Annotated in this window: 45 protein-coding genes and 1 pseudogene; 10 read left to right on the top strand and 36 right to left on the bottom strand. The window is 50.5% G+C overall.

All coding sequences use genetic code 11. The annotated features are described in order from the left end of the window. Positions 1-199: 199 nt before the first annotated feature. The 9 genes from EHN13_RS22955 to EHN13_RS23005 form a co-directional block, all read right to left on the bottom strand. Positions 200-1,087, bottom strand: coding sequence for an integrase domain-containing protein (locus EHN13_RS22955; protein ID WP_124022132.1), 888 nt, complete (start codon positions 1,085-1,087; stop codon positions 200-202). An 843-nt stretch (positions 1,088-1,930) separates the two neighbouring features. Next, positions 1,931-2,263 carry a type II toxin-antitoxin system PemK/MazF family toxin gene (locus tag EHN13_RS22970; RefSeq protein WP_124022134.1) on the bottom strand — a complete coding sequence of 111 codons (333 nt, stop codon included), beginning with the start codon at positions 2,261-2,263 and terminating at the stop codon, positions 1,931-1,933. Beyond that, complete coding sequence (locus tag EHN13_RS22975) at positions 2,264-2,521, bottom strand: AbrB/MazE/SpoVT family DNA-binding domain-containing protein (protein ID WP_079816675.1); 258 nt, start codon at positions 2,519-2,521, stop codon at positions 2,264-2,266. It abuts the gene before it with no gap. A 347-nt stretch (positions 2,522-2,868) separates the two neighbouring features. Continuing rightward, complete coding sequence (locus EHN13_RS22985) at positions 2,869-3,075, bottom strand: helix-turn-helix domain-containing protein (protein ID WP_023187060.1); 207 nt, start codon at positions 3,073-3,075, stop codon at positions 2,869-2,871. Further along, positions 3,072-3,539 carry a hypothetical protein gene (locus EHN13_RS24415; RefSeq protein ID WP_124022135.1) on the bottom strand — a complete coding sequence of 156 codons (468 nt, stop codon included), beginning with the start codon at positions 3,537-3,539 and terminating at the stop codon, positions 3,072-3,074. The genes EHN13_RS22985 and EHN13_RS24415 overlap by 4 nt, the downstream gene beginning before the upstream one ends. Positions 3,540-3,561: 22 nt before the next feature. Then, the gene (locus EHN13_RS24505) at positions 3,562-3,837 is read right to left on the bottom strand and encodes an ash family protein (RefSeq protein ID WP_338121972.1); all 276 of its coding nucleotides are present in this window, start codon (positions 3,835-3,837) and stop codon (positions 3,562-3,564) included. A 67-nt stretch (positions 3,838-3,904) separates the two neighbouring features. Then, positions 3,905-5,509 carry an LA2681 family HEPN domain-containing protein gene (locus tag EHN13_RS22995; protein WP_124022136.1) on the bottom strand — a complete coding sequence of 535 codons (1,605 nt, stop codon included), beginning with the start codon at positions 5,507-5,509 and terminating at the stop codon, positions 3,905-3,907. Between the two features lie 12 nt (positions 5,510-5,521). After that, a complete protein-coding gene (locus EHN13_RS23000) occupies positions 5,522-9,574 on the bottom strand; it encodes an NACHT domain-containing protein (RefSeq protein WP_124022137.1) in 4,053 nt (1,350 codons plus the stop codon). 77 nt (positions 9,575-9,651) lie between these two features. Then, the gene (locus tag EHN13_RS23005; RefSeq protein ID WP_124022138.1) at positions 9,652-11,400 is read right to left on the bottom strand and encodes a hypothetical protein; all 1,749 of its coding nucleotides are present in this window, start codon (positions 11,398-11,400) and stop codon (positions 9,652-9,654) included. 163 nt (positions 11,401-11,563) lie between these two features. Here EHN13_RS23005 and EHN13_RS24425 point away from each other — a divergent pair, with 163 nt between their 5' ends. From EHN13_RS24425 to EHN13_RS23020, 4 genes are all read left to right on the top strand, one after another. Beyond that, entirely contained in the window at positions 11,564-11,794 is a 231-nt protein-coding gene (locus tag EHN13_RS24425; protein WP_232034710.1) for a hypothetical protein, read from the top strand. A gap of 119 nt (positions 11,795-11,913) precedes the next feature. Next, complete coding sequence (gene shiA, locus EHN13_RS23010) at positions 11,914-13,230, top strand: shikimate transporter (RefSeq protein WP_124022139.1); 1,317 nt, start codon at positions 11,914-11,916, stop codon at positions 13,228-13,230. 118 nt (positions 13,231-13,348) lie between these two features. Continuing rightward, positions 13,349-14,803, top strand: a complete 1,455-nt coding sequence (locus EHN13_RS23015) for an AMP nucleosidase (protein ID WP_005128994.1) — start codon at positions 13,349-13,351, stop codon at positions 14,801-14,803. A 15-nt stretch (positions 14,804-14,818) separates the two neighbouring features. Continuing rightward, positions 14,819-16,597, top strand: coding sequence for an aminopeptidase P family protein (locus EHN13_RS23020; protein WP_061068118.1), 1,779 nt, complete (start codon positions 14,819-14,821; stop codon positions 16,595-16,597). 55 nt (positions 16,598-16,652) lie between these two features. Here EHN13_RS23020 and ptsG read toward each other — a convergent pair whose 3' ends face one another. The 14 genes from ptsG to yceD all read right to left on the bottom strand — a co-directional run bounded on the left by ptsG (position 16,653) and on the right by yceD (position 29,147). Beyond that, entirely contained in the window at positions 16,653-18,086 is a 1,434-nt protein-coding gene (gene ptsG / locus EHN13_RS23025; RefSeq protein WP_005128998.1) for a PTS glucose transporter subunit IIBC, read from the bottom strand. Positions 18,087-18,379: 293 nt separating this feature from the next. Further along, the gene (locus EHN13_RS23030; protein ID WP_101742067.1) at positions 18,380-19,177 is read right to left on the bottom strand and encodes a metal-dependent hydrolase; all 798 of its coding nucleotides are present in this window, start codon (positions 19,175-19,177) and stop codon (positions 18,380-18,382) included. Positions 19,178-19,187: 10 nt separating this feature from the next. Beyond that, positions 19,188-20,192 carry a DNA polymerase III subunit delta' gene (gene holB, locus EHN13_RS23035; protein ID WP_048211241.1) on the bottom strand — a complete coding sequence of 335 codons (1,005 nt, stop codon included), beginning with the start codon at positions 20,190-20,192 and terminating at the stop codon, positions 19,188-19,190. Further along, on the bottom strand, positions 20,189-20,830 hold the full coding sequence (tmk, locus tag EHN13_RS23040; protein ID WP_124022140.1) for a dTMP kinase: 642 nt from the start codon (positions 20,828-20,830) through the stop codon (positions 20,189-20,191). Before tmk ends, holB begins: the two co-directional genes overlap by 4 nt. Then, on the bottom strand, positions 20,820-21,842 hold the full coding sequence (yceG, locus tag EHN13_RS23045; RefSeq protein WP_124022141.1) for a cell division protein YceG: 1,023 nt from the start codon (positions 21,840-21,842) through the stop codon (positions 20,820-20,822). The genes tmk and yceG overlap by 11 nt, the downstream gene beginning before the upstream one ends. Positions 21,843-21,844: 2 nt before the next feature. After that, positions 21,845-22,654, bottom strand: coding sequence for an aminodeoxychorismate lyase (gene pabC, locus EHN13_RS23050; protein ID WP_124022142.1), 810 nt, complete (start codon positions 22,652-22,654; stop codon positions 21,845-21,847). Between the two features lie 135 nt (positions 22,655-22,789). Then, positions 22,790-24,031, bottom strand: a complete 1,242-nt coding sequence (gene fabF / locus EHN13_RS23055) for a beta-ketoacyl-ACP synthase II (protein ID WP_124022143.1) — start codon at positions 24,029-24,031, stop codon at positions 22,790-22,792. An 86-nt stretch (positions 24,032-24,117) separates the two neighbouring features. Next, the gene (acpP, locus tag EHN13_RS23060; RefSeq protein WP_000103754.1) at positions 24,118-24,354 is read right to left on the bottom strand and encodes an acyl carrier protein; all 237 of its coding nucleotides are present in this window, start codon (positions 24,352-24,354) and stop codon (positions 24,118-24,120) included. A 155-nt stretch (positions 24,355-24,509) separates the two neighbouring features. Beyond that, the gene (gene fabG / locus EHN13_RS23065) at positions 24,510-25,244 is read right to left on the bottom strand and encodes a 3-oxoacyl-ACP reductase FabG (protein WP_003036255.1); all 735 of its coding nucleotides are present in this window, start codon (positions 25,242-25,244) and stop codon (positions 24,510-24,512) included. 12 nt (positions 25,245-25,256) lie between these two features. Then, positions 25,257-26,186: an ACP S-malonyltransferase gene (gene fabD / locus EHN13_RS23070; RefSeq protein ID WP_124022144.1), complete on the bottom strand. Its 930-nt coding sequence runs from the start codon at positions 26,184-26,186 to the stop codon at positions 25,257-25,259. 15 nt (positions 26,187-26,201) lie between these two features. Continuing rightward, positions 26,202-27,155, bottom strand: a complete 954-nt coding sequence (fabH, locus tag EHN13_RS23075; RefSeq protein ID WP_003832181.1) for a beta-ketoacyl-ACP synthase III — start codon at positions 27,153-27,155, stop codon at positions 26,202-26,204. A gap of 77 nt (positions 27,156-27,232) precedes the next feature. Continuing rightward, positions 27,233-28,312 (bottom strand): phosphate acyltransferase PlsX, encoded by a 1,080-nt coding sequence (plsX, locus tag EHN13_RS23080; RefSeq protein ID WP_003846798.1) that lies wholly within the window; start codon positions 28,310-28,312, stop codon positions 27,233-27,235. A gap of 123 nt (positions 28,313-28,435) precedes the next feature. Continuing rightward, the gene (gene rpmF, locus EHN13_RS23085; protein WP_003036242.1) at positions 28,436-28,609 is read right to left on the bottom strand and encodes a 50S ribosomal protein L32; all 174 of its coding nucleotides are present in this window, start codon (positions 28,607-28,609) and stop codon (positions 28,436-28,438) included. A 16-nt stretch (positions 28,610-28,625) separates the two neighbouring features. After that, a complete protein-coding gene (gene yceD, locus EHN13_RS23090; RefSeq protein WP_124022145.1) occupies positions 28,626-29,147 on the bottom strand; it encodes a 23S rRNA accumulation protein YceD in 522 nt (173 codons plus the stop codon). A gap of 197 nt (positions 29,148-29,344) precedes the next feature. Here yceD and EHN13_RS23095 point away from each other — a divergent pair, with 197 nt between their 5' ends. Continuing rightward, on the top strand, positions 29,345-29,929 hold the full coding sequence (locus tag EHN13_RS23095; RefSeq protein WP_124022146.1) for a Maf family protein: 585 nt from the start codon (positions 29,345-29,347) through the stop codon (positions 29,927-29,929). A 116-nt stretch (positions 29,930-30,045) separates the two neighbouring features. Here the strand turns inward: EHN13_RS23095 and rluC are convergent, their stop codons facing one another. Continuing rightward, entirely contained in the window at positions 30,046-30,999 is a 954-nt protein-coding gene (rluC, locus tag EHN13_RS23100) for a 23S rRNA pseudouridine(955/2504/2580) synthase RluC (RefSeq protein ID WP_167469975.1), read from the bottom strand. Between the two features lie 699 nt (positions 31,000-31,698). Between rluC and rne the strand changes: the two genes are divergently transcribed. Then, positions 31,699-34,947: a ribonuclease E gene (gene rne / locus EHN13_RS23115; RefSeq protein WP_124022148.1), complete on the top strand. Its 3,249-nt coding sequence runs from the start codon at positions 31,699-31,701 to the stop codon at positions 34,945-34,947. A gap of 41 nt (positions 34,948-34,988) precedes the next feature. On the opposite strand, the gene EHN13_RS23120 is transcribed toward rne, so the two are convergent. Further along, positions 34,989-35,924 carry a LysR family transcriptional regulator gene (locus EHN13_RS23120; RefSeq protein WP_048211232.1) on the bottom strand — a complete coding sequence of 312 codons (936 nt, stop codon included), beginning with the start codon at positions 35,922-35,924 and terminating at the stop codon, positions 34,989-34,991. Positions 35,925-36,035: 111 nt separating this feature from the next. On the opposite strand from EHN13_RS23120, the gene EHN13_RS23125 reads away from it, so the two are divergent. Beyond that, positions 36,036-37,235: an MFS transporter gene (locus tag EHN13_RS23125; RefSeq protein WP_124022149.1), complete on the top strand. Its 1,200-nt coding sequence runs from the start codon at positions 36,036-36,038 to the stop codon at positions 37,233-37,235. 78 nt (positions 37,236-37,313) lie between these two features. Here EHN13_RS23125 and flgL read toward each other — a convergent pair whose 3' ends face one another. From flgL to flgB, 11 genes are all read right to left on the bottom strand, one after another. Beyond that, positions 37,314-38,267, bottom strand: a complete 954-nt coding sequence (gene flgL, locus EHN13_RS23130) for a flagellar hook-associated protein FlgL (RefSeq protein ID WP_124022150.1) — start codon at positions 38,265-38,267, stop codon at positions 37,314-37,316. A gap of 14 nt (positions 38,268-38,281) precedes the next feature. Then, entirely contained in the window at positions 38,282-39,940 is a 1,659-nt protein-coding gene (flgK, locus tag EHN13_RS23135; RefSeq protein ID WP_048211230.1) for a flagellar hook-associated protein FlgK, read from the bottom strand. Between the two features lie 64 nt (positions 39,941-40,004). Beyond that, a complete protein-coding gene (gene flgJ / locus EHN13_RS23140) occupies positions 40,005-40,955 on the bottom strand; it encodes a flagellar assembly peptidoglycan hydrolase FlgJ (RefSeq protein ID WP_061068124.1) in 951 nt (316 codons plus the stop codon). Further along, positions 40,955-42,031 carry a flagellar basal body P-ring protein FlgI gene (locus EHN13_RS23145; protein WP_086523801.1) on the bottom strand — a complete coding sequence of 359 codons (1,077 nt, stop codon included), beginning with the start codon at positions 42,029-42,031 and terminating at the stop codon, positions 40,955-40,957. Before EHN13_RS23145 ends, flgJ begins: the two co-directional genes overlap by 1 nt. Positions 42,032-42,064: 33 nt before the next feature. Beyond that, positions 42,065-42,763, bottom strand: a complete 699-nt coding sequence (gene flgH, locus EHN13_RS23150) for a flagellar basal body L-ring protein FlgH (RefSeq protein WP_003836756.1) — start codon at positions 42,761-42,763, stop codon at positions 42,065-42,067. Between the two features lie 57 nt (positions 42,764-42,820). After that, a complete protein-coding gene (flgG, locus tag EHN13_RS23155) occupies positions 42,821-43,603 on the bottom strand; it encodes a flagellar basal-body rod protein FlgG (protein WP_005129045.1) in 783 nt (260 codons plus the stop codon). A 13-nt stretch (positions 43,604-43,616) separates the two neighbouring features. Next, positions 43,617-44,372: a flagellar basal body rod protein FlgF gene (locus tag EHN13_RS23160; RefSeq protein ID WP_048211227.1), complete on the bottom strand. Its 756-nt coding sequence runs from the start codon at positions 44,370-44,372 to the stop codon at positions 43,617-43,619. 20 nt (positions 44,373-44,392) lie between these two features. After that, the gene (gene flgE, locus EHN13_RS23165) at positions 44,393-45,604 is read right to left on the bottom strand and encodes a flagellar hook protein FlgE (protein WP_048211226.1); all 1,212 of its coding nucleotides are present in this window, start codon (positions 45,602-45,604) and stop codon (positions 44,393-44,395) included. A gap of 26 nt (positions 45,605-45,630) precedes the next feature. Continuing rightward, on the bottom strand, positions 45,631-46,329 hold the full coding sequence (flgD, locus tag EHN13_RS23170; protein WP_040230672.1) for a flagellar hook assembly protein FlgD: 699 nt from the start codon (positions 46,327-46,329) through the stop codon (positions 45,631-45,633). Between the two features lie 11 nt (positions 46,330-46,340). After that, positions 46,341-46,745: a flagellar basal body rod protein FlgC gene (flgC, locus tag EHN13_RS23175; RefSeq protein ID WP_045441655.1), complete on the bottom strand. Its 405-nt coding sequence runs from the start codon at positions 46,743-46,745 to the stop codon at positions 46,341-46,343. 3 nt (positions 46,746-46,748) lie between these two features. Next, positions 46,749-47,165 (bottom strand): flagellar basal body rod protein FlgB, encoded by a 417-nt coding sequence (flgB, locus tag EHN13_RS23180; protein WP_003036189.1) that lies wholly within the window; start codon positions 47,163-47,165, stop codon positions 46,749-46,751. A 157-nt stretch (positions 47,166-47,322) separates the two neighbouring features. Between flgB and flgA the strand changes: the two genes are divergently transcribed. From flgA to EHN13_RS23195, 3 genes and pseudogenes are all read left to right on the top strand, one after another. After that, on the top strand, positions 47,323-47,982 hold the full coding sequence (flgA, locus tag EHN13_RS23185; RefSeq protein ID WP_061068834.1) for a flagellar basal body P-ring formation chaperone FlgA: 660 nt from the start codon (positions 47,323-47,325) through the stop codon (positions 47,980-47,982). Between the two features lie 93 nt (positions 47,983-48,075). Further along, positions 48,076-48,369 (top strand): flagellar biosynthesis anti-sigma factor FlgM, encoded by a 294-nt coding sequence (gene flgM, locus EHN13_RS23190; RefSeq protein WP_005129057.1) that lies wholly within the window; start codon positions 48,076-48,078, stop codon positions 48,367-48,369. Between the two features lie 3 nt (positions 48,370-48,372). Continuing rightward, a pseudogene (locus EHN13_RS23195) lies at positions 48,373-48,511 on the top strand (flagellar biosynthesis protein FlgN); the annotation flags it as partial.

Genomic DNA, 48,511 nt, shown 5'->3' on the forward strand with positions numbered 1-48,511 from the left:
GATCCAAAATTTTTTGTATGAAAACCGATTGATAACCTGAGATTAATAGGAAACCACCGCAAATTATTTGGGGCAAATAATTTTGTTCAAAAACCTATTAATAACCAGAAATCTATAGGAAACAGCCTGATGATATTTGACCTCAAATATCATCAGGTGAAAAACGATGAATAACCATCATATTGCAAGCCCGAGGCTATCAATCGGCCTCGACCCTTCGCCCGTAAACCTGCGCCACATACCGTCCACGCCCGTCACCGTGGCCTAAATCCATTGCCGTCATTGCCAGCGCCTCTTTCTCGCTGAATCCCTGCGCCAGGTAATGACGAATGGCATCCTGCGCCCAGGCATAGCGCAATGAGTGCGGAGAATATGCGCCAGTTAACCCGAGACGTGACGCCTGACTGTGCCAGCATTTCATCGCACTTTTCAGGTCCGGCTTATCGATCAGCCTGCCGTGACGATCTTCTGCCACAGCCAGAGCATTATCCAGCGCTTTTCTGACAGCTATAGCATCAAGAATAACGGTTTCACGCGGGCGGCCGCCTTTGGTGCCGAACACCACGGTTAGCCGGGACTCCCCCCGCTCCAGCGCCTGTTTCCACGTTTTCAGCGACTGCGCACTCTGCACCGCTTCCTGAGAGCGCAACCCCATCAGCCTTGAGAGTTCCAGCGCTGCCGCCAGCCCCGGATCTTTTGCGCGGGCGGTCTCCAGCATATGGCGATAATGCTCCGGCGTGATGGCCCGTTTCGTACCGCTACGGGATGCACCGGACAATCCCAGCGAGCGGTTATTCAGCCGCTCACTCTGCGCCAGCCTGTCACGACCGGCCTGTTTCAGGATGCAGCGCACCGCCGCCATCTCGTTTTGCAGGGAACGCTTCGTGATACCCTGCGCCAGCCGTTCACGGATATAGCCTTCAATATGCCGGGCCTTAAGCTGCTCCACCCGGCGGATCTGCACATTCTGCGCCAGCACCAGACGCTCACAAAAACGCTGCGCCAGCCTGATCCGGTCATCCACCGTTTTGTAGCTGCCACCCGCCTGCTGCGCCAGCCGCTTCATTTCCTGCTCCAGTATTCCCATACATTCCCCTTTTCATGAATGCCGCAAACTCATCCCAAAAACCAACACTGATACAGCTTTCCCCGGCGCACAGGCCGATAGCCCCTGTTTTTTGTCGGGGCTGCGAACGATACCTGAGCGCCGGGGCGGCAGCCGTTGAGGTGTGGTGGGGCTTCGGTTGTGCTCTCTGAGCAGCCGCCCGCCTTAGCGGGTTATCCCCCGGATCGTCCTGATCCGCCTCGGTATCGGTTCATGTTCTCCTTATGGGTCAAATGGCCTGAAAAGGCAGTGTCAGAATCCAGCCAGTAGCTGGCGCAGTTGAGTTGTCTGGTGCAGGTCGAAAAGGCTGCGAGCGTCACTTTCCCGCGACTTCGCGGTTAAAGTGACGCACTGGACTGGTGCAGTGTTTAAACGTTGCGTTTCTGGTGCAGTTTTACGGTCACTCGGCAGCAAATGCCTTGCGGCAATGCAGACCGCAGCCCGTCAGGTAAAGGACGCGGATATCAGCCGGAATGGTTGGTCGGAAGAATTCCGGCGCAGTGCAGACAGGGCCAGCAGGCTGGCGCAGTAAAAGCGGTATCGTGTATAAACTCCGGCCTCCGTCGCGGTGGTCTGCGACCCGGTGTTTGCAGAGGTCTGCACCGGTAAAAGGCAACCACCTGATAAATCAGGCGCTTCTTTCAGGTCATGAAGCTTTAGGCACTGTCAACGACAGCATAGGGCAAGGGGGAGACTATGCCAGTGCCGCTGGCGCAGAAAGGAAGAACTGTTTTTACCTGCGAAAGGATTTTTTAATCACTTGCTATTATAAAAAATGAGGGCGCTGTATGTGACAGCGCCCCCGTTCAGTTTACACAAAAAGCATCAGCTCAGAATGGCTTCCAGTCGGGCCAGCACTTCATTCACGACAGCATCGGGTATGCGTTCCAGTCGCTTACCGTTCCGGGCACCCATATCAATTGTTCTGGGCTGGTCGCAGCGAATAACGCCCGTTGTTTTTGTTCCCGCGCCGTCCAGGGAGACAGTAAAACCGGCTGCACGGGCAAAGTTTCCACCGCTGGTGACGGGAACAACAACGGGTAGCTGGGTCAGCTTGTTAAACGATGCCTTCGATACGATAAGCACCGGACGTTTTCCACTTTGCTCGTGACCGGCAATCGGATCCAGTGAAACAAGCCAGATTTCCCCTCTGTCCATTTACAGGATCTCCTTGCCCACCGCAGGCGCATCAATCCATTCCCGATCCTCTTCGCTCATTTCGGCGTGCGGATCGCACTGCGCCAGCAGTTCCTCAAGCGAATAGCGGGGCCGTTTCTGGGGTTCAATAATCAGGCAGCCATTATCAATGGTCATGCCCACGTCGCTGTCGGTTGACAGCCCAAGAGTTTTCAGCACGGCAGGAGGAACCGCCAGCATGACGGATCCGCCAACCTTTTTCAGGCGAGTGGTATACATAGAGCACCTCCGAATATTATATTTTAATATAACATCTACGGCAGGCGATGCACAATTATTCATCAGATTCATTGCGATTTCCTTAGCGTAATAATGTGTGAAGAAAGCCTTAATCCATCGAAGGACGGATCCGGCAGTTTTCAAAGGCAGCATTGCCGGTAAAAAGGCGACCATCCTGATATATCAGGCGCTTCTTTCAGGTCATGAAGCATTTCGTGCAGGCGGGAGCTTAGTTCGTGGTAAGAAGGCCGATAATAGAAAACTGTTTTTGCGATTCAAAGGATTATGACGGATCAGATAAACGAAATGCGGCGCAACTTCCGTATATGGGCTGCGCCGTAGGGACATCAGAGATAGCGTGAAGGCCAGATTTTTTCAGGCGCAACATCTAACGCTTCAGCAATCAATCTTTCGCCTTTAGGCCAGCGGCGGGTAAGCGCATTTGCCAGCGTGGAGGATGCCAGCCCTGCCTGACGCGAAAGCGCTGACAGCGAAGTGCCACGTTTTTTCAGCCCGGCGATAATGTCGGCGGGATGCCAGTCAGACTGCATCATGCTTTGATCTCCACACCGTCAATAAACTTCACGCCGCCAGCGGTACGCAGCCAACGCGGAGCTTTCATTTCCGCAGCGAAGTAGTTAATCAGGTCGTACAGCAGCCAGCTAAGGTACTTCTCCGTTTCAGAGGCAAATCCCAGCCCCGACAGGGTTTGCGTGATAGCAAGGCAGTAACGACAAAGCTCAGTACATTCAGGATCGAAACGGGGAGAACTGGCAGGCAGCGTGTCAACGGTTAGACTTTCAACCAGATGAGGAGGAACAGGCTCTAACAGAGTGGGTTGCAGCAGCGTCAGACAGGTGTTGATTCTGCCGCAAAGCGCCATTTTCAACGCGGGATCGTTGCTTTCAATCAGGGTTTCGGCAAAGGTTTCGCAGTGACTGGCGAGTATGGTGAAATCCGTAGTGGCATTAAAGGGAACAGCAAGTGACGGGTGTGTCTGAGTGGGGATCGTAGCCATAAAGGCATCCTCCTGTAACGGGTTAAAAACCCACCACCAGAGGTTCCAATCTCATGGTGGTGGACTGAACGGGGTTGGAACTACCGGCGTTACAGGCAACCGGCGCACCTTTTGGTGCCCCCGCCCAGCCCACCATTGAGGTATAGCCGAGCGCACGACATAAAAAAAGACGCGGGGCGCGTCGTATGTCGCCTGTAACATTCTTCAGGGTTCCAATCCCGGCACCTGATTTTGCAGGTGCGGGTAAAAGATACCGCTTTCTGTCAAAAACGGCAAGGGGAAGTCGTGGAATAGAGATCGCAGATTGTTATAAATATGCACAATAGTTACTGTCGACGAAAGCGGCACATAAAGTAACTTTACTCTCAATCTGCTGAATAGTTTTTGGTATGTAATTCTCGTGTCGTATAGTGAATACCCTCCTTTTTTTCTTTCATTCCTTCATGCCTGACCATAAAAGCAAACGAAAAAATTGCTGAACGAGTTATCTGAAGTAAATGCTCAAAATGGCGAATAAAATCACTTTCTTTGATAAAAAGAATATCTTTGATTAATTGATAAGATTCGTAAATATCCTCAGGTTTATCACTTTTATGTACAACTAAAAACTTATGCTCCAAACCATTTCGCCATTCTTTATAGAAGGCTAACTCCCCGCCCTTATCTTTATTCAGATCGGTAGCAATACTGTATAATGCCAGAAGCCCGGGTGATTTTACCTTTTCAAATAATTGTCTTCTGTTATCAACATCTAATTGCCAGAAATTCTGGAAGTAGATATTCTTCTGAGGTGTCCCTTTTTTTGTTATTGGGTAAAGATTATAAAGTTCACATATGGCTACCGCAATTTTGTCAAGAATGCCAAAGCAAAGACGAAATGCAGTCCTGATCTTTTCAATTTCTATCCCTAAAACTTCGTCATTATACAATTCCAGAAAATGACTTTCGTACTTAATGTAATCGGTATTTTGTGGATGAAGATAATCAAAATAAAGGTGACGTGCGAGTGAAAACTCCGATTTAAGGCGGTTTAATGCCATCTCCATGGGAATGATAAAATCACCTGTTACGCCGCCTCCCGAAGAAATGACAAGAGCATCTGTAGCACTTCCTACACATGGGCAATACAGGCCATGTTCTGATAAAGTAAGATGATTTCTAAGACAAAACTGTCGGTATGGGCTTAGCGCTTCGAACTCTTGTTGCGTAAGTGCTTCATCGTGATCGTCCGTTTCATCATCAACTGCATATTCTGCGATTTTATCGTTAGTCTGTGCTATGCGACCTAAATAGAATGATTCCCATTGTGGTGGAATATTTTTTGAAACAGATGCTTTAATATATCCGGCTCTCACTTCTTTTAATAATTTGATTGAGAATGAAGATGAAATAAGATTGAGAACCATAAGTGACATCGAACGATTGACCCAAGCCTGTGGTATATCCAATCCCTTACGATTAGTAAGATCATAATATCGCAGTGACTCACTGAGCCGAAATTGACTTCTTAACGAATTCGCCAAATTAACGGAAAGTTCAGCCTGAAATTCCTCCTGTTCCTCAGAAGATAGCTTAAAAGAACGCCAGTAGATATTTTTTAAAGAAACTAATTCTTCTATCGATTTGAATGTATGGTCATTGGGGTTAGTAATGCTTACCAGATTAGATAGCGCATTGCCATAATTATAATAGTAAAGGCACTCTCCCAGAACTGAGATAAATGCTTCTTTGTTATCTTCCATCAGGTTGCAACCAAGCTCTGATGCACATTTATTATTTTGCATCTGCCCTATATCAACAAGAGTACCCGCAATATTCGCCAATACTATAAAATAGTTATCGTTCCTGATTTTTATTCTTTTCAGTTTATTCAGGAATGCAATAGACTGTTGATAAGATTCGTCAAATTTTCCGATATCTACCAGTTGGCGAATAAAATCACTTTCATCGACAAGTTCTTTTGTTATCAAAATAAATCTTCCTTATACAGTTGATTTCGACGTTTCAACAAGAGGTATAGCCGCACCGGAGACATCAATCACTATCGCTGATAAACGGTCTCTTTTTTCAACCGGTACAGTTTCATTAAGCATATTTTCCATTGAACTGGCGTTTTCAGGTTGAGGCATGTTTTTAGCCAAACGAGGTAGGGGATTCGGTCGAGCAGAACCAAACCAAAAAACCAGATAGATACCGTAACCAGCAGAATCAGGGTTTTTAGTATAAAGCTTATCCAACTGTCCGTTAAGCGCAGTCCAGACATCACGGTGATAATCACGCTTTATCTCAATAGGTATTTTAATACCCGGTAGTGAAACAATGATATCTGCCCTTTTATCAGAAACCATGTGTCCTTCTGGTTCACAGCTTATTTTTAATGGATTAAGCCGGGTACGGAGTAAATCCAGAAAAATATTACGGCAACTCTCTTCAGGTTTCGGTGCCAAGGGACGTCCATAACTGTCTTCATTCCAGAATTGTTTATAAATATTGGTATTTTCGTAAGTAATTCGATTTGAAATATCCCGTATATGATCGAGCAACAATGAGTAAAGATCCATTACGTTGGCAGGTGTTTCATTCACCAATGTACTTACCGCCTGCTTCCAGTCCGCATGATGAAACTGTGCCTCTCTATAACGAATCCTCTGATTGCTTTGGGCATGTAAGAGATGATCCCAATAGCTTTCACATTCAGGCAGCAATAATAAACGCTCAAGTGCTTCACTGGCATCGTATGAAGAAATAGCAGAAACTTCGTTAATCAATGCTCTGATAAACTCTGCATAATCCCAGCTATTTCTTGAACCATGACTCCCATCCATTGGATGATAAGCATTAGGGAAATGTATTGCTGAAACTCTAATGATGGTTTCTAATTGAATTAAAGAAAGCTCTTGGTTATTATTTTTCCTCTGCCTTCTTAACTCACGCAAAAACCAGATTATTTCTGAATCTGACTTCGCTTCAGATACAAATAATTCATAAGCTTTTTCTGGTTCCAGAAAATAATAACATACTAACCAAACATTATAGCTAATTTTATTTAACACATTCCGTTGATTAACCATAAGTTGAGACAGTTCCAGAAGGTCTCTATGTATCTGCGGACGTGCCAGCAACCATTCAACTAAGCTTTGCGTATGATTAATATCATCAGGATATTTTTTAGCGAAGTGAATAACTAAAGGGATGACGAGATAATCTGGTAGGGATTTTTCATGTAGAATAAAGCTCAACGCAACAATATGCTGAAACTTATTTTTCATACAAAAGTCTATTATATAACCATATGTTTCTATAAAAAGATCTCCTCGATAAAGAATTACATACTTCTTCCATGGCAGTGAATATGTAGTGATAGCATTATCTTCTTTAATATGGATTGATAATCTTGCATCTAATGCTATTAACATTTTTAATAACTCACTATCCCAAAGAGTTATGTCATCTTCCAGTTTCCATAGTTCGTCACTTCCCGCCAATATCGCATACCACCATTCATAATATTCACCTTTTATCAATGAGTTATTGATATCATCTATAGACGGGAGATCTGCACGACCTAATAAAGCCACAAGACCAGAAATGGCATCTATAGCATTTTTATCTCCAAGACTTGAAGAAAGACGCTCAAAGCAGAACAGTTTTTCATCTACATCGCTATATAACGCATAATAGATATACGCAATATGTCTAAGCCATCCTAAATGTTCACCCGAAACAATCTCTTCTCTTAATTGCTGAAACTCCACTTTATTTGAATCTATAATATCCTGTCTTTCTCTCTCACCTTCTACTCTGCTGATATTGATCTTTACCCGCCAATCATCAATATCACAGACTAAGGCATCTTTTAAAATAAATAAAAGCTCATTATTCATTTTGCCATACGTAATAAGAAACTCAAATACCTGCTGTGACGGCATATCACAACTCCAAAGAGCAGGAAATGCTAATCGATAAATAAAGCTCGTCTTATCTGGAATACATTCCTTACTCGATAAATAGTGTATGAATCGGGATAATAAAAACTCACGAGGAATGACGCCAAATGTACTTTGTCCAAACTCATGTAAAAACAGATATCCTGTATTATATCTAGTAAAAGATGATATTGCGGCATCTATAATATCCTCATACTGCCAATCACGTTCTTTTAGCAACTGAACAATCTGAGTTGTTTTACTTTCAAAATGACTATAATGCTCTTTATACCAGTGATGAACATTCAGACATATCCATATCTGTTCAGCAGTATATTGATCTTTCGTATTGAGAATAGTCACCAGGCCACTTTCAATATAATATAGGACTTCATGGCGATTTCTTGGTGATGAATACCAGTTATCTCTATTTTCATTTTGGTATTGATAGAGGCATTCAAATATTGTCATCATATCTTCGACAGAAACAACATCCATTATTCCCCATAGAGACCCTACTGGTAAACGTTCCTTAGTTATACTTAAAGTATCAATCAATAGTTGTGCTACATCTAATGCGGAGAAATAATCTTTATAAAGTAACTGAATAATGTGGTTACGCAATCGAATATTATCGTGACTTATCTCTTTCAATTCAGAGTAAATTCCGATGACATCTTTAATACCTGACAGGCCCGAGTGTATCAATGCCGTTATCGCTTCTTCCTTCTCGGCATATGAATGACGCTCAGATTTAACAATATCAATTAAATCCTGATTCAATGACAATATTGGGGTTGTAACGGAGAGAGATTCGAGAATAAGCATACGCAGAGAAAATCGCGATTTGTGATCATGGATAATCAGGCGCAAGTGTGCTTCCATCTCCTCGCTCACAAAGCCATTCAAATTAGAAGAAAAACCATGATTTCTAAACCAAGGATCCCTTTCCGAAAGTTTAGACAGTGCCACAAGTAAACTTTGTTTATCTACAGTGGATAACGAAGCCGCATCTCCATAAGTCAGTACACCATAAGGATCGGCCTGAATGAAGACGTTGGTGTATTGTGGTAAAAAGACCGCCAGCCATGCGTGTAATCCTCTTAACTCTGAAGACGGATAACCTTCAAATCCCAGCAGGCTTCTCAAACGTCCCAAGGGTAATCCCTTTTCAACAATACTCGCTAACCACTTCGCTGCCAAATACTCGGCAATTGTCCTGTGGCTGTAATCAACCGTCTCAAGTTCATCCCCGGCGGAAAAAACACGTCGGGATAACGTCGCTCTTACTATTTCACGTGAAAAGAACGGTATGGTTCTATAGCTAGGATATTCTGATCGGATATCATTTGGAAGCAGAGAAATCCCGGAAACATCACTCAGTATACGCAACGCGCAAATAGACCCAGCAGAGTGTTCTAACTCGTCGCTGGCATAAATTCCCGCATTTTGCCGCGAGTGTTCTTTACTATGTTCAGTTAAAAGAAGCTGTGTCGTTGAGTGGAAAAGCTCGGACCTCGTCCGGGGCCAGTTTCCTTCTTTGACAACCTCAGCCAGCATAAGCAGATTTTGTGGGTTGTGAAGAAACTCATAAGCAGAGTGTTTTTCTGCTTCCTCCAGAAACTTCTCGGGATGCTCTATGCCATGAGCATGCAGAATAGCTGTCTGCTCTTCCCTTGATAACTGCTGCAAATGTAAAACGACATATCCCCCTGTCTGCTCAAAATAGGGTAAAAATGCCGACAGGTCTGATTCGCCCAACCAGTCCTGAGATCGACAGGAGATTCTGACCTTTTGCGGAGTTTGGGAAAAAAGCCTTTGAACTATGCCATCTATAACATCGCTACTGTTATGACTGCTCCTTTTTTCATCTAATGCATCAATAAATAAGGCTTTTTGGTTATCTATCGGGACACCACTTAGAAAGTGTCGTACCGTCAGATAGTTTGCCCCATGAAATGCCGAAAATTGCTTGAAAAGATAAGTTTTTCCAGCACCAGGATCGCCAAGCAGAACAATGTTAGGAGACTCCGAATAATCGCCAAATGCCTTAGTTTGGCTATCTTTAGCCTCTTGGGGGTAAATCTGCCTGACTTGCCTGTTTAACATGTAATACCCCCCAATTATTTTCATCTAAATATAATACTACTGAAATGGAGTTTATTTAGACTATCCATAGACAACTATCAAATCTCATCAAGCAACATACAGTTTTCAACAATACCTATAGATGGAACTTCATTATACAAAACCGCCGGTTCAAGATTAAATAAATCATATAACTGCCTTTCTACTGACAGTACGGGCATTTTATCATAACGTGGTTTTGAATAATCAACATCACTTTGCTCAATAAAATTGATATATTTATTTATCTCATGCAAAAGCATATTTTGCGTGTGTTTTGTTCCCGTACTTTGTAATTCATGAAATCCTACTGTCGAATTCACCGACTTATATGCAGAAAAAGACAATCGCCTAGCACTGGTTATAGTATTTTCTAGTCTCTGCTTAGTATTTTCATTAAGAAAAAACTCCTGAGCCCATCGCTCAGATATTTTAGAAAGATAATATTCTAGCGTATTGTAGAAATACCCTAGATTAATTTTACGCCAAAGATTGATAATACTATCTTTTATATCATCTCTCTTCAAAACCTCTTCTTGTAAAACTTTTAACGATATAGTTTTCGTATCACTTATCCCAATTACATTTAGGTGAAAACGGCAGATGTTGATGAACGAGTCAAAGTTATATAAATCTTCATCTTTCAGTGAAGAAAAATCAGAAACTGAAATTTTGAGAATGTTCTGAGTGAGCAGATTTATTAGCTGCTTATTTGCAATTTCCTTTGATGGAAACGTATAGCGTAAAAGTTCTTCTGTAGCAACAATTCCCCAGTCCCCACCACATCCATCAATTATTGATAATAATATCAATAACTCTTCTGTCTTCACAGAATCTAGGGTAATTGGAGTTACATTAGTCGGATTTATTGGATGTTCATGTCGAGCTAGTGCTTTATTTATTGCACATTCACCTTGCTCCCGTAGCTGTAAAAACTCAGCATTATCACCACCAACTGCCGATTCTAAAATGTCCATCCACTTATCATATTCATGCCAAAGATTGCAGCGAATAGTTGCTCTTATTGTATTCTTACATAATGAGACATTATACGATGCCCCATCTGCATAATTTTTTGAGTCCAAACACTTTAAAGCATAGTCTATCGCTTGTTGATCATTTTTATTTAGACAGAAATAAGATAAGAAGAAATATAATGACTGACTTCCTTCGCCCTCAATATATTGATAAATAAAAAGTGTAAGATTATTCAACTCATTATCATTTCTAATAAATACTCGATGATAGTACTCATAAAACCGTAATAAAATATCGTCATAATAATGCAAAGGATAATTGGCATTCTCTTTTGTATTTATGATTACCTTCATAAAGGTTTTAAAATATGTTGAGTTACGTCCTTTAGCACCAGTACGTATAAAGCAATCAATTAGTTTATAATAAACATGTGCTAGCTTAAGCCCTTCACTTATGTTATCTAAATGAATAAATGATAGCCTCTCAGATAAAATTAATTCATTTTCTTCAGTCATCAATCTTATTATATATGAGGGGACTTCATCATAAATAGTCATCAGTAATAAAAATGCAGATATCCTGTGTGATTCATAGTCTTTATTTTCCCAACAAACAATCATATTGGAAAAATGATAATCTGGGCTATTTTCTAGTTCTGGGTTTAATTTAACCTGATCAATAATAAGTGAACAAAAATCAATCAATGGAATATTAGTTGGAAGTATAGTATTGTTGAATAAATATTCACTATTTCCTCTTCGTTGGGGCTTTTCGTTTTTCTTCTGCCGTTGTTGCTTATTCCGATTCTTTTTTGACTTCCTGTTGACCATAACCATTCTCCTAAGACAAACAAGGCCATGCTAACACTATGGATGTTAAAGTAAAGATACTAAACGACAGGTAGTAAATACAACGACACATGGACCTCTCATACTGATTATCCTAGAAAAACATGCTCAATAGTAAGTACACAAGCGTATCAATCATGATGTCATACCAAGGCTCCTCGACCAGAATGCCCATGTACAAAAGGTGGTCATTCTGGTGGTCTTGACAACCCCAATTTTTAGGTTTAGCTTACTAATCAGTCAGTTAATGGCTAAGGCGATCCCAGTCAGAGGAGCCATATTTAGAGAAGCCCGCTTAAGGAAACTTAAGCGGGCTTTTTGCTTATTAATTTCTTCAATCGTCTTATTTTTCATCTTGTCCTCTTGTAAGGGATAAAATCGTTTTATCTTCTCGTCTGTCGCGGTAGTCTCATTACAGTCGTTTATACCTCGACTGCAATGTGCGTAACCTAACTCCAATACTAATAATTAAAAAACAGTACAGACAGGATAACTATGGATTCCACCCTCACCTCCACGGGTCCCCAGCAGGACACCTCATCGCTTAACCGTGCCCGACGTGCCGCACTCGGCAGCTTCGCGGGTGCCGTGGTCGACTGGTATGATTTTCTGCTTTATGGCATCACCGCCGCGCTGGTCTTTAATCGCGAGTTTTTCCCGCAGGTTAGTCCGGCGATGGGAACACTTGCCGCATTCGCCACCTTTGGCGTCGGATTTTTGTTCCGTCCGTTAGGCGGGATAATCTTCGGCCACTTCGGCGATCGCCTGGGCCGCAAACGTATGTTGATGCTTACCGTCTGGATGATGGGTATTGCCACTGCGCTGATCGGGATTATTCCCTCTTTTGACACCATTGGCTGGTGGGCTCCTGTGCTACTGGTGACGCTGCGCGCCGTTCAGGGATTCGCCGTTGGCGGTGAATGGGGTGGCGCGGCGTTGCTCTCGGTCGAAAGCGCGCCGAAAAATAAAAAAGCCTTCTACAGTAGCGGCGTTCAGGTCGGTTACGGCGTCGGGCTACTGCTCTCTACGGGGCTGGTCTCGTTGATTAGCTCGCAAACAACCGATGAGCAGTTCCTGAGCTGGGGCTGGCGCATTCCGTTCCTGTTCAGCATTGTGCTGGTTCTGGGCGCGTTGTGGATGCGCAACAGAATGGATGAATCGGCTGAATTCGAACAGCAAAAACAGGCCCCTCAACCGGTGAAAAAGCGACTGCCGGTTATCGAGGCGCTCACCCGTCACCCAGGAGCATTTCTGAAAATTATCGCCCTGCGTCTGTGTGAGCTCCTGACGATGTACATTGTTACCGCGTTTGCTCTCAACTACTCCACGCAGAACCTGGGGCTGCCGCGCGAATTGTTTCTGAATATCGGGTTACTGGTTGGTGGGCTGAGTTGTTTGACCATCCCCTGCTTTGCCTGGCTTGCCGATCGCTTTGGCCGTCGGCGCGTCTATATTACCGGTGCGCTGGTCGGTACGCTGAGCGCCTTCCCATTCTTCATGGCGCTGGAAGCGCAGTCCATTTTCTGGATAGTGTTCTTCGCGATTATGCTGGCCAACATTGCGCACGATATGGTGGTCTGCGTACAGCAGCCTATGTTTACCGGCCTGTTTGGCGCAAGCTATCGCTACAGTGGCGCAGGCGTGGGTTATCAGGTTGCCAGCGTTGTCGGCGGTGGTTTTACGCCTTTTATTGCCGCTGCATTAGTGACTTTCTCCGGTGGCGACTGGCACAGCGTTGCCATTTACCTGATGGCCGGATGCCTTATTTCGGCCGTGACCGCAATGCTGATGAGAGATAAGCAGCACGGTTAAGTCTGAGTGCGAAGGCCGTCCGGTCTTCGCATAATCTTCCTCAACGTCTGACTTTTGTTTCACATTCCTGTGACATACTATCGGGAGAGCAGTACATCTGTGGAACAAGGAGACAGACATGAACAATAAGGGCTCCAGCCTGACCCCGGCTCAGGCACTGGATAAACTGGACGCGCTGTACGAGCAGTCGGTTAAAGCACTGCGTAGCGCCATTGGTAAGTATATTGAAACAGGGACGCTCCCTGACGACATCGCCCGCCAAAACGGTCTTTTTGTTTACCCATCGCTTTGTGTCACCTGGGATGGCAGCGCCACCAATCCCCCCAAAACCCGCGCCTATGGCCGTTTTACCCATGCAGGCTGCTATACCACAACCATCACCCGCCCGTCGCTTTTTCGCCCTTATCTTGAAGAACAACTGACGCTGCTGTATCAGGATTATGATGCGCATATTTCCGTCGAGCCGTCGCAACATGAAATTCCCTATCCGTATGTCATTGACGGCTCTGAACTGACGCTCGACCGCTCGATGAGCGCCGGATTGACGCGCCATTTTCCGACCACCGAGTTGTCACAGATTGGCGATGAAACTGCGGATGGTACCTATCATCCGGCGGAGTTCTCCCCGTTGTCGCACTTCGACGCGCGACGAGTCGATTTCTCGCTGGCGCGACTGCGTCACTACACGGGAACGCCGGTTGAGCACTTTCAGCCCTTTGTACTGTTCACCAACTACACCCGCTACGTCGATGAGTTCGTGCGCTGGGGCTGCAGCCAGATCCTCGATCCGGACAGCCCGTATATCGCGCTGTCATGCGCGGGCGGGATCTGGATCACCGCGGAAACTGAAGCGCCGGAAGAGGCCATCTCCGATCTGGCGTGGAAAAAACACCAGATGCCCGCCTGGCATTTAATTACCGCCGACGGTCAGGGGATCACGCTGGTTAATATCGGCGTCGGCCCCTCTAACGCCAAAACCATTTGCGATCATCTGGCCGTACTGCGTCCTGACGTCTGGCTGATGATTGGACATTGCGGCGGTCTGCGTGAAAGTCAGGCAATTGGCGACTATGTTCTGGCCCACGCTTATCTGCGTGACGACCATGTACTGGATGCCGTATTGCCGCCGGACATTCCGATTCCGAGCATTGCGGAAGTGCAACGCGCCCTGTATGACGCTACCAAAGAAGTCAGCGGCATGCCCGGCGAAGAGGTTAAGCAGCGTTTACGTACCGGAACCGTCGTCACCACCGACGACCGTAACTGGGAGCTACGCTATTCCGCTTCTGCGCTACGTTTTAACCTCAGCCGCGCGGTAGCTATCGATATGGAGAGTGCCACCATCGCCGCTCAGGGCTACCGCTTCCGCGTCCCTTACGGCACGCTGCTATGTGTTTCCGACAAACCACTGCATGGCGAGATCAAACTGCCTGGTCAGGCCAACCGTTTTTATGAAGGTGCCATTTCTGAACACCTGCAAATAGGTATCCGGGCTATCGACCGTCTGCGTGCTGAAGGCGACCGACTGCACTCCCGTAAATTACGTACGTTCAACGAACCGCCGTTCCGTTAAGGCCTGAAGGTAACTATGCACAACTCAACTCCTCTTTCCGCCCTGCGCAGTCTGCTGTTAGCGCAGGGACTGGATGGCATGATTGTTCCGCGCGCCGACGCTCACCAAAGTGAAGATTGTACGCCACATGACAATAAACTGGCCTGGCTCACCGGCTTTAGCGGTTCCGCTGGTCTTGCATTGGTACTTCGCGATCGCGCGCTGATGTTTGTCGATGGGCGCTATCAGGTCCAGGTGCGTAACGAAGTCTCTCTCGATGATTTTGAAATCCATCATTTGCACGAGGAACCTCTGGCCGACTACTTGCAGGCTTACGTCACCTCTGGTGCGCGTATCGGCTTTGAACCTCTGCTGATGGTCAACAGCCAATTTGAAGCACTGTCGGCCACTCACTGCAAACTGGTTCCGATGGAACGCGATCCCTTCGACCAGATCTGGCTCGACCGTCCAGCCGCCCCCTGTGGTGTAATTCGTGAAATGCCCGTTGAGATAAGCGGCGAAAGCAGCGCACATAAGCGCGAACGAATAGTGGAACAACTGGCCCAGCATCAGGCCGACGTGCTGGCGATCACGCTGCCGGATAACATCGCCTGGCTGCTGAATGTGCGCGGTTCGGATCTGGCTATGGTGCCAGTGCCGTTTTCGTTTGCCCTGCTCCATCGCAGCGGCGAACTGGAGTGGTTTGTTGATAATAATAAGACGCAGCAGCTGCCTGCATCGTTGCTGGAGACGATCACGCTGGCCCCGCAAGAAAACTTTCTTCCGCGCTGCCAGCAACTTGCCCAAGGAAAGCGTTTCCTGGTTGATAAAGACTATGCGCCAGTCGCGCTGCGGTTCGCCATTGAACAAAACGGAGGAGAGGTTCTCTGGACCCCCGACCCCATCACATTGATTAAAGCTCATAAAAATGATGTTGAACTGGCAGGGTATCGGGAATGCCATGAACAGGATGGCGCCGCATGGGTAAACTTTCTGGCCTGGCTGGCGCATGAGGTTCCGCTGCGCGAGGCAGCAGGTAATCCTGTCACTGAACTGGAAGCACAAGCCAAGCAGCTGGCGTTTCGCCAGCAGCAGCCAGGATTTATAGAGCAAAGTTTCAGTACTATTTCCGCCTCTGCCAGCAATGCGGCGATGTGTCATTACCATTCCAGCGAGAAAACAAACACCCCCATCACCACACAGGCAATGTACCTGAATGATTCCGGCGGCCAGTATCAAAATGGCACTACGGATACAACAAGAACGCTCGCCTTTGGTCCACAGGATCCGCAGCGTCGTCTGCATTACACCGCCGTGTTGAAAGGCTTTTTATCGCTTATCTCACTGCAGTTTCCCACCGGTACTCAGGGACATCAACTGGATGCCTTTAGTCGTCGGGCGTTGTGGGATTTAGGTCTGGATTTTGATCACGGTACCGGCCACGGTGTGGGTCATCAGTTACTCATCCATGAGCAACCCCATCGCATCGCCAAAAAAGTAAACCCCTGGCCTCTGGTTGCGGGCAATATCATTACCATCGAGCCGGGTTATTATCTGGCCGGACAATATGGGATCCGTATTGAGAATCAGGTTGAGATTATCAACAGTCGCCCTGGCTTCTGTCGTTTCTCAACGCTGACGCTGGTGCCGATTGATTTGAATCTGGTTGAACTGCATTTGCTCAGCGATGCAGAAAAACAGTGGATTGATGATTACCACCAGCAGGTCAGAGAGACGTTATCCCCCCGCGTGAACGCAGAGGCTCGTCCGTGGCTGTTCGCCGCCACCGCGCCGATTCGCGTTCAGGCCAATTAAGGCAATAAAAAAGGCAGCCCGCAGGCTGCCTTAGTTCTCCCCAACGTATTACTGCTTAGCTGTTACGGATGTACTCATCCATTTCAGTTTTCAGGTTATCGGACTTGGTACCGAAAATAGCCTGAACACCAGAACCCGCGACAACAACGCCCGCCGCACCCAGTTTCTTCAGGCCAGCCTGATCCACTTTGGCAACATCAGCAACGCTGACGCGCAGACGCGTGATGCACGCGTCGAGGTTAGTGATGTTTTCTTTACCGCCGAACGCGGCAACCAGGGCCGGCGCCATTTCGCCAGTCGCGCCCGCTTTGTTGTCTTCAGTCGCATCTTCACGACCCGGCGTTTTCAGGTCCAGCGCTTTGATCAACACACGGAAAATGGTGTAGTACACGATCGCATAACCGATACCGACAATCGGGAACAGCCACAGTTTGCTGCTGTTACCGGACAGAACGATAAAGTCGATCAGACCGTGGGAGAATGATGTACCGTCGCGCATACCCAGCAGAATACAAATCGGGAATGCCAGACCAGCCAGGATAGCGTGGATGATGTACAGGATCGGCGCCACGAACATGAAGGAGAACTCGATCGGCTCGGTAATACCGGTCAGGAACGAGGTCAACGCAGCGGAGATCATGATACCGCCCACTTTCGCGCGGTTTTCTGGTTTAGCAGAATGCCAGATAGCGATAGCAGCAGCCGGCAGACCGTACATTTTGAACAGGAAGCCACCGGACAGTTTGCCCGCAGTCGGGTCACCCGCCATATAGCGAGGGATGTCGCCGTGGAAAACCTGGCCTGCAGCGTTGGTGTATTCACCGATCTGCATCTGGAATGGAACGTTCCAGATATGGTGCAGACCAAACGGCACCAGGCAGCGTTCAATGAAGCCATAGATACCGAACGCCACGACCGGGTTCTGGTATGCAGCCCACTGGGAGAACGTCTGAATAGCAGTACCGATCGGCGGCCAAATGAAGGACAGAACCACACCTGTGAAGATGGCAGCCAGACCAGAAATAATAGGAACGAAGCGCTTACCGGCAAAGAAGCCCAGATACTCAGGCAATTTGATACGGTAGAAGCGGTTGAACATATACGCTGCAATCGCACCGGAGATAATCCCCCCGAGAACACCCGTATCAGCAAGGTGTTTAGCGGCGATCTCTTCAGCAGGTAAATGCAGAACCAACGGCGCAACAACAGCCATGGTCTTGACCATGATGCCGTAAGCAACAACGGATGCCAGAGCGGATACGCCGTCGTTGTTGGTGAAGCCTAACGCAACACCGATAGCGAAAATCAGCGGCATGTTCGCAAAAACAGAACCGCCGGCTTCTGCCATTACGTGCGATACAACGGCTGGCAGCCAGCTGAAGTTAGCGGAACCGACGCCCAGCAGGATACCTGCGATAGGGAGTACGGATACCGGCAGCATCAGCGATTTACCGACCTTTTGCAGGTTAGCAAATGCATTCTTAAACATAATTAGGAGTGCTCCTGAGTATTTGTGCTTTTCTACGTTCTCACGCATTGGCGAGGGGGGAGAACCTCGCCGTGGACAGGGTATCTAAGTACCCTTTATTTATTACACAGAGTAAAATAATTCAGTTCGTTTTTGTTTGACGGCTATCACAATTCAGCTGTGGATGGCCGAAAAACTCGCACATTCCGATAAAATGAGTATCTGAATGTTTCCAACTGGTTATTCACCGCCCATTTAATGGCGGTGAACTTTACTCGCTTTGTTTATTAATTACGAGCTTTAAAAAAACTCAGTTAGCGTACTGATTGCAGGCGAGAGGCGTCGATGTGAAACAGGCGGGCAAAGTTATCTGTGGTGATTTGCGCCAGTTCTTCAACGGCAACACCTTTCAATACGGCCATGTACTCGGCGACATCACGAACCATGGCTGGCTGATTCTCTTTTCCGCGATGCGGCACGGGCGCAAGGTATGGGGAATCAGTCTCAACTAACAAACGATCCAGCGGAACATAACGCGCCGCATCACGAAGCTGTTCAGCATTACGGAACGTGACGATGCCAGAAAACGAGATATAAAATCCGAGATCCAGCAATTTACCCGCAGTTTCCCTGTCCTCTGTAAAACAGTGTAGTACGCCGCCACAATCCGTCACTTTTTCTTCGCGCAGAATTGACAGCGTATCAGCACGCGCATCGCGGGTATGAACAATAACCGGCTTGTGTAACTCACGGCCAATCTGGATGTGGTGGATGAATGATTCCTGTTGGCGAACTTTAGTTTCCGGGGTGTAAAAATAGTCCAACCCCGTTTCACCCATCGCAACTACGCCCTCTTCGGCGGCAAAACGACGCAAATCCTCGACATCATAGGTTTCATCCTGGTTTAGCGGATGAACACCACATGAGAAAACCACATTGTCACGCTCACCAACCAGTTCGCGCATACTGCGATACCCCGGTAGCGTGGTGGCAACGGCAAGGCAGAATTTCACATCGCGTGCGGCCGCTTTCGCCAGCACGTCATCCACGTCCTTATGCAGAGATTGATAATCCAGGCCATCAAGATGGCAGTGCGAGTCGACTAAAAACATAATGTCTCTCTCAAAGATGGGGAACAGGCAGTATGGTGCCTGGTTGCAGATAATGCTCAGTACGGAGAATAAGATCGGTTAATACCAGTTCACGGTTTACGCCTGTCACGTTCAGCAATTGCTGACGACAGTGACAAACGTCACCGAGTATCGCCTGTATCTGCGCGACGGATAACCGCTCAGCGATGGACGATATCAACGTCAGAGCATCAGGATTGGTTAAATGGGCAACACCATACGGACGTTTGAGGGCATCTGTAAACAACGTTGCCAGCCAGTGTAAACGGGTCGCAGCTTGCTCATGGTTGAGTGCTGCCAACAGGATATACCAGTCGTCGGACTGCAATGTGTTCGCCAGTGCCGCACAGAAGTCGGTCCGGTGCGCCCAGCTTTCCGCCTGTAACAGCGAGAGTGCCGCACCGGGCGAACCTGCACTAAGTCGTAACGCGCTCAACAACGCTTCTGACGACGCTGTTACTTCACGGGCAAGCCAGGAAATTGCATACGACTCAGGCGGCGGCGCAAGATGGTGTAACCGGCAGCGGCTACGTAATGTCGCCAGCAGGCGAGCTGGCTCTGTGCTGGCAAGGAAAAACCAGGTTTGCGCGGGCGGTTCTTCCAGCGTTTTCAGCAACGCATTGGCGGCGGCATCGGTTAACTGAGCGGCATCCGGGATCCACACCACTTTCGCACCGCCAAGGCGTGAATGCTCGTACAGCTTCTCGCTGACTTCACGTACCGCATCAATACCCAGCGTACTTTTGCCTTTTTCCGGCAGCAACGAATAGTAGTCCGGGTGTGTACCTGCCTGCATCAATTGACAGCCACGGCACTGTCCGCAGCTTTTATGTCCTTCTGGCTGCTGGCACATTAAATAGCGGCTAAGAGCGTAAATCAGCGCGTCGTCACCCATGCCGGGTAACGCCTGAATCAGTAGCGCATGGTGACCACGACCCGCCTGGTAGCTGGCTACCAGTTTTTCAAAATCCGGTCGTAACCATGGATACCATTTCATGCGCCCTGCTCCTTCACCCACTCGGTGATGGTAGTGCGGATATCCTCCATCACGACATCAAGCGGCTGTGTTGCATCAATTGTACGAATGCTGGCGTCTTGGGCAGCCAGTTCAAGGTAGCGTGCGCGGGTGCGATTAAAGAAATCGAAAGACTCCTGTTCAATACGATCCAGTTCGCCACGTGCTCGAGCGCGTTTTAGTCCTACCTCAGGTGTCACATCCAGATACAGAGTCAGGTCAGGGCGAAAATCACCAAGCACGGCATCACGCAGTGTTGCCAGCATGTGTTGATCGATGCCACGACCGCCGCCCTGATACGCCTGGGTCGACAGATCGTGACGATCGCCAATAATCCATGCGCCTTTTGCCAGCGCCGGCTTAATCACCGTTTCAACCAGTTGTACGCGCGCGGCATAAAACATCAGGACTTCGGCTTTATCGGTAATCACCTCATCGCCGACCGATTTAATGTCCAACACCAGACTTCTTAATTTCTCCGCAAGCTGCGTTCCACCGGGCTCGCGGGTAAATACCATGTCGCGAATCCCGAGTTGCTCAAGAGTCTCTACCACCACATTACGCGCAGTAGTTTTTCCGGCGCCTTCCAGGCCCTCGATAACGATATAGTTACTGCCCATTTTTTTCCTTAAGCACTTTCAGATAATCCTGCACGGAGCGGTTGTGGCTGACAAGATTAGTGTTAAACGTGTGGCCGCCTTTACCGTCAGCCACGAAATAGAGATACGGCGTTTTGGCCGGATGCGCTGCGGCCTGCAACGAAGCCTCACCCGGCATGGCAATCGGGCCCGGCGGCAAACCTGTGATGGTATAAGTGTTATAGGCTGTCGGCATTTCCAGATCCGCACGCGATAATTTGCCATTATACCGTGACCCCATACCGTAAATCACCGTCGGATCGGTTTGTAAACGCATGCCAATACGTAAGCGGTTAATAAACACCGAAGCCACCTGGTCACGCTCGCTGGCAACCGCAGTCTCTTTTTCAATAATAGAAGCCATGGTTACCAGCTGATTTTTGTCCTGATAAGGCAGGCCATCAGCGCGCCCTTCCCAGACAGTATCCACCGCTTTAACCATTTTCTGATGCGCGCGTTTTAGCAACGCTACGTCAGTAGTATTGGCGGTATACATCCAGGTATCTGGCCAGAACCAACCTTCCACCCATTGCGGGTTTTCCAGCTTCAGCGCCTGGGCTACGGTCTCATAGCTATCGTCGCTTAACGTATGTTTGATATACGGGGCATCGCGCAGCTGTTTCAGGTAATCGCTCAGGCGCATCCCTTCAACCAGACGTAACGGGAACTGCGCCTCTTTGCCGCTTTCCAGCAGTTGCAGCATATCCCGAACCGTCATGTCGGGTGTAAAACGGTAGGTTCCGGCCTTAAAATGCGACAGGTCGGGTTCCACACGCAGCAGCCACTGGAACACGCGCGGACGGTTAATAACCTTGTCCGCATACAGCTGTTCGCCAAGGGCCAGGCGGCCCGTCCCCGCTTTCAGCGTAAAAATCGTCTCTTCTTTAATCAATAATTTACTGTCCGCCAGATGGCGAACTTTCCACATTCCCACTCCCGCGGCAATGCCCAGCACAACCAGCAATAACAGGACAACGAGTAACAGTTTTTTCATGACTAATTCGGGTGCTCACAAAGTGGGGCTAAAAAATCGAATAACAAACGTGAAGACAGCAATGTGTCGCCACAGGCACGCACGGGAATAATGGGCATTAACGCGTTACAGACGACGATTTCATCAGCCTGCATAACCTCCTCCAACCCGGCATACACTTCGACAATACTGAATGGCGATTGTGCCAGCATCCGGATACAGAATTGTCGCATAATGCCGTTTACTCCGGCCTGATCCAGGCGAGGCGTGTAAACCACATCACCTTTACGCCAAAACAAGTTAGCCGCACAGCATTCCGTAACCCATCCCTCGCTGTCAAGAACCAGTGCTTCATCTGCGTCTGTCTGTTCAAGATGAGAGCGAATCAACACCTGCTCCAGTCGATTCAGATGCTTAAGTCCGGCAAGCAGTGGATTACGCCCCAGTCGCACTGGGCTTAGCGCCAGCGAAATCCCCTCTTGCCGCCAACGATCGTAATGATCGGGCCAGGCTGAAACGGAGAGGATACGTGTGGCGCTGTGACAACTTTTGCCACTGTAACCCCGGCCTCCACTGCCACGGCTGATAATCACTTTCAACACCCCGCGTACGTGCCTTTTCGCCAGCATTTTCATTTCATTTTGCAGCTCGGACCAATTTTCAAAAGAGATCAGTAGTTTTTGGCAAGCGTCTTGTAAACGCTCAAGATGCGCTGCAAAGAGAGGGATTTCGCCGTCGATAATACAGGCAGTGGTAAAACAGCCATCACCAAATTGGGTCGCTCGATCGCTTGCTGCCAGCATATTTTGCTCGCAGCCATTAATTAAGAACATGGTGGCTCCTTATTTCTGGTCCGCTAGTTTGGCAGGATGAGTAACACAGGACAAGGGCGGAAAACCGAATAAAAAAAGGCCCGACAAGCGGACCTTTTCAATTTGCTATCGATGCTAGCGCATCACCTAACGGGCTTAAATCTTTTTAAAGATCAAAGAGCCGTTGGTACCACCGAAGCCAAAGGAGTTACACAGCGCATACTCCAGACCACTAACCTGACGCGCTTCGTGAGGTACGAAGTCCAGGTCACAACCTTCATCCGGGTTATCCAGGTTGATGGTTGGCGGAATAGCCTGATCGCGCAGCGCCAGGATAGAGAAAATAGACTCTACCGCGCCCGCAGCACCCAACAGGTGTCCGGTCATGGATTTGGTTGAACTAACCATCACGCTACGTGCAGCATCACCAAACACCGATTTCACGGCCTGGGTTTCTGCTTTATCGCCTGCAGGCGTAGACGTACCATGCGCGTTGACATAGCCAATCTGACCCGCTTCGATAGCCGCATCACGCAGCGCGTTGACCATTGCCAGCGCAGCGCCTGCACCGTTTTCCGGTGGTGACGTCATGTGGTAAGCATCACTGCTCATACCGAAGCCAACGACTTCAGCATAGATTTTTGCACCGCGCGCTTTCGCATGTTCGTACTCTTCCAGTACAACCATGCCTGCGCCGTCGCCCAGCACAAAGCCATCACGTTCTTTGTCCCACGGACGGCTTGCCGCTTGCGGGTTATCATTACGTGTAGACAGCGCACGTGCCGCGCCAAAACCACCCACGCCCAGCGGCGTACTGGCTTTTTCTGCACCACCCGCAACCATCGCGTCCGCATCGCCGTATGCAATGATACGTGCAGCATGACCGATGTTATGTACGCCTGAAGTACAGGCGGTCGCGATGGAGATGCTTGGCCCTTGCAGGCCGTACATGATGGTCAGGTGACCTGCCACCATGTTAACAATCGTCGACGGAACGAAGAACGGGCTGATCTTACGCGGTCCACCATTTACCAGAGAGGTATGGTTTTCTTCAATAAGACCGAGACCGCCAATACCAGAGCCGATAGCAGCGCCAATACGGTGGGCGTTCTCTTCCGTTATTTCGAGGCCAGAATCCTGCATGGCCTGAACGCCAGCGACAATTCCATATTGAATGAAAGCATCCATCTTGCGCTGTTCTTTGCGCGAGATAATGTCTTCACAGTTAAAATCCTTTACTAAGCCAGCAAATTTCGTTGCATAGGCGCTAGTATCGAAATGGTCGATCAGGCTGATGCCACTCTGACCGGCAAGGAGAGCTTTCCAGGTAGACTCTACGGTATTGCCGACAGGAGACAACATGCCCAGTCCGGTCACAACTACACGACGCTTAGACACGGTTGTCCTCCAGGGAGGGAAAAATAATTCAAGTGGGAAAAAAAGATAAAACTCAGGCGGTCGAATGACCGCCTGGAGATGTTCACTTACGCCTGGTGGCCGTTGATGTAATCAATGGCAGCCTGAACGGTAGTGATTTTCTCAGCTTCTTCGTCCGGAATCTCAGTATCAAACTCTTCTTCCAGAGCCATTACCAGCTCAACGGTGTCAAGAGAATCCGCGCCCAGGTCTTCAACGAAGGAAGCATTGTTGGTTACTTCTTCCTGCTTAACGCCCAGCTGTTCGCCGATAATTTTCTTAACGCGTTCTTCGATAGTGCTCATACTCTTAAATTTCCTATCAAAACTCGCTTTCGCGATGGTTTTCGTAGTGTATAAAATGTTGAAAAATTTGCAACTAAATCCCGGCAGGTCTTACCACGATTTTGCGCTATTTTGAGGCCATTCACCCTAATAACGCAAATATTTTTCAATCGTGGTTAAACCATGTACATCCCGCCGTTGACGTGCAAAGTCTCACCTGTGATGTAACTTGCTTCGTCAGAAGCTAAAAATGCAACCGCACTGGCGATTTCCTGAGCGCCGCCAAGGCGACCCGCAGGAACCTGCGCCAGAATACCCGCACGCTGATCATCAGACAGCGCACGCGTCATGTCCGTTTCAATAAAGCCCGGAGCAACAACGTTTACAGTAATGCCACGAGACGCAACTTCGCGCGCCAGTGATTTACTGAAGCCGATCAGACCCGCTTTCGCCGCAGCGTAGTTAGCCTGACCCGCATTTCCCATGGTACCAACCACAGAACCGATAGTGATAATACGCCCATGACGCTTTTTCATCATAGCTCGCATTACCGCTTTTGACAGACGGAAAACAGATGACAGGTTGGTTTCGATGATATCGTTCCACTCGTCATCTTTCATGCGCATTAACAGGTTATCACGAGTAATCCCGGCATTATTGACCAGGATATCGACTTCACCAAATTCTGCGCGAATATTTTCCAGAACAGATTCGATAGATGCAGGATCGGTCACATTCAACATCAGACCTTTACCATTTGCACCTAAATAATCGCTAATGGCCTGCGCGCCGCTTTCGCTGGTAGCAGTACCGATAACTTTCGCGCCACGGGCAACGAGTGTCTCAGCAATTGCGCGGCCAATGCCACGGCTTGCACCGGTAACCAGCGCGATTTTTCCTTCAAAACTCATGGTCTTCCTCTTTTATTGCTCTAGCGCCGCAGACAGTGCCGCCGGCTCATTCAGTGCCGAAGCAGTCAGGGTGTCAACAATACGTTTCGTCAAACCGGTCAGAACTTTACCCGGACCGACTTCATACAGGTGCTCTACGCCCTGGGATGCCATAAATTCAACGGTTTTAGTCCACTGAACCGGGCTATAAAGCTGACGAACCAGCGCATCGCGGATAGCATCGGCAGTGGTTTCGCACTTCACGTCAACGTTGTTCACAACGGAAACAGTCGGCGTGTTAAAGGTAATTTTTTGCAGTTCAACAGCCAGTTTCTCGGCTGCAGGCTTCATGAGCGCACAGTGAGATGGAACGCTAACCGGTAACGGTAACGCACGCTTAGCGCCAGCAGCTTTACAAGCTGCACCTGCACGCTCTACAGCTTCTTTGTGCCCGGCAATAACCACCTGACCCGGTGAGTTAAAGTTTACCGGTGAAACCACCTGACCTTCAGCAGACTCTTCGCACGCTTTCGCGATAGCGGCATCATCCAGACCGATGATAGCAGACATGCCACCTGTGCCTTCCGGTACGGCTTCCTGCATAAATTTGCCACGCAGTTCAACCAAACGTACGGCATCGGCAAAACCGAAAACACCCGCACATACCAGCGCAGAGTATTCACCCAGGCTGTGACCTGCCATCAGCGCAGGCGTTTTACCACCCTGCTGCTGCCATACGCGATACAGCGCGACAGATGCGGTCAACAGCGCTGGCTGCGTCTGCCAGGTTTTGTTCAGTTCTTCTGCCGGACCCTGCTGAGTCAACGCCCACAGATCATAGCCCAGCGCAGCTGATGCTTCAGCAAATGTTTCTTCAACAATTGGGTAGTTTGCTGCCATTTCAGACAACATCCCAACGGTCTGGGAACCCTGCCCCGGAAACACAAATGCAAATTGCGTCATGTTTAAATCCTTATACTAGAAACGAACCAGCGCGGAGCCCCAGGTGAATCCACCCCCGAAGGCTTCAAGCAATATCAACTGCCCAGCTTTAATACGCCCGTCGCGGACGGCTTCGTCCAGCGCGCACGGTACGGAGGCAGCAGAGGTATTACCATGTCTGTCGAGCGTCACGACAACATTATCCATCGACATACCCAGCTTTTTCGCCGTCGCGCTGATAATGCGCAGGTTAGCCTGATGCGGTACCAGCCAGTCCAGCGCAGAACGGTCGAGATTATTGGCTTCCAGCGTTTCATCAACGATGTGCGCAAGCTCGGTCACCGCGACTTTAAATACTTCGTTACCCGCCATCGTCAGATGAATCGGGTTTTCTGGGTTCACGCGATCGGCGTTAGGCAGCGTCAACAGTTCGCCATAGCGACCGTCAGCGTGCAGATGCGTGGAGAGAATGCCTGGCTCTTCTGATGCGCTCAGTACAACCGCGCCCGCCCCATCACCGAAAATGATGATCGTTCCGCGATCGGTTGGATCACAGGTGCGCGCCAGAACATCAGAACCAACGACCAGAGCATGCTTAACTGCGCCAGATTTAACATACTGGTCGGCAACGCTCAGGGCGTAAGTGAAACCAGCGCAAGCGGCTGCAACGTCAAACGCCGGACAGCCTTTGATCCCTAGCATACTTTGGATCTGGCACGCCGCGCTTGGAAATGCGTGAGTGGATGATGTGGTAGCAACCACAATCAGACCAATTTGCTCTTTGTCGATGCCCGCCATTTCAATCGCACGGTTTGCGGCGGCAAAGCCCATCGTCGCAACTGTTTCATTTGGCGCTGCAATATGGCGTTCACGGATACCTGTACGAGTGACGATCCACTCATCAGATGTCTCAACCATTTTTTCCAAATCGGCGTTAGTACGCACTTGTTCAGGCAGATAGCTGCCAGTACCAATAATCTTCGTATACATGTACGCTCAGTCACTTTTAGGTTATATACCGCCACGAGCAAATCGCTGATACGTTGGCCACATTCACAAACGCACCGTTATCTGTGTGCTCGTGAGGTTGCGCTTTCGCCACCGTCCAGCAGTTCGAATCCAGCTGGGTATACAGATTCCAGGCGAGCGGCAATTCGCTGAGGAACTTGTCGCTGCACCGCCTGCACTGCCTGTTCAATCGCGACTTCAAATGCTCGCTGATTGGCCGCACCATGACTCTTAATCACCGTGCCGCGCAATCCTAACAGACAGGCGCCATTATACTGGTCGGGGTTGAGGTGACTAAATCGCCTTGTCAGGCTTTTTTGTAACCAACGTTTTAATAACAGCAGCCACCACGACCGTTTTTTGCCCTCACCCTGAGATTTCAGCAGTGAAAGGAACATTCTGACAACACCTTCCATCGTCTTTAATGTGACATTACCTGTAAAGCCGTCACAGACCAACACATCGGTTTTGCCAGTCAGTAACTCATTGGCTTCAAGATAGCCGATATAATTAATGGAAGGGATTGTTTTTAGCACAGCTGAAGCATCTCGAATACTGTCGAGACCTTTCGTTTCTTCTTCGCCGATGTTGAGTAACGCTACGCGAGGATTAGCAATGCCAACAACCTCTTCTGCCAGCACGGAACCCATGACGGCAAATTGCACCAACATCGTGCTATCACAATCTACGTTGGCGCCCAAATCCAGCACCACCGTTTTGCCCTTTTGCTGATGTGGTAAAACCGTCACCAACGCCGGACGCTCAATCCCCTCAAGGGGTTTGAGCAATAACTTCGCAAGTCCCATAAGTGCGCCCGTATTACCGGCGCTGACACAAGCTTGTGCCTGACCTTCTTTCACGAGCTCCAGGGCAACACGCATTGAGCTTCCACGACTGGCGCGAATAGCTTGCGAGGGCCGGGCATCACTGGCAATAACTGACTGAGCAGGGATAATCTGCAGACGCGAACGTTGTTCGAAGTCAGCTTTGGCAAGTAATGGCGTGATTGTATCGGGATCCCCGACTAAAAGAAGTGTGAGTTGCGAATTAGAATTCAGTGCCTGCAATGCTGCAGGCACTGTCACGGTAGGGCCAAAATCTCCCCCCATGACATCTAACGCCAGGGTTAGACGTGTCAAGGTATCGTCGCTGCCCGGTTAGGTGTTTCCCCAGTTACCCGGGGAAAGCCTCACTAAGCTTCATCACGCGTTCACTCTTTGTCTTTCTCACCAGGGGTGGGAAAGCCATTGAGTCATGCGTGATTACTTAGCGATTACCTTACGGCCACGGTAGAAACCGTCGGCAGTGATGTGGTGACGCAGGTGTTGTTCACCAGAAGTTTTGTCTACAGACAGGCTGGTGACTGCGGTCAGAGCGTCATGAGAACGACGCATGCCACGTTTGGAACGGGTTGGTTTATTCTGTTGTACGGCCATGGACCTTACTCCTCAATTACTTACGCTTTAAGCTGGCTAATACGGCAAATGGGTTTGGTTTTTGCGCTTCATCAGGCAATTTGCCAAAGACCATGTCCGCCTCGGACACTTCACAGTGTTCAGAATCATGCACCGGAACTACCGGCAAGGAGAGGATAATCTCATCTTCAACCATTGCAAGCAGATCGATTTCACCGAATTCGTTAACCTCAATCGGCTCATACGCTTCCGGGAGTGCTTCAGCCTGCTCGTCAGAACGGACAGGACTAAAACAATATGTTGTGTGAACATGAAGTGGGAACGGTTTCCCGCAACGCTGACATTCGAGCGTAACCGATACCTTCGCATCACCGGTTATAACGGCGAGACGCTGGTTATCGATAGCGAACGACATGGAGCATTCCACATCACTGTCCACACTGACTACAGAATCGGCGACGCGCTCAACCAGATCAGAAGTATAGATACCTTCATAATCGAGGCGTTTTTGAGCCGTACGAACCGGATCAAGAGTCAGGGGTAATTTTACCTTTTGCATAGGGCGCGCATATTAACTTTGTAACGTCATATAGTCAAAGAAAAAGGCAGCCTGTGGTTGCCTTTTGCCAATAATTCGCACACATTGCGGGTCATCGACTTAAAATCGCTCAAGACAAGCCACTACAGCCAGCTTGTAGGTCGAAGTCCATAGTTTAAAATGGCTCTCATCAATACGCTATATGCGAGGGAAAAAATATGCCTCAACTTATTCTTGCTTCCACCTCTCCCTGGCGTCGCGCTTTACTCGAAAAACTGGCAATTCCGTTCGAATGCGCAGCACCAGAGGTTGATGAAACACCATTACCAGGCGAGGCGCCGCGTCATCTGGTGTTGCGACTGGCGCAGCAAAAAGCACAATCACTCGCCCACCGTTATCCCTCGCATCTGATTATTGGCTCCGATCAAATTTGTGTTCTTGATGGTGAAATAACCGGCAAACCATTAACAGAAGAAAATGCGCGCCAACAGTTACTCAAAGCCCGTGGCAATATTGTGACGTTTTACACCGGACTGGCGCTGTATAATTCTGCAACCGGACATTTACAAACTGAAGTAGAACCTTTTGACGTCCATTTCCGTCATTTAAGCGAGGCGGAAATTGATGATTATCTGCGCAAAGAGCGTCCGCTCCATTGTGCAGGTAGTTTCAAAAGTGAAGGGTTAGGTATTGCACTCTTTGAGCGTCTGGAGGGCCGCGATCCTAACACACTGATTGGCTTGCCGCTGATCGCGTTGTGTCAGATGCTGCGCAGGGAAGACATGAACCCGCTGAACGCCTGATTAAAGAACTCCTGTACAGGCGTAATCAAGTAGGCCTGATAAGCGCAGCGCCATCAGGCGCGACGTAAACGTCTTATCCGGCCTACGGGTTTAACGCGATAAAATCGCAACGCGCATCAGGCTTTGCTGCGTAATACCTCAAGGCAGCGTTTCAGTTGATTATCCATCGGCGCTTCAACACGCATAACCTCACCCGTACCGGGATGAGTAAACTTCAACGCAGCAGCGTGCAGAAACAGACGGTTCAACCCCGTATCCGCCAGTTGCTTATCGAACTCACGGTCGCCATAGCGGTCATCAAAAGCAATCGGATGTCCGGCATATTGCGTATGCACACGAATCTGGTGCGTGCGTCCGGTCACGGGGCTGCAGCGCACAAGCGTGGCAAACGCATAGCGCTCCTCCACTTTAAAACGGGTTTCCGACGGTTTCCCTTCCTGATTTACCCGCACGATACGCTCGCCGCTTTGCAGAATGTTCTTTAACAAAGGTGCCTGCACAGCTTTGACATGCGATTGCCACTGACCCCTTACCAGCGCCAGATAGTCTTTTTGCATCCCTTTTTCACGCAATTGTTCATGCAGTGAACGCAGCGCCGAGCGCTTTTTGGCGACCAGCAACACACCGGAGGTATCACGGTCCAGGCGATGCACCAGTTCAAGGAAACGCGCTTCCGGACGTAAGGCACGTAAACCTTCGATCACACCAAAGCTTAATCCGCTGCCGCCATGGACGGCGGTGCCAGAAGGTTTGTTAAGCACCAAAATATGGTCATCTTCATACAAAATGACATCCGTCAGCGCAGCGACCTTCTGCAAATTCGGAGAAATCGCTTCTTCTTCACGCTCAGCGACACGCACTGGCGGAATACGCACAATATCCCCGTCTTCGAGTTTGTACTCGGGTTTGATGCGTTTTTTATTCACCCGCACTTCGCCTTTACGCAAAATGCGATAAATCATACTTTTCGGCACGCCTTTGAGCTGGGTGCGCAAAAAGTTGTCGATGCGTTGCCCTGCTTCATCGGCAGTAATGGCAACTATTTTTACGGCTGGAGTCTCTGTTTTCATGGGGGCCGATTTTAAATAGCCATCAAGATTCGCGCCACACATTTTTCTATGCTTATATTAACTGCTATACCTGATTACTTAAGTTTGACAGAACCGATTTGGTGGTTATTAAAGCAATCACCAGGCGGAAGTGTAAAAACTGTGAGTAACCGGGTGATAAATGGCAAAAGTCATCTTGCTATAACAAGGTTAGCAGTGGAATAATGAGCTTGTTTCCGTGTTGAATCTTGTTAAAACAAGAACTTTTCCGGAATGACCCAATTTTGCCCGACCGATCATCAACGCAGCAATGGCGTAAGACGTATTGATCTTTCAGGCAGTTAGCGGGCTGCGGGTTGCAGTCCTTACCGGTAAGTGCTCTATGGATTTCGCGTTGTAGGAAGGCGGCAAGTCTGGGAACCCCCAGAAGCTTACTCCTGTAAGTGTCTGGGGTGAGAAGATGAAGCCAACGCACCAACAGCGTGAAAGACGACAAGCACAATGGAAGCTTCTCTGGAGAGTAATACCCAGACTGTTCCCCTGATAATTGCGCTGTGTTTCCGTATGAAATACAGGCAACCGACACTCTGCGCCTCTTTGAGCTGACGATAACCGTGAGGTTGGCGACGCGAATAGACACGAGGCCATCGGTTCACACCCGGAAAGGCATTTCTCTGCCCGCAGCTTAGTCGTCAATGTAAGAATAATGAGTAAGTTACGATGAAAAGAATGTTAATTAACGCAACTCAGCAGGAAGAGTTGCGTGTCGCCCTTGTAGATGGGCAGCGTCTGTACGATCTGGATATCGAAAGTCCTGGACACGAGCAGAAAAAAGCCAACATCTATAAAGGTAAAATTACCCGTATTGAACCGAGTCTGGAAGCTGCTTTTGTTGATTACGGCGCTGAACGTCACGGTTTCCTCCCGTTAAAAGAAATTGCCCGCGAATATTTTCCTGCAAACTACAGTTCCCATGGCCGCCCCAACATTAAAGATGTGTTGCGTGAAGGTCAGGAAGTTATCGTTCAGATAGATAAAGAAGAGCGCGGAAATAAAGGCGCAGCACTGACAACCTTTATCAGTCTGGCAGGCAGCTATCTGGTTTTGATGCCAAACAACCCGCGTGCGGGCGGTATCTCTCGTCGCATTGAAGGCGATGACCGTACCGAGTTAAAAGAAGCGCTGGCAAGCCTCGAACTGCCTGATGGCATGGGGCTTATCGTACGTACCGCGGGTGTCGGTAAATCGGCCGAAGCACTGCAGTGGAACCTGAGCTTCCGTCTGAAACACTGGGAAGCCATTCAAAAAGCGGCTGAAAGCCGTCCTGCCCCGTTCCTGATCCACCAGGAAAGCAACGTTATCGTGCGTGCCTTCCGCGACTATCTGCGCCAGGACATCGGCGAAATCCTCATCGACAACCCAAAAGTCATGGAGATGGCGCGTCAGCACATCGCTGCGCTGGGTCGTCCGGATTTCAGCAGCAAAATCAAACTGTACACCGGTGAAATCCCGCTGTTCAGCCACTACCAGATTGAATCCCAGATTGAATCCGCCTTCCAACGTGAAGTGCGTCTGCCTTCCGGCGGCTCAATCGTTATCGACAGCACTGAAGCGCTGACTGCTATCGATATCAACTCCGCTCGCGCAACCCGCGGCGGCGATATTGAAGAAACGGCGTTTAACACTAACCTTGAAGCTGCTGATGAAATTGCGCGTCAGTTGCGTCTGCGTGACCTTGGTGGCCTGATCGTCATCGATTTTATCGATATGACCCCGGTTCGCCACCAGCGTGCGGTAGAAAACCGTCTGCGTGAAGCGGTTCGCCAGGACAGAGCGCGTATTCAGATCAGCCATATTTCTCGCTTCGGTCTGCTGGAAATGTCCCGCCAGCGTCTGAGCCCGTCGCTGGGTGAATCCAGTCACCACGTCTGCCCGCGTTGCTCCGGCACCGGTACCGTACGTGATAACGAATCACTGTCGCTGTCTATTCTGCGTCTGATCGAAGAAGAGGCGCTGAAAGAAAATACGCAGGAAGTTCACGCTATTGTTCCTGTGCCGATCGCATCCTACCTGCTTAACGAAAAACGTACCGCGGTCAATGCCATCGAGACGCGTCAGAACGGCGTGCGCTGTGTGATCGTGCCAAACGATCAGATGGAAACCCCGCACTACTCCGTGCTGCGTGTACGCAAAGGGGAAGAAACGCCTACCCTGAGCTACCTGCTGCCGAAACTGCACGAAGAAGCGATGGCGTTGCCGACGGAAGAAGAATACGTTGAGCGTAAGCAACCTGAACAACCGGCACTCGCCACTTTCGCGATGCCTGATGTTCCGCCTGCCCCTGCACTGCAGGAGCCAGCCGTGAAAGCTGCCGCGCCTAAAGCTGCTGCCGCGACCGCACCTGTCGCTACGCAGCCGGGTTTGATTAGCCGTTTCTTCGGCGCGCTGAAGTCCATCTTTGGTAGCAATGAAGAAGTGAAACCGGTTGAACAACCGGCACCGAAAGCTGAAGAGAAAACGGAACGCCAGCAGGATCGTCGCAAACCGCGTCAGAACAATCGTCGTGACCGTAACGAGCGTCGTGATAATCGTGACAACCGTGGTGACCGTGACAACCGTAATGAGCGTTCAGAAAACGGCGAAAACCGCGATGAAAATCGTCGTAATCGTCGTCAGGCGCAGCAGCAGACTGCTGAAACTCGTGATAACCGCCAGCAAACTACTGACGTTGCAGACAAAGCGAAATCTGGCGATGAGCAGCAGGCTCCGCGTCGCGAACGCAACCGCCGTCGTAACGATGACAAGCGTCAGGCTCAGCAGGAAGTTAAAGAGCTGAACCAGGCTGAACAACCTGTGCAGGATGCCGAGCAGGAAGAACGCGTGCGTCAGCCGCAGACTCGTCGTAAACAGCGTCAGTTGAATCAGAAAGTTCGATTCACTGACAGCGCGCCGGTTGACGCCGAAGTGGCGACCGCAGCCATTGTTGCTGAAACCGCCGTTGCTCAATCTGTTGAACAGTCCGCCCCGGCTCAACGTACCGAACTGGCTAAAGTCGATTTACCCGCAGTCGTTGCATCAGAGCAAGAAGACAACAACGAAGCACGTGATAATAACGGTATGCCTCGTCGCTCACGTCGTTCTCCTCGCCATCTGCGCGTAAGCGGGCAGCGTCGTCGTCGCTATCGTGACGAACGCTATCCGGTTCAGTCGCCGATGCCGTTAACGGTTGCCTGTGCTTCTCCGGAATTAGCGTCCGGCAAAGTCTGGATTAGCTACCCTGTTGCCCGTACTCAGGACATGCAGGTTGAAGAACAGCGCGAACAGAAACTGGAGCTGGAACAAAACGCATCTGTGGCAGTAGAGCCTCAAGCCGCTGCAGCTGTCGTTGAGCACATTGTGGATGTCCCTGCACAGGCAGACGTCGCGCAATCCGATGTTAGCGTAGCGGAAACGCAGTCCGTCGTTGTTGAAACCACGCATCCGGAAGTTATTGCTACTCCGGTCGAGCAGCAACCGCAAATTATCGCTGAGTCTGACGCACCGGTTGCCGAAGAGATCGCTGCGAAAGCCGAACCTGTGGCTGAAGTTGTGGCTTCACCGGTTATCGAAGAACCTGCGGATGTCGTTGTCTCCCAGCCTGAAGCGGTTGAAGAGATTGTCGAGGTTGTGGAAACAGCGCCTGTTGTTGAAGAAGTCGCAGCGTCGCAAGAAGTTGTTGCAGCACCTGTCGTCGAAACTGCAGTCGTTAAGTCTGACGCTGTCGCAACCCGTGTTGACGCAGAACATCTTCACAGCCATGCGACCGCACCGATGACCCGCGCTCCGGCTCCGGAATATGTGCCTGAAGCGCCGCGTCATAGCGAGTGGCAGCGCCCGGCATTCGCCTTTGAAGGCAAAGGTGCTGCAGGCGGACACAGTGCCAGCCATCAGGCAACCGCGCCAGCAACGCGACCGCAGTCTGTTGAGTAAGTCCTAAGCAATGAAAAAGCCGACCTCAGGGTCGGCTTTTTTTATACGTCGTGAACGCCCCTCATCCCTGCTACCTGTGGCATAACATCTTTCATCAACGCCAGAAATTTGCGTAAGCGGGTTGGATAATAACGAGCCCAGGGATAAACCAAATGCACGGGCAATGACGACGCATGCCAGTCAGGTAATAGCGTAATCAATCTTCCGCTGGCGATATCGTCTTCAACCATCCAGCTTGAGACAAGCGTAACCCCCAGCCCCGCAAGTGCAGCATTTCTGGCGACATAAATACTGTCGGTACTTAATCTGGGAGAAATATTTAACGTGATAGCTTCGTTACGCCGGTGGTGAAGTAACGACACGCTGTGCTGATAAAATGTATTTACCGCGATCCAGGGCAGCGCCGATAGCTGTTCAGGGTGAGTCAAAATCCCAAATTGCGCGAGAAGCTCAGGGCTTGCCACCATACTTCGCGGGACTTCAGCCAGTAAAACCGAGACCGTAGCAGGATCAACCTCAGCCCCAACCCGGATAGCGCAGTCGATATTGTCGCTGAGAAAATCAACGGTCTTATCATTCAGCATCCACTCAACAGATAACTGTGGATAGCGGGAAAGGAACTGCAGAAGCGGCTCAAGGAGTTGTTGTTGGCCGAACGCATGTGGCGCCCGAACCCGCAACGTCCCCACCGGTTCATCCTCCGTGATGTTCAGTCCGTCCTCCAGCGCCAGCCAGGCATCAATAATGTGTTTGGCATGCTGATACCCTCGCTCACCATCATCAGTCAGCTTCATTGCATGGGTGGTACGCATAATCAGCTTAACGCCCAACAGCGTCTCAAGGGATTGTAACCGCCGACTGACGGTTGCCTGGGTGGTGCCCATTTGCTTGGCCGCCGCTGAAAGCGAACCGGCCTCGACGATGCGCACAAACGTGCGCATCAATTCCACCCTATCTATACGTTCAGTTTTTATCATTTAGTCGTTATTCATACGTGTAACGTATAACTGTTTTACCACTGCGCTCGCTACCGTGCTACCGGTTGAAGGATAAAAATAGCCACACATCCCGTGATTGAGGAATCATTTGTGAACACACACACCGCACTTTCCCGTTGGGTTATTTTTGTTCTGGCACTGGGCGCTGGGTTCAGCGTTGCCGCAATCTATTATGCCCAGCCTCTTTTACCTTTAATGGGTCAGGACCTGGCCTTAAGCGTCACCGGCATGGGGCTGGTGCCAACGCTCACCCAGGCAGGATACGCGCTGGGCATTTTGTTTTTGTTGCCGCTGGGCGACCGTTATGACCGCCGGACATTAATCCTGCTAAAAAGCGTCTCTCTTGCCGCGCTGCTGTTGGCCTGCAGCTTTACCGGTCAGTTGCATTCGCTACTGCTGGTTAGCTTACTGATGGGGATGGCAGCGACCATGGCTCAGGATATCGTGCCGGCCGCAGCCATCCTTGCGCCTGAGGGCAAGCAGGGAAAAACAGTAGGTACCGTCATGACCGGTCTTCTGCTGGGGATCCTACTCTCGCGGACCATCAGCGGGATGGTAGGTGAAGCCTATGGCTGGCGGGAAATGTATCAACTTGCCGCCGTCAGTATTGCCGTGATTGCCGTACTGATGTGGAAAATGCTGCCCCGCTTTACGGTCCATTCCACGCTGAGTTATCCGGCATTAATGTTCTCCATGGCGCAACTGTGGCAGCGTTATCCTGCACTGCGCAGGGCGGCGTTGGCTCAGGGCTTCCTGTCCATTGCCTTTAGCGCCTTCTGGTCAACACTGGCGGTTATGCTCTCTGAGCATTACCACATGGGCAGTGCGATGGCGGGAGCATTTGGTATTGCAGGGGCAGCCGGGGCGCTGGCAGCCCCTATGGCAGGTCATCTGGCAGATAAAGTAGGTGCCGGACGGGTAACACAGTTGGGGGCGCTGTTAGTCACGCTTTCATTTGCCCTGATGTTCTTGCTTCCGGCCCTGCCAGTACAGGGGCAGTGGCTGCTGATTGCCCTGTCAGCGATAGGCTTTGATCTCGGACTGCAATCCAGCCTGGTCGCCCACCAGAACCTGGTTTATAGCCTGGAGCCTCAGGCAAGAGGTCGTCTGAATGCGTTGCTATTTACCATGGTGTTTATCGGCATGGCGCTGGGTTCTGTACTCGGAAGTCAGGCCTATGCGCTGGCAAACTGGGAAGGCGTGGTGACACTGGCCACTTTCAGCGGCGTTGTTGCGCTGGTAATTAGACTGACCGGTAAATTGCCTGTTAGCCAGACAACTGCAGCCTAAAAAAATGCCCGCTCCGGGGTGTATGTGGAGCGGGCAGACAAACATATCCAGTTTCATGATATGTTTCAAAAAGGATCGTTACCGGTTGAGCTGGAACAGTGACATTCCCTGCATATCGGTAAACGTTTTATACGATGCCTGTAGCGCAGCCTGCTGCATAACATACGAAGAAATCGCCGCATTCCAGTCAACATCAACCAGATTGCTCATCTGCTGCGTTTGACCCAACGCGCGATCGGCCCCCAGCGAGTCCAGAGCGCTAAGTTCACTGAGTTGCGTACCGAGTTCAGCACGAACAGACAGCACGTTATTCAGTGAGTTCTTCAGACCACGGTTGGATTTATCGATGGCTGCTTTGGCTGCATCTCTTGCCGCATCATCGCTTTCAATCGGCGTATTCAGGGCCGCAATAGCGGAATCCAGCATGGCGAATAAGTTCGTTTCTGACTTGCTTCCATCTGGCTCCGGAACCGCGTTGCTGGTCACCGAGTCAAAAATCTTATCCCCGGTATGACCAATCACCATTGACCGAGCGGCATCGACCTGTTGGGTAATATTTTGCGTTCCACCACTATAGGCACCATCAGTCTGGGCAAATGGTGGGGCTTCCGTTTTGTAGCCGCCAAAGATATAACGACCATTACCGTCGGTACTGTTCGCCAGATTCATTAACTGATCGCGGATCCCTTGCAAATCAGTTGCCAACGATGCCCGGTTATCATCACTCAATGTCCCATTGCCAGCATTGACAATTTTTTCCTGTGCCGCGGTAATAGCGGTCGTCGCCCGGCTTAACACGTTCTCTTCCAGTGACACTTTTTGCGTCGCGAAAGTACGCGCCAGCGTATATTGGCTGTTCTGTGCCTGAGCCTGTGAAAGCACCACGGCCTGTGATGCGGCAATCGGATCGTCAGACGGGTTGTTCACGCGTTTCCCCGTTGACATCTGCTCGCCAAATTTCAACCATTCAGCCTGAGAGTTGGTGATGCCGCGCATATTCTGCTGGTACATCATCTGAGTACTGATACGCATTGAGTTCCTCTCCCTTAGCGAATATTCAGCAGTGCATCAAAGAGCGAATTCGCCGTTTGCAGTACCTGAGCGTTGGCCAGGTAATACTGCTGATAACGCTGCAAATTCCCGTACTCTTCGTCGAGGTTAACCCCGGAAATAGACTGTTGCTGATTTGAAAGCTGCGTGACCACGTTGTTTTGCGTGGTGCTGCTGGTTTTTAAGGTCGCCGTTTTGTTCCCGACATCGCTCACCAGCGTAGCGTAAGCATCGTTAAAGGTTTTATTCCCGATGGTTGCCTTGGTTTGCAGATCCAGCAGTTTCTGGCCGTTACGGTTATCGCTTTTACCTTTATCAACATTGGGATCAGTGTCATTTTTGGACACTTCAGCCATGGCGATTTTCGACTCATCGGTCACCGCCACTTTCATATTAATAATGGCGTCACCCACGGGTTTCACCGTAAAGCTGTCATTTGCCAGCGCACCATTTTTGACGGTGATTTCCAGCCCATCAAAGGACATTTTTCCGCCAGTAACCGTCGGCTTAAAGCTGGTATTGTCAGCCAGACGGGTTACCTGCCAGTCAGTACCATCAAACGTAATTTTATAGTCGGTTGCCTGCACCGACGAGCTATCCGTCATTTTAACATCAAGCGCACCGGTCCCTTTATTCTTCGTATTGCTAAGGACTGCCGGGCCACCAATATCGAAAAAGTTTTTGCCCGGGTCGCCGTTGGCATCAAAACCTTCTTTGTGCTGCGTGTTAAACGCATCAGCAAAGGCGAGGGCCAACTGACCAAGGGTATTACGCGTCTGGTCGAGTTCCTGCGAACGGAACGTCAACAGCCCGCCCAGCGAACCGGTCGTGATCAGTTTTTCCGGGATGGCAACTTCTCCGGCCACGCCGTCAACATAAGCGACGGTCGTGCGAGAGGGATCATCGCTGGAAGGTACAGCAGCCAGTTGGCGAGCATTGCTGCCTTGCACCAGCGAATAGCCATTCGCCATGGTCACGTTGTAGGTGCCGCCGTCCTGAATGCTGACTTCCACACCGACAATCTTGTTCAGATCACTCACCAGTTGATCGCGCTGATCGAGCAGATCGTTAGGTGATGCACCCGCACCAACGCCGGTCAAACGGGAGATTTGGTCGTTAAGGCTGGCAATTTGCTTCGAATAGTTGTTGATTTGATCGACGCTGGCCTTAATCGCAATATTGACTTGCTTATCCTGATCGCGCAGATATTGGTCCGTCGTTCTGAACTGATTGACTAAGCCATCAGCTTTACCGATAAGTGCCTGACGCGCCGCCGGATCTTCTGCGTTACTCACCAACGTCTGTAGGCTGGTAAAAAAGCCCTGCATCGACGTTGAGATCGAACTGGTTTTGCTGGCGAGCAGGTTGTCGATTTTTGACATTTGCTCGTAACGTGTCGTCAGACCGCTGCTCTGGTTCTGCGCCGCACGTAACTGATTAGTGATAAATGAGTCATACTCACGCTGTACGCCAGAAACATAGACACCATTGCCGACCCAGCCCCCCGCACCCAGCGTGCTGTTCGCTTGCGCCATAATTGTCGTTTGTCGGGTATAGCCGGCAACGTTATAGCTGGAGATGTTATTACTGGCAGTGTTCAACGCGGCCTGCGCTGCGCTGAGTCCACTCATCGCGTTATTAATCAAGCTGGACATGGAGGTTCCTTGTAATCCTTCAATACTCGGTATTATCGGCAGCAGGTCAGCAGACTTGAGCTATTTAAAAGAGATTATCGAGATTCGTGCTGTAGGTTTTACTCACCTTTTCGCTCATCGATTTTAGCTGCTGGATCATGCTGGTTAATTTGCGCGCATAGTTAGGGTCAGTGGCGTAACCCGCATTCTGCAATGCCTGGGCACCCTGCTCTGCGGTCGCGGCACCGGTCACCGCTGCGTAACGTGGATTGCGGGATATCAGACCGACATAATCCGACAGTGCTTCAAGATAGGAGCTATAAACACGGAATTTCGCTTTCACTTTTTTCGCCTCACCGTTTTCGTATTCGGTGGTGGTGATTTCAGTGGTCGGCCCTTTCCAGCTTCCCGAGGCTTTCACACCAAAAATGTTAAAACTCGGCTCGCCGTTCTCCCGTCGAATTTGTCGTTGCCCCCACCCGGACTCCAGCGCCGCCTGCGCCAGAATCAGATGATGAGGAACCCCACTCTGCTGACTGGCCAGTTTTGCCGGCAGAGAAAGTTGAGCCAGAAAGTCTTTACTGTCACCCGACAGCGGCTCATCATTGCTTTCCGTCGCCCGGGGAATGGCTTTACGCACCAGTTGCGTCAGCGCCTGATTTTGATAGCTGGTCACCGTTTCCAGCGAGAACTTCATCGGCACCTGCGGCGCATCATCCGCAGGTTGCGCCTGCCCTTCGGTCATCTGCTTGACCATCATTTCAGCCAGCCCCAGACCTTTTCCTGCCGTCATCTGCTGGGCGATCTGTTGGTCATACATGCTGGTGTATAAACGCGTGGAGTCGCTGCTAAACACACCGTCTTTTGGCAACGCCTCGCGCATACTTTTCAGCATCATCTGCACGAACATCCCTTCAACCTGGCGGGCGACCGGGCGGATATTTGCCGCCGGGTCCTGACCCGCTTTCGCTTTCAGTTCGTTCAGTGATTGTGCATCCCAGGCGGCGCTGGTCAGCAGTTTGCTATCACCAATCATCAGATGATTTCCAGTTTGGCGCGCAGACAACCCGCACTTTGCATGGATTGCAGGATAGACATCAGGTCCATCGGTGTTGCTCCCAGCGCATTCAATGCACGTACGACGTTGTTCAGGTTGGCGCTGGAACGAACGCTCTGCAACGAACCACCGCTCTGGCGCAGATCGATCTGCGTTTGTGGCGTCACCACGGTTTGTCCACCACCAAACGGTGTATCCGGTTGGCTGACATTCGCCTGGCGGTTAACCGTAATCGACAGATTGCCTTGTGCAACAGCGCAACTATCCAGCGTCACCTCGCGGTTCATGACCACCGATCCCGTACGGGAGTTAATAATCACCTTCGCGTCCTGCGGCGTGACGTTCACTTCCATATTCTGGATATCCGCGAGGAAACGTACCTGCGAGCTATTGCCATTCGGGACGCGTACCTGGATCGTGCGTGCATCCAGCGCTGTTGCGCTGCCAAAGCCGCGCGAGCGGTTAATGGTGTCGGTAATTTGCTGCGCCATGGTGAAATCTTCATTATTCAGCTGCAAATTAATGGTGTTACCGCCGCCGAACTGGCTGGGTAATTCGCGTTCGATGGTCGCGCCGTTGGTAATACGTCCGCCATTGAGCTGGTTCACCTGCACGCTGCTACCACCCGCTGCGGCGCCTGCACCACCGACCAGAATATTCCCCTGCGCCAACGCATACACCTGGCTATCGACCCCTTTCAGCGGCGTCATCAGCAGCGTTCCGCCGCGCAGGCTTTTGGCGTTACCCATTGAAGAGACCACTACGTCAATGGTTTGCCCCTGACGACCAAAGGCCGGGAACTGCGCGGTGACCATTACCGCTGCCACGTTTTTCAGCTGCATATTGGTGCCGGTAGGCACGGTGATCCCCAACTGCGACAGCATGTTATTCAGCGTTTGTGTCGTAAACGGTGTCTGGGTGGTCTGGTCACCCGTACCGTCCAGCCCGACCACCAGCCCGTAGCCTATCAGCGAGTTTTCCCGCACGCCCTGCACGCTGGTCAGATCACGAATGCGATCGGCATGCGCAAAGGTGGTAGCCAGTACCAGTACCATTCCAACAAGAGTTTTAAACACTGGATACCTCGCTTACATCGGCGATAAATTAAGGAAGAAACGCTGCAACCAGCCCATATTCTGCGCTTCATTGATATAGCCGTTACCGACATATTCAATACGCGCATCCGCAACCTGCGTTGACGGTACAGAGTTGCTGCCGCTAATGGTGCGCGGGTTAACAACCCCAGAGAAGCGAATGAATTCAGTGCCCTGGTTAATGGCGATCTGTTTTTCACCCACGACATGTAAATTGCCATTCACCAGTACCTGGTCAACCGTCACAGTCAACGTACCACTGAAGGTGTTCCTGGCGTTCGCGCCGCCTTTGCCGTTAAACGAGTTGCCGCCAGAAGCCTCTACGTCGGCACGCTCATTGCCAAATAATCCCTGCAGGTAACGCGGTACCGTGTCAAACCCAAAGTTAGTTTTGCCATCACGACTGGCATTCGCCGAGGAGCTTTTGCTCGCACTGACGTTTTCCTGCAATACGATAGTCAACGTATCGCCAATATTGCGCGGACGGCGGTCTTCAAATAACGGCTGGTAGCCATAATTAATCGGCTGCGCAGACTGAAATATTGATCCATTCGCCACCGGCGTCGGGCCTGGAACTGGCTGGGCAGTCGTCGCGCCCTGCACGAGCGGAGTGGCCGGGATCCAGGCGCATCCTGTCAGTGAAACCACCAGCAGGGCCAAAATCGGGTATGGGTGAAGCGCGTATTTTCGCATTGCCTTCATCTTCAAAATCAGTGCGCCGGTGAGGCTTTCACCCCACCGGACGTCACTTTAGAGTTGCGTCAGTTTCTGCAGCATCTGATCGGTGGTCGATACCGCTTTACTGTTGATTTCATAAGCACGTTGAACCTGGATCATGTTGACCAGTTCTTCCGCCACGTTGACGTTAGAGGTTTCCACATAACCCTGGTACAACAGGCCCGCACCGTTCAGCCCCGGCGTGCTTTCGTTCGGTGCGCCGGACGATTGCGTTTCGGTGTACAGATTCTCACCAATACTTTCCAGACCGGTATCGTTCATGAAGGTCGTCAGGTTGAGCTGTCCCACCTGAACAGGCGCAGCCTGGCCCTGCTGAGTCACACTGACAATACCGTCGCGTCCAATCGTGATGCTCAGCGAGTTAGCCGGAATAGTGATTGCAGGCTGCACCTGAAACCCCCCCGCCGTTACCAACTGACCGTTCTGATCCACCTGGAAAGAGCCATCACGGGTATAAGCTGACGTGCCATCTGGTAGCATGACCTGGAAAAACCCCTGGCCTTTAATCGCCACATCTTTACTGTTGTTGGTCTGCGACAGGTTGCCCTGACTGTGTAAACGTTCGGTCGCAACCGGACGCACACCGGTACCAATCTGCAAACCAGACGGCAGCGTTGTCTGTTCAGAAGACTGAGCGCCAGGCTGGCGAATCGTCTGGTACAGCAGATCTTCAAACACCGCACGCTGGCGTTTAAAACCATTAGTACTGACGTTTGCCAGGTTGTTGGCAATCACATCCATGTTGGTTTGCTGCGCGTCCAGGCCGGTTTTGGCGATCCATAATGAATTGATCATAAAATGTCCTGTATTAACTCATCGACAGCAGTTGGTTGGCACGGCCTGCGTTATCATCCACGCTACTGATAATCTTCATCTGCATTTCGAAGCGGCGAGCGCTGGCGATCATATCGCTCATCGCGGCAACCGGTTTGACGTTACTGCCTTCCAGTACGCCCGACATCACGCGGATGCTGGGGTCGGCTTGCAGTGTCGGTCCCCGGGTAGCCTGCGCTGCCGCACTCAGACGGAACATACCGTCATCACCACGTTGCACTTCACTTCCCGTCGCTTTAACCAGCTTCAGACGTCCTACTGGCGCCACCGTATTCGCAGGATCGCCGGGGTTGAGCGCCGAAATCGTTCCGTCAGCGGCGATAGTCACTTCCGACCCTTCCGGTACCGCTATAGGCCCAGCTTCGCCGATCACCGGATGTCCCTGAATGGTCAGTTCACCGGTTGGACTCACCTGAATTGCGCCATTGCGGGTGTATCCTTCGCTACCATCGGCGGTCTGCACAGCCAACCAGCCATCCTGCTGCAAAGCCACATCCAGCGGACGGGAGGTATAATCCATCTGGCCTGGCGTCATATCGGCCCCAGGCGTTGAGGCGACCACCAGCGTACGCGTTGGCAGCGAAAGCCCTTCTACGGGAACCGCACGCAGCGCGTTGAGCTGAGCACGAAAACCCGGTGTGGAGGCATTTGCCAGGTTGCTGGCCGTCACCGCCTGTTGATTCAGCGTCTGACTGGCCGCGCCCATGGCGGTATATATTGCGTGATCCATTAAGCCATCCCGTCAGGCGCTTAGCGCAGGTTGACCAGCGTGTTAAGGATCTGATCCTGGGTTTTGATGGTCTGCGCATTCGACTGATAGTTACGCTGAGCGACGATCATATTCACCAGTTCTTTACTCAAATCCACGTTAGAAGCTTCCAACGCACCGTTGGTCAGCTTGCCGAAGTTACCCGTACCCGCGGTACCCAGCAGCGCCACACCGGAAGCCTGAGTTGCTGCCCAGACGTTATCGCCCTGAGACGCCAGACCTTCGTTGTTGGCAAAGTTTGCCAGCACGATCTGTCCCAGAACCTGTTTCTGTTCGTTGGAGTAGTTACCGACTACGGTACCGTCATTGTTAATCTGGTAGCTCACCAGATCGCCCGGTTTGTAGCCGTCCTGGTTAGTGGCCACAATGTTGTTTGCACCGGTGTTCTGCTGCATGGAGTTCTGGAAACTCATTGCGAAGGTGACGGCCGGTGCGCCATTGAGCGCAGCTGTGGTGATATTGAATGTACCGCCGCCGATTAGCGCCCCATTGGTATCAAATTCCAGCGTGGACGTCGGTGCGGTTGGTACAGCAGCCTTAGGATCGCTGCTATCAATGGTATAGACAGCCCATTTGTTATCAGGCTGTTTTACAAAATAGGCGTTAACTTCGTGGGCATTGCCCAGGCTGTCATAAACGGTGACAGGGCCTTTTTTGTTATAGCTGTCAGCATCTTTCGGATCGAACTTTGTCGTTGTCGGGATTTTATCCGACGAGTTCAGGTTGATCTGCATTGAGGCCTTGCTGGTTGCCTGTGCCGCCATCAATGTATTGGGGATCGTGATCGGCCCCGGGTTCGCACCCTGCTGAACTGTCGGCGGCGTACCGGTCGCCGGATAGCCCGTCAGTTTCAGTCCCTGCATGTTAACGATATTACGGTTTTCATCGAGCTTGAACTGACCGTTACGGCTGAAGAAAACAGAACCATTGCTGTCAACCATACGGAAAAAACCGTTCTGGCTGATAGCCACATCCAGCCCACGTCCAGTGTTGGTGGTGGTACCATCGGTAAAGTCCTGGGTAATACCCGCAACTTTAACGCCCAAACCCACTTTAGAACCGGCGAACATATCGGCAAAGGATGCCGTACCGGATTTAAAACCGTAAGTGGCGGAGTTGGCGATGTTGTTACCAATGACATCGAGGTTGGTCGCTGCAGCGTTCAGACCGCTGACCGCTTGTGAAAAGGCCATGACTTACTCCTGATAAGTGTGAAGGCTTAAATTATCTGCCGTACTTCGTCGAGGGTGGTGGTTCCATAGGTGCCCAGGTCCAGCGTATTACCGCCGTTACTGCGGATAACACCCTGCACCAGCGCAAACTGTAGAGGCTGCGCCACAAGTTGCGTTCCGGCGTTGCTGGCCGCAATCGAAACGTTATACGAACCGCTCGGCGCATCCGTGCCGTCCGTCATGGTGCCATCCCAGGTAAAGGTGTGAACGCCCGCTTTCAACCCGCCAATATCAATGGTGCGTACCACCTTGCCGTCTTTATCGGTAATGGTTGCGGTAACCTTATCTGCCGGTTGCTGCAGCTCAACGCCAAACGGCGTCGTGGTCGTCGTTGCCCCTTCTTCTGCACCTTTACCGGTCAGAATGGTGGTCCCTGGGATCATGACGCCATGACCAATCAGCGTACTGGCCTGTAACGACTGGCTGCTATCAATCTGTCCGGAGATCGATCCCAGTGTGGTATTCAATTTTTCAATGCCGCTTACGGTACTAATTTGCGCTAACTGGGTAGTCAACTCATTGTTTTGCAGCGGGTTGGTCGGGTCCTGGTTTTTTAACTGCGCGACCAGAAGCGTCAGAAAGCTGCTTTGCAGATCAGCCGCGTTGCTCCCTGTCAGCGAACTTTTGCCAGTGGCAGCATTAACACCCGACGTACTCGGGTCATTCATTTTTACAGCAACGGACATGTGCGCCTCCTTTACTGGCCCAGCGTCAGCGTTTTAAGCATCAAGCTTTTTACGGTATTGAGCACTTCAACGTTTGCCTGATAGCTGCGTGAAGCAGACATGGTGTTAACCATCTCGCCGACCACGTCGACATTCGGCATTTTTACGTAGCCATTCGCATCCGCCAGCGGATTGCCCGGCTCATAAACCAGCTTGTCCGGCGCCTGACTTTCAATGACGTCAGCGACTTTTACGCCACCGGTTGCTGCGCCTGGCGCTGCATCGACCTGAAAAACAACCTGTTTTGCGCGATACGGCTGACCATCAGGTCCGGTCACGCTATCGGCGTTCGCCATGTTGCTGGCAGCCACGTTCAGACGCTGAGACTGAGCCGTCAGCGCAGAACCTGCGATATCAAAAATATTGAGCAACGCCACGGGTTAGTTCCCTCCTTGCAGCACGTTCATCATGCCCTTGATTTGCCCACCTAACGCGGTAAGCCCCATCTGGTACTTCAGGCTGTTATCCGCAAACTGCGTACGCTCCCGGTCCATATCCACCGTGTTGCCATCCAGAGACGGCTGGTCAGGAATGCGATAGAGCAACTCCGTAGATGGCGCCGAGACAGTCTGGGCAGGAATGTGTTGTGCAGAGGTCAGCGTCAACGAAACACCGCCGGTTTCTTCCCGCCCGCGCACCATGACTTTTTTTAATTCACTGGCGAAATCCAGGTCGCGCGCCTGATACCCCGGCGTGTCGGCATTGGCAATGTTGGCCGCTAATATTTCCTGGCGTTGGGCGCGCAAATTCAGCGCTTCCTGTTGAAAACGTAAGGCGGCGTCGAGCTTATCGAGCATATCTCCTCCGCAAATGACAAAATTCAGCCGACAGCTTAAATCCCATCACGCGCGCGTTATCGCCGGAATAAACGCAAAATGCGTCGCTATTTGTTGCGTTGATGACTGCGTCACACAGGTAGAATCCTGCCACTACCTGAAAAAGCGCGAGGTTTTGATGCAAACGTTTAAACGTGGAATAGTTGTGGCAGCACTGCTGTTCAGCCCTATGACGCTGGCACAAGACCTGAATTCGCAGTTAACCGCGTGGTTTTCCCAGCGCCTGGCCGGGTTTAGCGATGAGGTGGTCGTCACTGTCCGTACGCCGCCAAACTTGCAGCCCAGCTGTGACCAGCCTGCGCTGAGCGTGTCCGGCAGTGCGAAACTGTGGGGTAACGTGAACGTACTGGCCCGCTGCGCCAATGAAAAACGCTATCTGCAGGTCACTGTGCAAGCCACCGGCAACTATGTTGTCGCAGCAGCCCCTGTTGCCCGAGGAAGCGCCCTGAACGCGGCCAGCGTAACGCTAAAACGAGGTCGTCTGGATCAACTGCCGCCTCGCGCCGTACTGGACATTAATCAGGTTCAGGATGCCGTGAGCCTGCGCGACCTGGTTCCGGGTCAGCCAATCCAGCTCACAATGTTGCGCCAGGCATGGCGGATAAAAGCGGGTCAACGCGTGATGGTTATCGCCAACGGAGACGGCTTTCGGGTCAATGCCGAAGGTAAAGCGCTCAACAATGCAGCCGTCGCGCAAAACGCACGAGTGCGGATGATTTCGGGTCAGGTGGTGAGTGGAATCGTCGATTCTGATGGGAATATTCTTATTAACCTATAATAGGTTAAAGATTTTTTAGCGAGTGCCGATAGATAATCAACCAATGATTAAAGCGGGTCGCTATAGCGTAACCCCTCGATGAGGATAGAAAAAATGAGTATTGATCGTACCTCACCATTGAAGCCAGTAAGCACTGTCCAGCCACGCGAAACCAGCGACTCGCCGGTACAAAAAGCGCGGAAGGAAAAAACAGCGACGACAAACAGCACCAGCGTAATGCTGAGTGACGCTCAGGCCAAACTGATGCAGCCCGGCACCAATGACATCAACATGGAACGTGTCGAAGCGCTGAAAACCGCGATCCGTAACGGCGAGCTGAAAATGGATACCGGAAAAATTGCCGACTCGCTGATCCGCGAGGCACAGAGCTACCTACAGAGTAAATAAAGTATGACTCGTTTGTCAGAAATACTTGATCAGATGACGACCGTCCTCAATGACCTGAAAACGGTGATGGATGCTGAGCAGCATCAGCTTTCTGCAGGGCAGATCAACGGTAGCCAGCTACAGCGAATTACAGAAGAAAAAA

Origin of the sequence: Citrobacter youngae, assembly GCF_003818115.1 — a bacterium.
Classification (GTDB): domain Bacteria; phylum Pseudomonadota; class Gammaproteobacteria; order Enterobacterales; family Enterobacteriaceae; genus Citrobacter; species Citrobacter youngae.

Coding starts and splice junctions, on each gene's coding strand:
- tmk (WP_124022140.1), bottom strand. CDS start 20,830: ATGGGCAGTAACTATATCGTTATCGAGGGCCTGGAAGGCGCCGGAAAA.
- EHN13_RS23145 (WP_086523801.1), bottom strand. CDS start 42,031: ATGGTACTGGTACTGGCTACCACCTTTGCGCATGCCGATCGCATTCGT.
- fabG (WP_003036255.1), bottom strand. CDS start 25,244: ATGAGTTTTGAAGGAAAAATCGCGCTGGTTACCGGTGCAAGCCGTGGC.
- ptsG (WP_005128998.1), bottom strand. CDS start 18,086: ATGTTTAAGAATGCATTTGCTAACCTGCAAAAGGTCGGTAAATCGCTG.
- EHN13_RS22970 (WP_124022134.1), bottom strand. CDS start 2,263: ATGGACAGAGGGGAAATCTGGCTTGTTTCACTGGATCCGATTGCCGGT.
- flgM (WP_005129057.1), top strand. CDS start 48,076: ATGAGTATTGATCGTACCTCACCATTGAAGCCAGTAAGCACTGTCCAG.
- EHN13_RS24415 (WP_124022135.1), bottom strand. CDS start 3,539: ATGGCTACGATCCCCACTCAGACACACCCGTCACTTGCTGTTCCCTTT.
- EHN13_RS22985 (WP_023187060.1), bottom strand. CDS start 3,075: ATGATGCAGTCTGACTGGCATCCCGCCGACATTATCGCCGGGCTGAAA.
- flgL (WP_124022150.1), bottom strand. CDS start 38,267: ATGCGTATCAGTACTCAGATGATGTACCAGCAGAATATGCGCGGCATC.
- EHN13_RS23000 (WP_124022137.1), bottom strand. CDS start 9,574: ATGTTAAACAGGCAAGTCAGGCAGATTTACCCCCAAGAGGCTAAAGAT.
- EHN13_RS22955 (WP_124022132.1), bottom strand. CDS start 1,087: ATGGGAATACTGGAGCAGGAAATGAAGCGGCTGGCGCAGCAGGCGGGT.
- flgA (WP_061068834.1), top strand. CDS start 47,323: ATGCAAACGTTTAAACGTGGAATAGTTGTGGCAGCACTGCTGTTCAGC.
- flgJ (WP_061068124.1), bottom strand. CDS start 40,955: ATGATTGGTGATAGCAAACTGCTGACCAGCGCCGCCTGGGATGCACAA.
- EHN13_RS23020 (WP_061068118.1), top strand. CDS start 14,819: ATGCACAACTCAACTCCTCTTTCCGCCCTGCGCAGTCTGCTGTTAGCG.
- yceD (WP_124022145.1), bottom strand. CDS start 29,147: ATGCAAAAGGTAAAATTACCCCTGACTCTTGATCCGGTTCGTACGGCT.
- EHN13_RS22975 (WP_079816675.1), bottom strand. CDS start 2,521: ATGTATACCACTCGCCTGAAAAAGGTTGGCGGATCCGTCATGCTGGCG.
- EHN13_RS23005 (WP_124022138.1), bottom strand. CDS start 11,400: ATGGTCAACAGGAAGTCAAAAAAGAATCGGAATAAGCAACAACGGCAG.
- yceG (WP_124022141.1), bottom strand. CDS start 21,842: ATGAAAAAACTGTTACTCGTTGTCCTGTTATTGCTGGTTGTGCTGGGC.
- flgD (WP_040230672.1), bottom strand. CDS start 46,329: ATGTCCGTTGCTGTAAAAATGAATGACCCGAGTACGTCGGGTGTTAAT.
- shiA (WP_124022139.1), top strand. CDS start 11,914: ATGGATTCCACCCTCACCTCCACGGGTCCCCAGCAGGACACCTCATCG.
- EHN13_RS23120 (WP_048211232.1), bottom strand. CDS start 35,924: ATGATAAAAACTGAACGTATAGATAGGGTGGAATTGATGCGCACGTTT.
- rluC (WP_167469975.1), bottom strand. CDS start 30,999: ATGAAAACAGAGACTCCAGCCGTAAAAATAGTTGCCATTACTGCCGAT.
- flgB (WP_003036189.1), bottom strand. CDS start 47,165: ATGCTCGATAAGCTCGACGCCGCCTTACGTTTTCAACAGGAAGCGCTG.
- flgG (WP_005129045.1), bottom strand. CDS start 43,603: ATGATCAATTCATTATGGATCGCCAAAACCGGCCTGGACGCGCAGCAA.
- flgK (WP_048211230.1), bottom strand. CDS start 39,940: ATGTCCAGCTTGATTAATAACGCGATGAGTGGACTCAGCGCAGCGCAG.
- acpP (WP_000103754.1), bottom strand. CDS start 24,354: ATGAGCACTATCGAAGAACGCGTTAAGAAAATTATCGGCGAACAGCTG.
- EHN13_RS23015 (WP_005128994.1), top strand. CDS start 13,349: ATGAACAATAAGGGCTCCAGCCTGACCCCGGCTCAGGCACTGGATAAA.
- EHN13_RS23095 (WP_124022146.1), top strand. CDS start 29,345: ATGCCTCAACTTATTCTTGCTTCCACCTCTCCCTGGCGTCGCGCTTTA.
- EHN13_RS23030 (WP_101742067.1), bottom strand. CDS start 19,177: ATGTTTTTAGTCGACTCGCACTGCCATCTTGATGGCCTGGATTATCAA.
- rne (WP_124022148.1), top strand. CDS start 31,699: ATGAAAAGAATGTTAATTAACGCAACTCAGCAGGAAGAGTTGCGTGTC.
- flgH (WP_003836756.1), bottom strand. CDS start 42,763: ATGCGAAAATACGCGCTTCACCCATACCCGATTTTGGCCCTGCTGGTG.
- fabH (WP_003832181.1), bottom strand. CDS start 27,155: ATGTATACGAAGATTATTGGTACTGGCAGCTATCTGCCTGAACAAGTG.
- rpmF (WP_003036242.1), bottom strand. CDS start 28,609: ATGGCCGTACAACAGAATAAACCAACCCGTTCCAAACGTGGCATGCGT.
- fabD (WP_124022144.1), bottom strand. CDS start 26,186: ATGACGCAATTTGCATTTGTGTTTCCGGGGCAGGGTTCCCAGACCGTT.
- EHN13_RS23160 (WP_048211227.1), bottom strand. CDS start 44,372: ATGGATCACGCAATATATACCGCCATGGGCGCGGCCAGTCAGACGCTG.
- holB (WP_048211241.1), bottom strand. CDS start 20,192: ATGAAATGGTATCCATGGTTACGACCGGATTTTGAAAAACTGGTAGCC.
- flgE (WP_048211226.1), bottom strand. CDS start 45,604: ATGGCCTTTTCACAAGCGGTCAGCGGTCTGAACGCTGCAGCGACCAAC.
- pabC (WP_124022142.1), bottom strand. CDS start 22,654: ATGTTCTTAATTAATGGCTGCGAGCAAAATATGCTGGCAGCAAGCGAT.